The sequence below is a fragment of the Faecalibacterium sp. OM04-11BH genome, from assembly GCF_003482185.1.
Classification (GTDB): Bacteria; Bacillota; Clostridia; order Oscillospirales; family Ruminococcaceae; genus Faecalibacterium; species Faecalibacterium tardum.
On sequence record NZ_QULS01000006.1, the window covers coordinates 114105 to 167778 of the forward strand.

The following is a 53674-nucleotide window of genomic DNA, read 5'->3' on the forward strand; positions in this document are numbered from 1 at the left end:
ACGGCGATATGGACTTTAAGGTCGGCGGCACCCGCAAGGGCATTACCGCCATCCAGATGGACATCAAGATCGACGGCCTGACCTATGACATCATTGCCGAGGCCTTCGAGAAGTGCCGCAAGGGCCGTCTGTATATTCTGGACGAGATCATCAAGCCCGTGATCGCCGAGCCGCGTGCAGAGCTGAGCCGCTGGGCACCCAAGATGTTCAGCATGATGATCCCCACCGACAAGATCAAGGACGTGATCGGTAAGGGCGGCAAGGTCATTCAGGACATCTGCGCTACCTGCAACTGCAAGATCGACGTGCAGGAGGACGGCCATGTGTTCGTCTCCGCCGTGGATCAGGAGGACGCAAAGCGCGCCATCTTTACCATCAAGACCATTGTGGAGGACCCCGAGATCGGTGCCATCTACAAGGGCAAGGTGACCCGCCTGATGAACTTTGGTGCCTTTGTGGAGATCGCCCCGGGCAAGGAAGGCCTTGTGCATATCTCCAAACTGGATACCAAGCGCGTGGAGCGGGTAGAGGACGTGGTTGCCGTGGGCGATGCCATCGTGGTCAAGGTGACCGACATCGACCAGCAGGGCCGCATCAACCTGAGCCGCCGCGATGCCATTCTGGCACTGGAAGCCAAAAAGGCCGCCCAGCAGCAGTAAAAACCTAATACAGACTGCATAAAATAAGAGCCGCTGTACGTTTTGTACAGCGGCTCTTTTGCGTGGAGAACCCTCTCAGGCTCACTGCGTTCGCCAGCACCCCCGAAAGGGGAAGCTTTTTGCACGCCTGCAAGCTTAGCGCGAAAGCCGGAAGGGGTGTTCCGCCGCAGCGCCGCACTTCCGTAGGAAGCAGGCGCTGCAAATGCAGTTCCCGGCTACGACCCCTCCTGTGAAAAAAGCGTCTGTCGCGCTCCGCAGAGTGCGACAGACGCGAAAATTTAAAATAATCTTTCCGCTGAACATGGCCAGAGCGCAGCGGAGGCCATTCAAAATCGTGCCGCGCCCGGCAGGGGAGAGAGCACAAAAAGCTCCCCCTTCGGGGGAGCTGGTATCGAGCAAAGCGAGATGCCTGAGAGGGTTCGTGCCCAAACCCCACCCGTGAAAAGGCAATTCTGGAAAATCCGCAGATTTTCCAGAATTGCAAATTAAAAAATATATTTTCCGCTGATTATGCGCAGAGCAACGCGGAGCGCATTCAAAATCGTGCTGTGCCCGGCAGGGGAAAGGGCATAAAAAATGCTCCCCCTTGCGGGGGAGCAAATTCGGCACACAACGCCAAACTATGCCGAAAAGAAAGGAGACGGGGTCAGTTTTCCTTTTTGCCCTGACGGTTCAGCACCCAGCCAGCGGCAAACAGCAGCACACCGCTGCAAGCCAGCACCGGCACGGGCCAGTTCAACTGACCGGTCTGGGGCAGAACAGGCTTATCCGGGTTGGAAGGGGAGACCGGGTTATCCGGGTTCTCGGGGCTTACGGGATTGTCCGGGTTGCCGGGACTTACCGGACTATCGGGGCTGTCCGGGCTCACCGGCGTATCCGGGGTGTCCGGCTGCTCCGGAAGATCGGGGGTGTCCGGTGTGTCGGGCGTATCCGGCGGTGTGACTGGCACATCCGGGGTGTCGGGGATGTCCGGCGTTTCCGGGATGGTGGCACCTACCTTGGGGGTGGCGTCCACATCGTAGATCCAGTTGTCGCCATCGGGCATGGGGATGGACACAAGGAAGGGCTTGATGGCCTCGTAGCCGTGGGATGCCTCGGTCTGCACGACCAAGTACAGCCCCTGCGGCAGCTTGGTAATGTCGGCGTAACCCTCTTCGTTCACGTCCTGCTGGGCGGCAATGGCGGGCACAACGGGCAGGTACTTTACCAGCTGGTCAGCCAGCGTGCTGTCGGAAAGGTCGCCCAGCACCACACCGCAGCCCGTAAAATCGCCGGTATAGTCAAAGTACAGGTTGCCGTTGGTGCGCTTGACGGTGGCCACCTGATACAGGGTCAGCTCGCCGCCGCGCAGGGGCACATCGTTGTGGGTGTCGTACAGACGGACGTGGAGCGAGCCCAGACGCCCCAGCACAATGTTGGCACTGGTGGCAAAGGCCGGCAGGGCACAGCATACCACAAGGCACACAGCCAGCAGCACAGCCGCCAGACGATGACGCAAATCAATGCTTTTCATGTTTTTCTCCTCTCGTTTTCTTGGGTTTGCGTGTAGAAAGCAGCATACCGATCAGCAAGATCAGCAGCATGGGCAGCGCCATAATGGGCGCAACAATAATGGGTTCAATTTTAAGCGCTTCGGCGGTAACGCGGAGGTGCTTGTACTGATCCGGGGTCTCCACGCGGCGACCGCGCACCAGCAGGCGGTGGGTGTTGATGCCGTAGGGGGTGCAGGTCATCAGGGTAACGTAGTCCTTGCCTTCGGCGATCTTCAGCTCGTCGGTCTCGGTGGGCAGCACGATGGAAATTTTGTCCACCTCGTAGGTGAGCACCCGATCCAGCACGGTGATGGTAAAGGTATCGCCCACTTCCAGCTGGTCGAGGTTGGTAAACAGCTTTGCGCTGGGCAGGCCGCGGTGCGCCGAGATGACCGCGTGGGTGGACGCGCCGCCCACCGGCAGGCTGGTGCCCTCTAAGTGGCCTGCGGCGATCTGCAGCACGCTGTCGTCGGTGCCGTGGTAGATGGGCAGCTCCACACCGATTTTGGAGATGGTGATGTAACCCATAATGCCCGTGCCGGTAATATCCAGCGTTTCGTTGTAGCCGGTAAGCTGATCCGGGCGGTAGAGGGCGTTTTCGTTAGCGGCCACCTGTGCGTTAAAGGCATCGGCGGCGTCAAAGTAGGCGCTGTAATCCGCATCGGTCATGTTGTCCACGTCCTGCGCGTAGCTTGCCACCGCGCGGGACTGGTTGCGCTGGTTGACGTAATCGCTGATGGTGGGGTATAACATCACGGATAGACCCACGAAAAAGACGAGGATCAATATAATGGTGCTTTTGTTCTTTTTCATGGGCTACTCCCTAACGTTATAGTTTCAGGACCAGAGCAGGGGGCTTTACAGCCCCGCTCTGTGCAGGGGAAAAGGAGAGCTTAGCGGTTCTCCATGCGCTTTTTGGTAATGAGCAGGATGGCTGCTGCAACCATCAGGCCGCCGCCGATCACATAGAAGATGGTGGTGCCGATGCCGCCGGTGCCGGGCAGGGTAGTGCCGATATTATTGATGACATTTGTAGTCAGAGTTCCGTCGGTTTTGCTAGAAGTAAAGGTGATTTCGCCAACCTTCTTGTCGCCGCTCAAAGAGGTCAGGATATCTTCACGACGCTCGGTTTCCCAAGTGATAGTATGATCAGCGTTGACAGTAAAGGTGATGGGGCTGATGGTGTTGTAGTGGGCGGGGGTTGCAGTCTCGGTCAGCGTGTACTCGCCGTCATCCAGACCGGACAGCGTAAACTGAGTTTCGCTAGAGTCGATGGTCATAGTCTTGATAACTTCCGTGCCACCATTAATCTTTTTGGTCAGAGTGAACTGTGCACCTACCAGAGGATTATTGTCCTGATCGACCTTATTCACGACCACCTTGTAGGTAAAGACGATGACGTTATCCCAAGGAGTTGTGCCCGTGCCGTTACCGCGCGGGTTGTTGGAGTACTCCAGCTTTGCCGTGTTGACGTTGCCCTGTGCGCCCAGAACAGCGTTCCCGTTCAGCGTGGACTCGTAGGTAACGGTAATGATAGATTTAGCAGTAACACTGGGAATATTTTTCAGATCATCAAACACGATCTCAAAGGTGCAGCCATCGGCCGGGTTGGTAACGACAGTATAATTGCTAGCATCAATCTTAGTACCGGTCTCTTCATCGCCAACAAAAACTTTCACAGAGCTGGGGTCAAAGGTCAGACCCTTTTCTTCCACATCGTGGAAAGCGTAGTAATACGTCTTATAGGAATCAAAGTCCTTGGAAACAGTGCCCTGCAGGCGGAAGGGGATTTTATCGTCGATATCATAGTCGGCAGAATCCTGCCAGCCGGTAATAACGCCGGTAGTATCGTTGGTGTCCTTCAGCTTTTTGGTAAATTTAGGAACCTCATTGCTCTTCGGCTCGATGGTAACATTGCCAACAACGGAAACGATGTAAGGGGTATAAGTTTCAGAGGAAGGCACAGAGCCGTCCTTGTCCTTAATCAGGTAATAGCCGCCAACAACTTCAACAGAACCACCGTTTGTAATGGTCTCTACAGGATTGGTCAGAGTGACATATTTATCGATAACGTCAAGCTTATCACTGTCGCTTGTGTAGGAAGCAACCTTGGAAAGTGCGTCCAGAACAGTCTGCTCAACAGCTTCGCCAGCCGTACCAGTGCCGTTTTTGCCCCACTTGATGTTGGCGAGCATGGACGGTTGGTGTGCATCATAATCACCGGTAAAGATCTGGTAGATCTCGTAGGTGTGACCGTTATGAGGTGCGGTGATCGTGTACTTGATAACAGCAGCAGTGCTGGTAGAGCTGCTGCCATCTGCAAACGCCGGGATCGCCATGGCGCAAACCATAGCAACTGCCAGCAGCGCAGCCATGAGTTTCTTCATTGCTTTTTTCATGGAAAAAGCCCCTTTCTTTTTTCTGCCCCTTGCCGCCCCTGCATTTTGCACAGGGGGGGAGGGGTGTGGTTTTGTTCGGACTATCGCGTAAACTTTGCGCTGGGCGGGCGGGGTTTAAGCTCCGGGCGTCCGGCAGGGAAGTGCAGTTTAGTCATCTGCCCTCCCTTCGCGTCTGCGCTTGCGGTGGATAAAGCTATATGCCAGCGCAGACAGCATCATTGTGCCGCCCACGGCTGTGTACGGGAGTGTACCGGACCCGCCGGTAGAGGGAAGTTCGTAGTTAGCATCCTCGGGCACCTGATTGTAAAGCAGGATGGTGCCGCCGGTGATGCCGGTGTTGTTCAGGTCGTATTTAAACGTACCGGAACAAGCTGTTTCCTTAACGTAGTACTTGTAGGTGATACTGCTGTCAGCGGGATCAGTCAAAGGAAGATTGTTCCAGCTATAGCTCCAGTTGTTGGAATTATCCAAGGTGACGGTCTTAACCAAATCATCAGACTTTTGGCTGCCATACTGGTAACTCTTGCGCCGCAGCTCTACGGTTGCGGTGTAGGTGGAGTTGACCTTGTCCAGAGCAAGTTCTGTTGTGCCGTCCGTATCCAGCCAATGCTTGGCAACCGTAATGCTGTTAGCGGTGTTGGGCACATATACAGCACTGATATCACCACGGGCAAGGTAGGTTACATTGTTGCAGTCAAGCCATTTATCGTACTCCGAAGCATCATGGATAGAAGATTCACCGGTAGCAGCATTAAACGCGTCAGCTCGCTTTGTGTTGGAAAATGCACCCCACAGCAGGTAGATCGGGCTCTTGCTAAGCGCATAGCCGGTGGGGGCATCCGTCTCTACAATACGGTAGAGCGTACTGCAAAGCAACTGGGCGCTGCTCGTGTCAGTGGTTTCCGCTGTTGCGGAAGAATCCAGCAGACCGAAATTGATCTGACCGGAAGAGTTTGTTTTCAGCGTGCAAACCTCTTCAAACGTACCTGTTGTTTTATTCCACTTTGCAAGCTGGAAGGTTGCACCGGGAAGTGTGACCAGATAATCGTTGGAATCCACCTTGTTCAGGTCAAACTTGCTGAACCGGACGGTAGCCGAAGAATCATAATTCACAACATGAGTATCGACCCATTTCTCCACCAGACCGGAGAGGTTTGCATGGTTTTTAACTGTTACCTCCGTAGAGGAAGGGTAAGAAATCTGATAGGTGTATTCCAGTACACAAGCCAGTTCATCCGGGACGGTGACGGTCATGGTGTGGTTGGGGCTGTCGTAGGTTGCCGTAAACCGGTCATGACCGATCTCATTTGTATGGTCTGCAACAAGGTTGCCGGTGGTAGTATCAAGGGTCACACCATACAGATGGATCGAACTTAGATCCAGATCAGCGGAGGTGTTGTCAGAGGGCTCAAAGCTAAGCGTATCCGTCAGGGTCAGGGTATTGCTGGTGGTCAGCAGCTTATCGCCGGTGGGGTTGATAACAACGCTGTAGTTGATCTTCTTGGTCGCAGTTGGCTTGCCGTTGGCGTCGAGACCTTCGTCGACGACAGTGCCGGTCTTATAAATCTTGTCATAGCTGCGCTTAACGGTGGTCTCCGTGTCTGCCTTGTCGTCGTTCCATTCCGCGTGGTTACGGTATATGTTTTGTGTACGAAGGTCGTCCCAAGAGGCATCCTCCGCAACGCTGACCCAGTAGCGGATATAGAAAACTTGCGGCTTATCAGAAACGTTGTAGCCGTTCGTGATCGTAAACTTGACCGTACGGTCGGTGTCGGTTGCGCCAATATGAGTTTTTGTTGCACTAAAGTTTTTAGTTGCCGAAATCTCATAGTTCGGAGTGCCGCCGATAGAACTATAAATTGTGTGACCTAACCAGCTACTATGGATTACAGAGCCATCATTATTGTAATCGCGTACACCAACCGTGACACTGCTTATGTCAAAGGTAACACCATCAGGCAGGGTATCGGTGATCTCCAGATCTTTCATGGTCAGCGGATCTTTACTGGTAAGCGAGGTGGGGATGGTGAGCTCGTAGTAGATCTTACCGTTGTTCTTATTGTAATCCAACTCACTGATCTTGCTGCCAGCGTTATCAAAATTGTTTTCATTATAGACCAGCTTTTCAAGCTTTGCTTCCTTGGGCTTTTTATAGGTGTAGCTGGCATCGGTGGTCTTATCACCGGAGACAGCAGTGTTTACAAACAGCCACGGCTCTTCTATACCTGCGCCGCTGATGTCGGCAACGGTATGGTAGCTGCTCAGCCCCATGCTGGTGGCATCCAGCGTATGGCCCTCGTCCAGCTTGGCGGTGATGGTAAACTGGGTCACATGAGCGTCATCGTTCGTAACCACAGCACCGGTCTTGTCATAATAGGTGACGGTAAAGGTGACATGATTTGTGGATGCATTTGCCATTGTGACGGTATCGCTGGAACCGGACAAGGCCAGATACAGATTATTCTTGATTTCATTCTTCAGCTCGGACAAAATCGCATAGTGTGTGCCATCCCGCTCAGTGCCATCTGTCACGGCATCACGGATCGTATCCGTAAGGGTGATCTCGTTCCAACCGGTAGGGATGGAGACCGAGGTTTGCCAAGTCAGCTTTTTCTTGCCGGTTTCCAAGTCCTCGGCCTTATACAGGCTCTTGTTGAGATAAGAGCTGCGGTCGGTCACCGTAACATCACCGGAAGCGCCGCTGCCATCAAACGTGGCCTCATTTTTAAAGGTGGTGCCCACTGCGGTGCCGTTAGGGATTTTCGTCTGGAGGAAGATCCTGTAGAACGTTGCGGTTTCCGATTTATCTGCCGGGAAGGTGTAGCTATACCCGTCCTTTATGAAATCCGCAGCAGAGACAGGATTAATGTCCTGGCTCCAGTGTTCGCGCTGAATTATAACTTTATCTACGACCTCCAGCCCGGCAGGCAGAAGATCTTTAAAGGTTTTGCCGCGGAGATCCTCCCCAAAGGGGTTGTTGATTTGAATCGTCCAAGTGATGATGCGGCTGTTGGCGTCATAATTGCCACTCTTGGTAAGGCGCGGCTCGGTGTTTTTGACCTCCTTGCTCGTGTAACTGTCTTTGCCATCGAATTCAGCCTTTACGTTGTTGATGGACTGATAGGTGTAATCATCCTTAACAGGAATGGTGGCGTGATACCGCAGAACGTATTGCTCACTGGCTTCCAGTTTGGGCAGAGCAGAATATTTTAGCTCGGAGTTGTTTACAGTGAGCTGGGCTTTATAGGTCTCTGTGACGTCCGTTTCGGTGCCATCTGCAGCAACCTTTATCAGCGTGACTGTATCTTCCTGAAATTTGCCAAGAGAGGCGCTTGCGGTATCAAAGAAGTCGGTAAGATCTACAGTAGTACCGGTGCCGTTTGTGGTTTTTGCAACCACTTCATAGGCGATATCAAGCGTTTTCGTTTCCGAATCGTATTTGATCAGTTCTTTTCCGTTTTTGTCCTTCTGCACATTCTTGGAAAGAGAAAGATCGTGGGTCAGATCCTCTTTTTTGATGGTAACAGAACCGTTTGTGCCGCCAAAATTAATTTCTTTCCCTTCCATGGAGGAATCAGAGGAAGCGGAAGCCTGAAACTCAAAATCACCGTCAAAGGCTTTGCCGTCGGCAAAGTCTTTGTTGTAGGTAAACGTGACGGTGTCAGCATCAATCTTGTAGGTGCCAACGACAACTTTCTGACCAGTGGTACGGTCATGCCAAGTGATATTGCCGGAGTGTGAAACACTGGGCAACAGCGTAATACCGTTGGGGAGCTTGTAGGTTGCAACGCGGTTGTCTTTGGTGATTTTGTTTGCAGCAAAACCGTAACTCAACTGCACCTTAACGGTCTGACCGGGACGCACGATGCCGTTTGCATCTTTCCAAGAGGTTACAACGCCGCTGCCATCCGTGGAGTTGGGAACCTGAACAGAAACGTTCGTGATATGAGTGCCCATATCAACAGGAGTAGCAGACACGGCAGTTACGGCATAGGTGGAGGGTGCAGCGTACCTTGCAGCGCGGGAACGGGAAGGACGCACCGCAGATGCGGATGCAGTTTCGTATACGGTAGTAACGGAGCAGGAGAACACCGGGTCGGTTTCAATAATATCAGAAGCGGTGTCATCGTCCGAATCGGAATCGCCTTCGCTCAGCTCTATCTGCGCATACGCCACAGAAATAACGTTTTCCACATCGGTGTTGAACAGTGTTACTTCAGCCACCTTGCCGTCCACGTCGCCGGAAATAACGGTCAGCGTGTCGGCATCCTTGTCAACACTGCTCACGATGCCCACGGTCTCCACGGGCAAAGCGTCGGTCACGGTGGTGGTCTGCGGCTCAGCAGCGGGGGAACCCACGCTGGGCGCAGCGGTGTCGGGGATATCGGGGAGATCAGGGGTATCGAGGGTGGTCATGTCCTCGGCGGCAGGGGCGGTATCCAGCGCAGCAGCGCCGGATTCCTCAAGCTCTGCGCCGTTCTCGCCCTCGGCGTCCATGCTGAACAGGTCGTCCAGACCGTCCGCTGCACCGTCGGCGCTGCTGTCCACAGCCACGGTGCGGGTGACGTACTTATTATAAATAACGATGTCGCCCACATCGGCGGCGCTGCCGTCCTCGCCGTCCAGCAGCCAGTCCATGTCGCTCATGGAACTGCGCAGGGCAAGCACGCTGGCCTCCTGCGGGATAGCGCTCTGGGGGATACCGGCGTACTTCAGGCAGTAAGAGAGGAACATCACGTCCCACTCGCCGTAGGGGTTGCCGTAGGACTGACCGTAGCGGGAGTAGTAGCGCAGGGTCACGCCGTCCGCGGGGTCGATCTCAAAGTTTTTCTCGCTCTGCTCGTAGCCCAGCTGGGTCTGCGCCACGCTGACCAGATCCTCGGCCCAGTTGCCGGTCATCACGGCCTCGGCGTTGGCGGCCTGCCACTCCTCGGGGGTCTCAAGGTCGGCAGAAGTGTCGCTCAGGCAGGCAACGGTGTGGTGGTGCTCCGGCAGGGGGCAGGTGAGTACTTCCTCGTAGCAGGCATCGGTATGGTGGTGATAGATGGGTTCCACGGTGTCCACCATCGGTGCCAGCGCCACGGGCTCGGCCACAGCCATCGCTGCCAGTGCGGCGCTCTGGGTGGGCTCCACCACCTGCTCCACAAGCTCGCCCTCCTCTAAGCCGCAGGTCAGCTCATACTCAGTGGTATAGCAGCTTTCGTCGTGGGTATGCTCAAATTTGTCGCAGATCAGGCTGCCGTCCTCAGGGTCGAAGCAGTCGTCATCGTGGACGTGCTCTTCCTCCATGCAGGTCAGGGTCTGCACCTCGGTGTAGCAGTCCTCGGTGTGCTCATGGGGCACAAACTCGATCTGCGGCTCCAGCGACAGCGGCATAGGTTCAGCCTCAACGGTGGGCTGGCTGGTCGCAGCAGCGGCGGCCACCTCGTCCGCATTTTCAAGCTCGCCTTCCTCGTAACCGCAGGTCAGCACCTTGGTGTAGCAATCCGCGGTGTGGGTGTGCTCTTCCTCGCCGCACTGGTACTGCGCGGTCATCGAGATGCCCACGCCATGCAGCTGCCAGTTCACGAACAGGGTGGTGATCATGGCAAGTGCCAGCACAAATGCGGTGTAGCGCCGCAGGGTGTGCCGGTTCTCGCGGAACCGCTCCATGTACGTTTTAAGAATGTCGTTCATAACGGAATACCTCCTCCCGGGGTCAATGGATCAACGAGAAGCTGGACAAGGGCCATATCCTCAGGAAAACCCTGCCAACGATCTGGCTTTTTTCAACGCAGCCTATCACGCTGCTGCGGCTGTCGATGGAAGTGGAGCGGTGGTCGCCCAGCACGAAGTAGCGGTTTTCCGGCACCTGATAGGGGAACCGGATGTCGCATTCGCCCACGGTCAGCGCGTCCACATAGGGCTCATCCAGCGCCACGCCGTTTACCGAGACCACGCCGTTCACGTCCATATCGATCACATCACCGGGCTGCCCGATGATGCGCTTGAGCAGCAGCTTGTTCTGCCAGTAAAACCCGCATAACTCACCGTTTTCAATGTGGTTGGATTTTACCAGCAGGATAATGTCCTTGTCATTCAACGTAGGGTTCATGCTGTCGCCAGAGACCTGAAGCACCGGCAAAAACAGCGTGGCCAGCAGCACGGCTACTGCGGCCACCACCACCAGAATATAGATCGTACTGCGCAGCACCCGCTGGTAGCGGCTCTGGTACGCAAGACGCTCACGTTCTGCGGCCACTTCCTCGGTGGAAGGGATGGAAGCGAACCGGATATCGCGTTTTTTCATGTTTCCTCCGAAGGCAGGCCGTCTGTGCTGCGGTACTGGTCCAGCAGCTCGTTGGCCTTGTGGTCAAATGCCTGCCAGCGCTGCTGCACCTCCTGCTCGGCGCGCTCTACCATGGCCTTGCAGTCGGCCTCGGTCTGGGTGCGCTTTTGCGCGGCGGCGGCGGTCATGGCATCGCATTCCTGCTGCGCCTGCGCTTTCAGACTGTCGGCGTCTGCCTGTGCCTGTTCCAGAATGCGTTTAGCCTCGCTGCGTGCCTGCGAAAGGGTGTTGGCAGCGGTGGCGTTGGTGTCCGCAGCGCTGGCCTGTACCGAATACAGATAGTCGTCGGCGGCGGCCTGTGCGGCGGCGAACACGTTGTTCAGCTCCAGCGCGGCCTGTGCGATGGAACCAGCGCTTTCCAGCCGGAGCTGCCGGTCCTGCAGCTGCGCGGTGAGCGCGGCGTTCTGCGCCTTGAGCTGGTCCTCGCTCTGTTTCAGCGCATAGATGATCTCTATTAGTTCAGCGCGGTGCATCCGCCGCAGTTCACGATCTGCCATTTGCGTACAAACTCCCAAATGTAAAGATAACGAAATTTCTTTCGAAAATACCGAAAAAACTTAAAGAAAATGCCTGAAAAATCGCTTGTCTCCACGCGATTTGCGCGGCTGGAGAGACCTTTTATAAACTATCTTATTTTAGCACACTCCCTGTAACAACAATATAACAAATCGGACACAAAATCAAGAGATAAAGCCGAAAAAATATCGCAAATTTTTTTATTTTATATGTAAAACACCTAAAAAGAAGGTAATATACCACAGAATTGTTAAAATTTCCCTTCATAATTCTGGGGTGCGAAGTTCTGCGCAGTAATGCACTGAATCGGTGCGCCTACGAAAAACGGGAGCCACACTTTTTCGAAAAAAGCGCGGCTCCCGTTTCCAAACTTTGGGGTGACCCTTTTACTTACCGAAGCTGCCCAGCAGGCTGTTCAGCGATACAAAGGACTGGTAAATGACGTTGACGTTGTTGATGATGGAGCTTGCACCGGAGAAGATGCGGGCGATGTAGTTGAACACCTTACCAACGTCCAGGAAGGCCTGATAAGCGTTGCTGGCGCCGCCGTCCAGATAGGTCATCTCCTCAGCTTCGATAGCGGAATAGCTGGCGGGCATTTTCATGGTAGAAGTAGTCATGGTAAAGATCCCTTTCTTCAATGGTATCATTGCGTTTACAGCAGTGTTCAGAACATGGTGGCGACCAGCAGAGTAGTAAGCAGGGCACCGGCCACAAGTGCAGGCCCTACATACTTTTGCCACTGTCCAGTGGCAGGCTGGGTGGTGGGCTGCGGTACGGTAGTGGTACTGGCCTTGGCAGTCCAGTGGGCGTAGATGGTGGCATCGGAGGTGAACACGGTGGAGGTGGTCACCTTGCTGCCGCCCACCGGCTCGGTGTACCAGCCGTCAAAGGTGTAGCCCGTCATGGTAGGCTGCTCAGGCGTGCTCTCCAGTTTGCCGGACAGGTTCGTGTAGGTGACCACGGTAGAGCAGATGCCGCCTTGGGCATCCATACCAATGGCGTACACGTTCTCTTCCTTTTTGCTCCCTGAAGTTTTGTCTGCAGCAAATGCAGCCGGCAGTGCGCAGCACAGCAGCGTGAACAGGCAAAGCCCGACCACCAGCGTTTTCAGGAATTTTTTCATGAGATCCCTCGCTTTCCTTCACAAAGATGGAGACACTGCCTCGCCCGGGTGCAGCCCGGACGCAGGAGAAGTTTCTTCAACTTATTTTTATCACATCCAGTGTACCAGAAGCGCAACAAAAAATACAGTCTTTTGAGAAAATAATAAGAAAAATCAAGAAAAAAATAAATTTCACCTTTGCAAGATAAAATTTATGCCCGTGTAGACTGCGCTTTTTGAAAAACGCATCCCGCAAAACTTACCTTTCGTAAAAACATGGCAGGATATGGAAAAAGCAAAACCTCTGCCGCAAAGCCAAAAAACGACTCGAACCGCCGCAAATGCAGCAGGCAGCGCACAGAAAAAAGCGGCAAAAACGCGGCACACCTCTTGTGGAAAAGCGGAAAATATGTTATACTATCTTGCATGATGCGCCATCGCCAAGCGGTAAGGCAGGGGACTTTGACTCCCCCATCGTAGGTTCGACTCCTGCTGGCGCAACCAGAAAAAGGTCGTTGTACAGGAGACTGTGCAGCGACCTTTTTATTATTTGCCCTCCGGCAGCTTGAAGTAGACGCGGTATTCGTCCGAGTAGACCTTGCTGCCCATGCGGCTCACGCCGCCGTACAGGTGGGTACGCATCAGCGGCTCAATGGCGTCCAGATCCTTCTCCCGCAGAATACGCAGCATCTCGGCGTGCTCGCTGACAACGCTGGGCACGTTGCGCGCGCCTACGATGTCCAGACGGATAAAGCGGGAATAGTCTGCCTGCGGGCGGGTCATCTGCTCCCAAAGGTACTCCTTGCTGGTCTTGCGGAACCAGTACTCGTGCATGGCAAGGTCGCAGCTGAGGAAGTGGTTGAAATCAAAGTTTTCCGGGTCGCTGCGCCCCGCAGCGGCCTCCAGCAGCACATTATAAAGGTGTTCTACCGCAAGGATCTCCATGGGCGAGCAGCTCTGCACAAAATCCCGGAACACCATGCCCTCCACCGCAACACGCTGGAAGATGAGCTGATCCACTACGCCAATATCAATGGCGGTGACGATGGTGCCCTTGCAGGGGATGATCTGCACAAAGCGGTTCTGCTCCAGCCGCTGCAAAACGCTGCGGATGGGGGTGCGCGAAACACCGAACCGCTTGCACAGTTGGTTCTCGCTCAGCGCTTCCCCGGGCAGAATCTTCAACGTGCAGATCTCGTCCTCGAGAATATGATAGAGCTCATCCGTGTGCTGTAATGTAGCCATAGTCGTTCTCCATTTATCCGGTAAATATGATCTTAGTATCATTGTACCGTTGCGGCAACCGAATGTCAATGCTGGAACGGAACTTTATTTGAATGCTTGTATACAAGCGCTTGCGCGCACACACAGAGCTGCTCCTGAAACGAAAAAACGGATATACCGCTTTGCAATGCGGAAAAGTGCTGATGAAATGCCGTAATCAAGCGGCTGTTGTATCAAATGCATAAAGAAAACAGAGAATAACTGTCAAATATTACAATAGAAAAGCACGGCGCTGGCTGTTGTGGCAACACTGCGGGTTGAAATATTGTATACAGGATTTTGCTGAAAAAGCTGAAAGGACAAATACCCCACAGATACCGGATCGTCTCCGGCAGATGCGGCAGGGCATGTGCCTTTTTGCGTGTATGCTTGCTTTGCTGCCCGAAAGGCGGTAAACTGGAGGTAAACAAAAACGCCCGAAAAGGAGAAATGACATGGCATATACAAAGGCTGACCTCAAGCACGACCTTGCTGCGATGGGGCTGACAGGGAACGAGACTATCCTGATCCATTCCTCTATGAAGTCCATCGGCCCGGTGGAGGGCGGCGCAGACACGGTTCTGGACGCATGGATGGAGTTTTTTGCGGAGGGCTTGCTGCTGCTGCCCACCCACACATGGCGGTTCATCAACGAGGAGAACCGAGTGTTCGATGTGCGCCGCAGCCCCTGCTGCGTGGGCATTCTGCCGGAGCTGTTCCGGCAGCGCCCCGGCGTGGTGCGCTCGCTGCACCCCACCCACAGCATGGCGGCCTATGGCAAGGGAGCGGCTGCGTATCTGGAAGGGGAACTGGACGCAAACACCCCCTGCACCCCCGGCGGCTGCTACGACCGCCTGCGGGCAGCCCACGGCAAGGTGCTGCTGCTGGGGGTCACCCACGCCCGCAACACCTTTATCCATAGCGTAGAGGAAGTACTGAACGTGCCGAACCGCCTGACCGACAAGCCCATGCAGATGACCGTGGTGGACGAAGCCGGGGTGCAGCACAACGTCTATATGCGCCGTCACTACAACGCGCAACAGCCACATATCTCGGAGGATTTCGTCAAACTGGAGCAGGCGTATCTGGACTGTGGTGCAGCCCGGAACACGAAATTTGGTGATGCAAGCTGCATTTTGTGCGACGCCGAGGGGGTTTTCCGGGTCACCCGCCACGTTCTTGCCCCGAACCCGGAAGCCTTTGTCACCGAGCCGCTCATCCCGCCGGAGCGCTGGCAGGGTCTTTGCACCGGTAAAACCGGCGGGTGAACCGGCGCGCTCTCTTCTGTGTCGGACGATTGGAGATGGTCTCCGCTTGCGCTTTGGCCATGATTTAAGGAATTGCATTTTAAAAAAAGAGGGACAGAAATGCCCGCGGGCATTTCTGTCCCTCTTTTTCATGTTAGCAGAAGCGGATACGGTACTCCCGGGGGGTGCAGTGCTTGATCTCCCGAAAGGTCTTGATAAAGTAGCTGGCGTCGGAAAAACCGCATTCCAGCCCCACCTCGCCGGTCTTGAGCCGGGTGGAGCGCAGCAGCTCGGCGGCTTTTTCCACCCGGAACTGCTTGACGTACTGGATGGGCGTGATGCCCAGAAACTGCCGGAAGCTGCGCAGACAGGCGCTTTCGCTCAGGGCAACGCACCCGGCCAACTTTTCCACGGTCAGTTCCTCGGTGTAGTGCTCCTCTACATAGCGCAGCATCTGCTTCATCCGTTCCGAGGCAATCTGCTCCTGCTCCGATACCTTCACCTTGCCGCTGACGCATTGGGTAATGAGCAGCCGCAGGGCAGCGGTAAGGTGGTAGCGCACCCGGTTCTCGTAGTCAAAGGGCTCGTCCGCCACGCCCTTCCACGCCTCCCGCAGGCAGAGCAGTACCTGCCGCTGCCATGGAACGGCCTCGTCCAGCAAAAAGAAGGGCGGTGTGCCCGGCTGCAAAAGCGGGCGGATGAGCTTTTGCCAGAATACGGTGTCCATGCCGCCGACCAGTCGGGGCTGAAACACGCCGGAGTGCAGCAGCGCGCTGTCCTCGGCAGGCTCTACCGCGTGCAGCGCACCGGAGTTGATGAACACGCCCTGCCCGGTCTGCAAGGTCAGTCGGGTCTTGTTCACGTCCACATGAATGGGCCCCAGCGCCGCCAGAATGAACTCAAATTCCTCGTGCCAGTGCCACGCCACCGAAAAACAGGAAAGATCCTCGGCATAGCAGGCGATGGGGAACAGCGGGCTGCCGTGCTGGGTCTGCTCCCGCCCGGCGGCATCGGCCACCACGGCGGTGGCGCTGGACAGCCCCACCCGGCCGCTGGTATAAGAGGCACAGCTTGTCTGATATGCCATATTCACCAATTCCTTTCCGCAATACTTTGAATGTTTTTTGTCAATGCCGGTTTTGTTGCATATACTATGCGGTTCTGTTCTATTATTTGCGATTGTTTTGTGGTATTATCCTATCAGAGCTTCCAAGCTCAGTATAGCACCAAGGCAGCCGGGACGCAAGCTGTGCAAGCGTTTCCACTGCCGGGCAAAACCGCTATTCTCCCGCCGCCTGTCCAAAGAGGACTGGACGGCAAGTGTAACATAAACCATTTCATCAAGGAGGTATTCCTATGCTTCGGATCGAGTATTTTGATAAGGAACGTTTCATGCGCCAGCTTTCTGCCAGCCACGGCAGCGTGCTGCTGCATCTGGACAACGGCAAGACCTGCGACCTGAAAAAGGACGCTACCGCATGCTCCATGCTGCAGATGATGGACACTGCCCCCAAGAAGGGCTTTGACCTCACCGTGACCGACCCTGCTGACGTGACCGGCTTCCTGCGCTATATGCTGGAGGCAGGCCGCACCGAGCGCGTGGCCGGCTGACCACTGATATTCTCTTAATCCCATAAGTGTCATAGCAAACGCAAAGCGCCCGTCCCGGTCATGCCGGGGCGGGCGTTTTGCCTGTTTTACCGGAAAGCTTGCGCGGGTGGGCAGTCTGTGGTAAGCTGAAGACAGAAAAAAGACGGAGGGAACGACTATGAACCTGAAGGAAGCATTCCGTTACCAGAACAAGCTCCAGTCCCTGCTGGACGAGGCACAGGGTATTCTGGACTGCGACGCCAACGTGACCAAGGTGGCCAACACCTATCTGCGCCATAAGGTGATGCCCGAGGCTGAGGATGAGACCGTTATGGACGTAGCACAGACCGAATATGCGGAGCAGATCACCGACATTGCCCGGTTCATGCTCTATCTGCTGGAGGAAAAAAGCCGCCTGTTTGCCGCCATCCGCAAGGCAAAGGATGCACTGGACATGGATATGGACAGCGAGGTCAGCCTGAATGCCGCGCGCCAGAGCATTGCCCGCACCTTCAAGCGGATGAACGACCTGCGCAGCTCCGAGCAGCTGCTCTCCGGCGGGGGCATCGGCTACCGCTTCAACGCCGAGGGCAACCAGATCTCCTACTGCTGCGATGTGAAGCGGGTAACCACCATCAACTACGACCGCAAGGTCATCCATGCCGCGCTGAGCAAGCTGAACCGGCAGGCAGACGAGACTTCCAACCGGCTGGACCTCTGCCTTGTGACCTCCAAGGTGGACTACACCGTCCCCTTTGATGTGAACGCCAGCTTTGCCGAGGCATTTGAGATCTATCTGGAAAACGCCAAAAAGTAAATAAACGTTCCACCGGCTATTTTGGGTGCGGCAAGCGCCGGGTTCACAGCTGCCGGTTCAGGTGCAGATGAACTATAAGGCTGCACATTTCCGCAAGGAAGTTTTGGTACGGCTCACCTTACGAGCCAGCTATTATGAAAAAATTTTGCGTTCGGCTTTTCCGCCACCGCCAGACGCTTTTTCGCCGAAACCGTCCCTTGCTCCTTCCCGCATTCCTGCTTTTGTGCTTACGTCTCCATGGGCAGGCAGGCAAGCCACCCTTCATGAATTTGCCCCGCAGACTGCTGCGGGCACATGCTTTCTGCGTGCCGGGCGGGCGCTCTGTCCCCTTTGCACGCGGAGTAAAATGACAGCCGCCCCTGCGCTTGCCGTATCCAAAATAGCCGGTGAAAAACCAAAACCGGAGGAATGCTCTATGAAAAAATGCAACCTGTTTTATCTCAGTGGACTGTTGTTTTTTCTTGTTGCGGCGCTGAATCTTGTTACCGGCGAGAATCACTCTACGGCGGTGGTATGGCTCTGCCTTGGCTCCAGCTCTTTGTGTCTGGGGTATTCGCAGCAGAAAAAATAAAGCATTCCTGCAGCCCCGGCGGTGGAAAAATCTGGCCGGGGCTGCAATTCTTTGCGGGGCTCGTTCGTATTCCAGACAGAACAACGAAATTTCGACAAAGACGAGGTACGAGTATGTCAACAAAAGCGATCAAACCCGCTGCCGCGACCCGCTTTGACCTGAGCGCAGCGGCTCTTCATATCCTTGCTATGGCGTTGATGCTGATGGACCACCTGTGGGCGACGTTGCTGCCGGCACAGGAATGGCTGACCTGTGCGGGACGGGTGGCCTTTCCCATCTTTGCCTTTATGGCGGTGGAGGGCTATTTCCACACCCATGACCTGAAAAAATACACCCTGCGGCTGCTGCTGTTTGCCCTGCTTTCGGAAGTGCCCTTCGATTTGATGTACGGCGGTACATGGTTCTACCCGGTGCACCAGAACGTCATCTGGACGCTGCTGCTGGGCATTTTGGGCATCCACTTGATGGAGACCGTGCGCAAAAAGCAGAAAACAAGGGCGTATCTGCTGGTATCCGCCCTTGTGGTGGCGGCGGGCGCGGTGCTGGGCACGCTGGGCATGGTGGACTACTACGGTGCCGGTGTGCTGACCGTGTTCATCTTCTACTTTTTTCACGGGCACGGGCGCAAGTGGTGGTGTCTGCTGGGGCAGCTGGCTGCGCTGTACTGGGTCAACGTGGAGCTGCTGGGCGGGCTTATGTATCCAATCCAGCTCTTCGGCATGGACTTTGAGCTTTGCCAGCAGGGGCTGGCGCTGCTGGCACTGGTGCCCATCTGGCTGTACCGCGGGCGGCAGGGCTACCACAGCAAGCCCTTCCAGTATGCCTGCTACGCCTTTTACCCCGTGCACATGCTGCTGCTGGTTCTGGTGCTGAATTTCGTGAACCGGTAAGAAAAACGGAGCGCTCCAAAGGCATTTTCACGCGTGGAGTCGTAGAAAGGATTCCCGCCCGAAATAGCCAAAGCGCACGTGGAAACCATTCAAAATGTCCCGTCGGTACAAGGCCGCTGCACAAACTCTGTGCGGCGGCTTTTTTTGCGGGGAAAAAAGACACTTGTTCACAAAAAGTTCAGCCTTTTGAGCAAAAAATACTATTTTTTTCGTGTAAAATAGACAACATGGATTGAATGCCGCCCGCGATTGGATTATAATAATAGTGTATGCAAAAACGCATTTGCTGCATTTTTTATAGCGAATGCTGCTTAAAAACAGCGTAGCTGCGCAATGCGAGCTGCTGAAAAGAGAAAGCTGTCGTTGCGGGTCTTTGTCGCAAACGGCTGTTTGCCATGGCAGCCGGGGCGTTATGCTCCGGTTATTTGTCCTTAGGAGGGAAAACAAGGTGAGAGTAGGTCTTGACATCGGCAGTACCACCATCAAGTGTGTGGTGCTGGGCGAGCATGATGAACTGCTGTATTCTACATACGAACGACATTATAGTCATATTCTGGAAAAGGCGCAGGAGCTGCTGCGGCGCATTGATGCCGAGCAGCTGCATGGCAGCAAGGCACTGCTCAGCATCTCCGGCTCTGCCGGTATGGGCTTAGCGGACAGCTGTGGCGTGCCCTTTGTGCAGGAGGTGTTCTCCACCCGCGTGGCGGTCAAGCGCTTTATGCCAAAGACGGATTGCGTCATTGAGCTGGGCGGCGAGGACGCCAAGATCCTGTTTTTGACCAACGGCACCGAGGTGCGCATGAACGGCAGCTGTGCCGGCGGCACCGGTGCTTTCATCGACCAGATGGCTACCCTGCTGAAGATGAGCGCCGATGAAATGAACAAGGCTGCAGAGCAGGCGCAGCGTACCTATACCATCGCCTCCCGCTGCGGCGTGTTTGCCAAAAGTGATGTGCAGCCTTTGATCAATCAGGGGGCCCGCACCGAGGACATCGCTGCCAGTATCTATAAGGCTGTGGTCAACCAGACCATCGCCGGTCTGGCACAGGGCCGCCCCATCAAGGGCAATATCCTTTATCTGGGCGGGCCGCTCACCTTCAGCACCGTGCTGCGCAAAAGCTTTGATGAAGCGCTGAATGTGACCGGCATCTGCCCGGAGAACAGCCTGCTGTATGTAGCGCTGGGCGCTGCGTTGTATGCCGACAAGGAGTTTGTGCTCACCGAGGTGGCCGCTGCGCTGGACAAGTACGCCGCCACTGCTACCTATGCCAGCGAACCGCCGCTGTTCGCCAGCAAAGAGGAGTACGAGGCTTTCCACGCACGGCACATGTCCCATAGTGTGCCCCGCGTGGCTTTTAGTGCCCACTGCGGGCCGGTGCATATCGGCATCGACTCCGGCTCTACCACCGTCAAGCTGGTGGTGGTGGACGAAAAGAGCCAGATCTTGTACACCAACTATCAGCCCAACCTCGGCAATCCGCTGCCCCTGATCCGGGAGCAGCTGCTCAAGATTTACAAAGAGCACCCGGGGCTGCAGGTGGCAAGCGTTACCACCACCGGCTACGGTGAGGAATTAGTGAAAAACGCTTTCCGCTGCGATTACGGTCTGGTGGAAACGGTGGCACATTTCACCGCTGCCAAATACTTTATGCCGGACGTGGATTTCATCATTGATATCGGCGGGCAGGACATGAAGTGCTTCAAGATCGAGGATGGCGCCATCAGCAACATCTTCTTGAACGAAGCCTGTTCCTCCGGCTGCGGCAGCTTTTTGCAGACCTTTGCACAGGCACTGGGCTACGACGTCAAGGAGTTTGCCGCACTGGGTCTGTTCGCAGACCGCCCGGTGGACTTGGGCAGCCGCTGCACCGTGTTCATGAACAGCTCGGTCAAGCAGGCACAGAAGGACGGTGCCAGCATCGAGAATATCTCGGCAGGTCTGTCCATCAGCGTGGTCAAGAACGCGTTGTACAAGGTGATCCGCGCTTCCAGCCCGGAAGAGCTGGGCCGCAAGATCGTGGTACAGGGCGGTACCTTCTATAATGAAGCTGTGCTTCGCGCCTTTGAAAAGGAGATGGGTGTGGAGGTCATCCGGCCGGACATTGCCGGTCTGATGGGTGCTTACGGCGCTGCTTTGTACGGCCTGCGCCAGAGCCATAAAAATAACCAGACCACCTCTGCCATGATGGACGAGCAGGAGCTGGAAAAGTTTGCACAGCAAGTGGTCAGCGTCAAGTGCGGCGGCTGCGGCAACCATTGCCAGCTGACCGTCAACACCTTTGCCGATGGCCGCAAGTTCATCTCCGGCAACCGCTGCGATAAGCCCGTTACCGGCAAAAGCGAGGATAACAGTCTGAACCTGTACGCCTACAAGCAGCAGCTGCTGGCAAGCTACAAGCCTGTGCCCGGCAAGCGCGGTTCCATCGGCATCCCGCTGTGTCTGGGCTTCTACGAGCTGCTGCCCTTCTGGTACGCCTTCTGGACGAGCCTTGGCTTTGCGGTGCACACCAGCCCGGTGTCCACCCGCGGGCTGTATCTGGCCGGACAGGCCACCATCCCCAGCGATACCGCCTGCTTCCCGGCAAAGCTGAGCCACGGCCACATCAAGGCGCTGAGCCAGATGCAGCTGGACGCTATCTTCTACCCCTGCCTGACCTACAATGTGGACGAGGGCTTGGGCGACAACCACTATAACTGCCCGGTGGTGGCCTACTACCCGGAGGTTCTGGCCGGCAACTGCCCGGAGCTGGAGGGCAAAAAGTTCATCTATGATTATGTGGGCATCCACCGCCCCAAGGACTTTGTGCACAAGATGGCAAAGGAGGTGCTGCCCAAGTACTTTGGCGGCATCTCCGAGCGGGAGGTGCAGGCTGCGGCCGACGCTGCCTACGCGGAGTACGAAGCGCACATGGCAAAGATCCGAGTAAAGGGCAGCGAGATCATCGATGAGGCGCGCCGTCAGGGCAAGCGCATCATCGTGCTGGCAGGCCGTCCCTATCATGTAGACCCAGAGGTCAACCACGGCATCGACCACCTGATCACCCGCCACGGGGCTGCGGTGGTCACCGAGGACAGCATCTCCAACCGGGTGCAGAAGTTCCCCACCAGCGTGCTGAACCAGTGGACCTACCACAGCCGTCTGTATGCCGCCGCTAAGTACTGCACCACCCAGAAGGATATGGATCTGGTGCAGCTGGTGTCCTTTGGCTGCGGCGTGGATGCCATTACCACCGACGAGACCCGCGAGATTTTGCAACGGGGCAATAAGTTGTATACCCAGTTGAAGATCGACGAGATCACGAACCTTGGTGCCGTGAACATCCGTCTGCGCAGCCTGTTTGCCGCTCTGGACGAGCGGGACGAGGCCGCCGCAGAAAAGGCAGAGTAAAAGAAACCTTGAGATAGGCTGAAAGGCTTCCCCCGGCGGGGGAAGCCTTTGCGGGGACTATCTTGTTTAGAGCAACATAGGAGGAACCTATGGAATATCATTATCCTAAATTTACCCCGGAGATGAAAAAGACCCACACCATCCTTATCCCCAACATGGCCGTTACCCAGTTCCGGCTCATGGAGTACGCACTGCGCTGCGAGGGCTATAAGTGTGAGCTGCTGGGCAACTGCGGCAGCGCCGTGGCGCAGCTGGGGCTGAAGTATGTCCATAACGATACCTGCTACCCGGCGCTGCTGGTCATCGGCCAGTTTCTGGATGCGCTGAACAGCGGCAAGTACGATCTGGAGCACACGGCCCTATTGATTACCCAGACCGGCGGCGGTTGCCGCGCCTCCAACTACATCCATCTGCTGCGCAAGGCGCTGGTCAAGGCCGGTTACCCGCAGATCCCGGTGGCAAGCCTGAACTTTTCCGGTCTGGAAAAGGACAGCGGCTTCCAGATGACCCTCCCGCTGGCGCGCAAGTGCATCGCCTGCATCTTCTACGGCGATATGCTGTGTGCGCTGCGCAATCAGGTGGCTCCCTACGAGAACGAAAAGGGCGCTGCTGACCGCATGGTGGATCGCTGGATCGCCCGTCTTGGCCGTGCACTGCTGGCAGGCAAGGGCTTTACTTCCCGGGAAATGAAGCACACCTTCCCGCTCATCGCGAAAGACTTTGCCGCCATCCCGGTCACCCGGGTACCCAAGGTCAAGGTGGGCGTTGTGGGCGAGATCTACGTCAAATACAGCCCGCTGGGCAACAACGACCTGCAAAAGTTTTTGGAAAGTCAAGACTGCGAGGTGAACTTCCCCGGTCTGATGGGCTTTGTGCAGTACTGCGCTTTCAACATGGGCGAGGATCATGTGCTGTACGGCGGCAAGCTGGCTGTAAAGGTGGGCACTGACCAGTTCCTCAACTGGCTGGACAGCGTGGAGCGTGTCATGCTCAAGGCAGAGACGGACGCCGGGTTCTATGCGCCGGGCCCCTTCAAGGAGCTGGTGGAAAAGCCCAAGGGGGTTATCTCGCTGGGCGCAAAAATGGGCGAGGGCTGGCTGCTGACCGCCGAGATGATCGAGCTGGTGCAGGGCGGCTACGGCAACATCGTGTGTGCGCAGCCCTTTGGCTGTCTGCCCAACCATATCGTGGGCAAGGGTATGGTGAACAAGATCCGTGCGCTGTACCCCAGCGCCAACATCACCCCCATCGACTACGACCCCAGTGCTACCCGGGTCAATCAGGAAAACCGCATCAAGCTGATGCTGGCGGTGGCAAAGGAGCGGCTGAACGCCCCCGCAGAAGCCCAGCCGCTTACGGCAGAGCAGCTCGCAGGCGGCGCCCCTCAGGTCGGCGCTACCGTGTAACAAAAGCAAATACGATAAAAACAGGGGAGCCGCTGCACGGCATTTTTACGCAGCAGCTCCCTTTTTGCAGGAAAGGAACCCCTATGGAAAAGCCCGCAGCTGCCTATTATCATCTGCCCGGCCTGTTCGAGTTTTACGAGCTGTACCGCCGCTTTTTGCCGCTGTACCGGGAGCACCGGGAATATTTTTACGACTGGTGCGCCATCGGCTCCATCTACGGCGCTCCGGCGGGCTGTATCTGGGGCGGGGGACGCATCTCCTGCGGCGGGGCAGCTGCGCGCGAGGTGCTGGCGCTATTGCGGGAATACGGCATCTCCGGGCGGCTGACCTTCAGCAACTCCCTGCTGCGGGCCCAGCACCTTGCCGACCCGCAGTGCAACGCCCTGTGTGAGCAGTTTGCAAAAAGCGGCGGTGTGCCAAACGGCGTGATCGTCCATTCCGACCTGCTGGCGGACTATCTGCAACAGCGCTGGCCGGAGCTGTATCTGGTGTCCTCCACCACAAAAGTGCTCACGGATTTTGCGCAGTTGCAGCAGGAACTGGCAAAGCCGCAGTTCCGGTATGTGGTGCCGGATTTCCGGCTGAACCCGGCGCTGAAACAGCTGCGCACCCTGCCGCCGGAGCAAAAAGCCAAGGTGGAGTTTTTGTGCAATGAGTGCTGTTGGTTCGGCTGCACAGAGCGCAAGCGCTGCTACGAGACGGTCAGCCGTCAGAATCTGGGCGAGGACTGCCCGGACCACCGCTGCACCGCCCCGGATGCCGCCGAGGGCTACCGCTTTTCCAAGGCGATGCGCAGCCCCGGGTTTATCGGGGTGGAGGACATCCGGCAGCGGTATCTGCCCGCAGGCTTTTCCCAGTTCAAGATAGAGGGCAGGGGGCTTGGCAGTGCACTGGTGCTGGAATTTCTGCTTTACTACATGATAAAGCCGGAATACCAGCTGCAGGTGCGGGAGGCAATCTATCTGGACAATATGCTGGATCTTTTTTAAGAAAACAGCACCGGGCAGACCATTTTCTGTCCGGTGCTGTTTTTTGCCTGCGGGATTTGCGCCCGAAAACTTTCTTTTCCCGGCAAAGCGTGTTACAATAAACAGGAAATAATAGTTATAGGAGCAGTGCATGGAAACAACGCAAAAACAGATCGTACTGGGCATTCTGGCCCATGTGGACTCCGGCAAGACCACCCTCTCCGAGGCCATGCTCTACCGCGCCGGTGCTATCCGCAAGCTGGGGCGGGTAGACCACGGAGATGCCTTTCTGGACACCGACAGCTTGGAAAAAGCGCGCGGCATCACCATCTTTTCCAAGCAGGCGCTGCTTACGGCGGGCAATACCTCTATTACCCTGCTGGATACCCCCGGCCATGTGGATTTTTCCACCGAGACCGAGCGCACCTTGCAGGTGCTGGACTATGCCGTGCTGGTGGTCAGCGGAACGGACGGCGTGCAAAGCCATACCGAAACGCTGTGGCGGCTGCTGCGGCGCTACCATGTGCCCACCTTTGTATTCGTGAACAAGATGGACCTGCCCGGCATGACCCGGGAGCAGCTGCTTACCCAGCTGAATCACCGCCTTGGCGAGGGTTTTGTGGATTTTGGCGCAGAGCCTGCCGCCCGCAACGAAGCACTGGCGCTGTGCGATGAGCAGCTGATGGAAAAAATGCTGGACGCGGGAACCTTGACCGATGCCGACATTATCCCCGCAGTTGCCCGGCGGCACGTTTTTCCGTGCTGGTTCGGGGCGGCGCTGCGGCTGGACGGGGTGGATGCACTTCTGGAGGGGCTGGACCGTTACACCCGCCCCGCCCCGGCGCTGCACGCCTTTGGTGCAAGGGTGTTCAAGGTATCACAGGATGAGCAGGGCGCACGCCTGACATGGCTGCGGGTCACCGGCGGGAAGCTGAAGGTAAAGGCTCTGCTCTCTGGCGAAGCAGACGGCGAGCCGTGGGCAGAAAAGGCGAACCAGCTGCGGCTGTACTCCGGCGCAAAATATACCCTGACCGAGGCCATCGGCCCGGGACAGGTATGCGCCGTGACCGGCCTGACCCATGCAAAGCCCGGCACCGGGCTTGGGGCAGAGCGGGACAGCGACGTGCCGGTGCTGGAACCGGTGCTCAGCTATCAGGTACTGCTGCCGGAGGGCGCGGATGTGCACGCCGCGCTGGGTAAGCTGCACCGGCTGGAGGAGGAAGAACCCCAGCTCCATGTGGTGTGGAACGAAAGCTTGGGCGAAATTCATGTGCAGCTGATGGGCGAGGTGCAGCTGGAAGTGCTGCGCAGCCTGCTGGCAGAGCGGTTCGGGCTGGAAGTGTCCTTTGGCCCGGGAGGCATTTTGTATAAAGAAACCATCACTGAGCCGATGGAAGGTGTGGGACACTACGAGCCGCTGCGCCACTATGCCGAGGTGCATCTGCTGCTGGAACCGCTGCCCCGGGGCAGCGGGATGCAGTTTGCCGCCGACTGCCGGGAAGAGGTGCTGGACAAAAACTGGCAGCGGCTGGTGCTGACCCATCTGGAAGAAAAGCAGCACCTTGGCGTTCTGACCGGCGCACCGCTGACCGATGTGAAAATCACCCTGCTTACCGGCAAAGCGCACCTCAAGCACACCGAGGGCGGAGATTTCCGGCAGGCCACCTACCGCGCCGTGCGGCAGGGGCTGATGCTGGCAAAAAGCCAGCTGTTAGAGCCGTGGTATGCCTTCCGGCTGGAAGTGCCGGTGGAGAACATCGGCCGCGCCATGAGCGATATCCAGCGCATGGAGGGCAGCTTTGACCCGCCGGAAAGCGGCGCGGAGACCGCCACCCTGACCGGCTTTGCGCCGGTATCCACCATGCGCAGCTACCCCATGGAGGTGGTCAGCTACACCCGGGGCAGGGGACGTCTGAGCCTGACGCTGGACGGTTACCGCCCCTGCCACAACGCGCAGCAGGTCATTGCAGAAATCGGCTACCAGCCGGAGCATGATCTGGACAACCCCGCAGATTCCGTATTCTGTGCCCATGGTGCGGGCTTTGTGGTGCCATGGAGCGAGGTGCGCAGCCACATGCACGTTGAAAGCGGTTGGGGCAAGGCAAAGCCCGCCCGCCCGGAGGTGCAGGCTGCGCCTCAGCGCCGCGCTATGGCCTACTGCGCCACGCTGGAGGAGGATGCCGAGCTGCTCAAGATTTTTGAACGCACCTACGGCCCCATCAAGCGGGACCCGCTGGCGGCTTTCCGTCCGGTGCAAAAGACCGAACGCCCGGATTTTGCCGCCGAACAGTGGGAAATTGCCCCGGAGTATCTGCTGGTGGACGGCTACAACATCATCTTTGCGTGGGACGAGCTGAACGCACTGTCAAAGGAAAGTCTGGACGCCGCCCGCCATCGGCTGATGGACATCCTGTGCAATTATCAGGGCTACCAGAAATGCGTGCTCATTCTGGTGTTCGATGCCTACCGCGTGCCCGGCAGCCCCGGCGCCATCGAGCAGTACCACAACATCCATGTGGTCTATACCAAGGAGGCCGAGACCGCCGATATGTTCATCGAGCGGGTCACCCACGAGATCGGCAAAAGCCGCCGCGTCCGGGTGGCGACCTCGGACGGCATGGAGCAGGTCATTATCCTTGGTCACGGCGCACTGCGCGTGTCCGCCCGGATGTTTCACGAGGAAGTGCAGAACGTGGAAAAGCAGATCCGCGCCCTTGTGCAGGGACAGATATAAAGGCTGACCCCCTGTGAAAATGGGATATCGGAATGCCTGCGGGCGTTCCGATATCCCGAGTACAAATAAAATTTTCTTTCTTGTGAAAAAGTCGATTTGGAAAATCGTTCTCTGGAGGTGTGCCCATGGCTGTGGAAATTACCGAAGAATTTGTCTGGCAAAGCATTCCGCCCCGTGCCCGGGAAAGCCACAAGGGCAGCTTTGGCAGCGTGCTGGCGGTGGCGGGCAGCGCCTTTTACCGGGGCGCGGCCCTGCTGGCAACCGAGGGCGCACTGCGCACCGGGGCGGGCATCGTTACCCTTGCCAGTGTAGAGCCGGTGGTCAGCGCCGCCGTCACCCGCCTGCCGGAGTGCTGCCTGTGCCCCTGTAAGGAGGGCGCACAGGGCGGCATTGCACCGGAAAATGTGCCGCTGCTCCGGCGACAGAAGGCTACCGTGCTGCTGCTGGGTCCCGGTCTTGGCGGCACAGCGCAAAGCGCCGCCCGGGCAGCAGAGACCCGCACGCTGGTGCAGCAGCTGCTGCCCGGCTTTGCGGGAGCTGCGGTGCTGGACGCGGACGGTCTGAACGCCGCCGCGCAGCTGCTGGCAGAGGGCAAGCCCTTCCCGCACCCGGCGGGGGAGCTGGTGGTCACCCCGCACCCCGGCGAGATGGCGCGCCTGACCGGCCTTTCGGCAGCAGCGCTTGCCGCCGACCGGGAGGGGGCCGCCCTGCGGTATGCCAAGGCGTGGAATGCCGTGGTGGTGCTGAAGGGGGCACGCACCGTGGTGGCAAGCCCGGACGGGCGGGTGTGCGTGAACCCCACCGGAAATCCGGGACTTGCCCGGGGCGGCAGCGGGGATGTGTTGGCGGGCATGCTGGCGGCGCTGCTGGCCTGCGGTCTGCCCGGCTATCAAGCTGCCGCCTGCGCGGTATACCTGCACGGTGCCGCCGCCGACCGCGCCGCCGCAAAGCGCGGTGAGTACGGAATGTTGCCCCACGATATCCTGCCGGAGCTGGGCGCACTGTTTGCGGAAAACCAGAGATAAACAAAAAGCGGCAGCTGCACAAAACGCCGTGCAGCTGCCGCTTTTTGTTGCTGTAATTTGCGGTTCAGATTACCGGAACTGGCCGAGGTATTCCTCCACCGAGCGGGTCATCTCTTTGGAGAAATCGGAGTTATACTTGCGGTTGCAAAAGGCGGTGCACCACTGGTCAAAGGGCGCGTTGCCTGCCTTGTAGCCAAAGGTGTCCCGCAGCTCTGCACCGTCCATGGTGCGGTAGCCGTTTTCGTGCACGATATGCTCCATGGCGCAGCGCTGGGGCTTTACGCGGTCCTTCTGCTGCTGGGTGGGCCAGCCGAACACCAGCATCACCGCCGGGAACACATAGTCCGGCAGGTGCAGCAGACTGCGCTGGGTGTCGCAGTTTTCCATGATGTCCCCGATGTAGCACGAGCCGATGCCAAAGCTTTCGGCGGCGACCACGGCGTTCTGGGCGGCAATGGCGGCATCGGTGACTGCCAGCATCAAATCGCCTACACCCGGGGTGCGGGGCGTGCAGCCGGCTTCTAAGTAGGCATCGTACCACTTTTTGCAGTCGGCGCAGAACACCAGCACCAGCGGTGCTTTGGCAATAAAAGGCTGGTGGTCACAGCTTTCGGCCAGCGCTTCCTTCAGCGCCGGGTCGGTGATGTCTAAAATGGTATACAGCTGCTGACAGCCCGCAGAGGGCGCCTGTGCGGCAGCTTCCAAAATGGCCTGCTTCATCTCGGCAGGGATGGGTTTTTCTTCATACACCCGCACCGACTTGCGGTCGAACAGGCTTTGCAGGATAGGATTGCGCTCAGTCATGGGAACACCTCCGATGTTGTGTTTATTCATAGTCGATGGACAGGGTGGGCAGGCCGTTCAGCTCCAGCCCGGCGGTATGCCCGGCAATGTACTGGTAGTAGCCCTGTGCGGCGATCATCGCGCCGTTGTCGCCGCAGAACTTCAGCTCCGGCAGATAGACCTTTGCGCCCAGCTTCTGGGCACCGTCATTTACCAGCTGGCGCAGACGGCCATTGGCGGCTACGCCGCCAGCAAGACACACCTGCTTTGCCCCGGTATCGGCGGCAGCCAGCAGCAGCTTTTCGGCCAGAATGCCCGCAATGCGCTCCTGAAAGCTGGCGGCAAGGTCGGGCACGTTCACCTCCTCGCCCTTCATCTGCGCCTTGTTCACCTCGTTGAGCACGGCGGTCTTTAAGCCGGAAAAGCTCACGTTGTATTTGCCCTCCACATGGGGCACCGGCAGGCGGTAGGCTTTGGGGTCGCCAGTCTTGGCGGCGGCGGCTACGCTGGGACCGCCGGGGTAGGGCAGACCCAGTGTGCGGGCCACCTTGTCAAAGGCTTCGCCCGCAGCATCGTCTACGGTATGACCCAGAATGTGGTAGTGGGTGTAGTCCTGCACCTCCACGATGTGGCTGTGCCCGCCGGACGCCACCAGACACAAAAAGGGCGGCTTGAGTTCCGGGTGGGTCAGGTAGAGCGCGGCGATGTGTCCCCGCAGATGGTGCACCGGCACCAGCGGCTTGCCTGCCGAGTAGGCCAGACCCTTGGCAAAGTTTACGCCCACCAGCACCGCACCGATGAGCCCCGGCGCAAAGGTGACAGCTACGGCGTCCACATCGTCTATGGTCTTGTCGGCGTCCAGTAGAGCCTTTTTGACCGTAGCACTGATAAACTCGCAGTGGCGGCGGCTGGCGATCTCCGGTACAACGCCGCCGTACAGCGCCTGCTCCTTGACGCTGGTGGAAATGACGTTGCTCAGCAGGTGCCGTCCGTCCTCCACCAGTGCAGCGGCAGTTTCGTCACAGGTAGACTCGATTCCGAGAATGATCATTTTAGTGTGCCTCCAGCCAGTTTTTGCCTGCGTGCACATCGGTGCTCAGGGGCACCGCGTACTGCACACAGCCTTCCATTTCCTCCCGCAGGATGCGGGCAGCCTGCTCGGCCTCCGCCTCCGGGGCCTCCACGATCAGTTCGTCGTGGACGGTCAGGATCAGGCGGCTGGCCATTTTTTCGTCCCGCAGGCGCTTCCACACCCGCACCATGGCCAGCTTGATCACGTCCGCAGCGGTGCCCTGAATGGGGGTGTTGCGGGCCATGCGCTCGCCGCTGGCGCGCACGTTGAAGTTGGTGCTGGCCAGCTCCGGCAGGGTGCGGCGGCGACCGAACAGGGTGGACACATAGCCGTTTGCCTTTGCGTCCGCGATGGTCTTGTCCATATAGCCGCTCACGCTGGGGAAGGCAGCCAGATAGTTTTTAAGGAAGGCGTCTGCCTCCTTCACGGTCACGCCGATATCCTTGGAAAGGCTGTACGCGCCCTTGCCGTACATGATGCCAAAGTTGATGGCCTTGGCAGAGGAGCGCAGCCGTGGCGTCACCTCGCTCTGCGGAATGCCGTAGATCTTGGCGGCGGTGCTGCGGTGGATGTCCTCACCGTTCAAAAAGGCCTGCTGCATGTGTTCGTCCCCGGTGATGTGCGCCAGAATGCGCAGTTCGATCTGGCTGTAATCCGCATCTACCAGCACACAGCCCGGCTTTGCAACGAAGTAGGCGCGCAGCTGGCTGCCCAGTTCGGTGCGGATGGGGATATTCTGCAGGTTGGGATTATCGGAGGAGAGCCGTCCGGTGCGGGCTTCGGTCTGGTTGAAGGTGGAGTGAATGCGCCCATCCTCACCGATGACCTTGAGCAGACCCTCCACATAGGTGGAGTTCAGCTTCTGGTAGGCGCGGTACTGCAAAACGTCCTCCACCAGCGGGTACTCACGCAGGCTTTCCAGCGTTTCGGCGTCGGTGGACCAGCCGCGCTGGGTCTTTTTGCCGTGGGGCAGACCCATGGTGTCGAACAGCATCTCGCCCAGCTGCTTGGGGCTGTTGGGGTTGAAGGTGGCGCTGCCGGTCTCCATGTGGATGCGGGTCAGCACCTGTTCCAGCTCCTCCCGCAGCTTTACACCGAACTGCTCGATGCCGTCTTTATCCACCAGCACGCCGGTGCGGGTCATGTCGGCCAGCACCTGTGCCAGCGGGAACTCGATCTCATTATACAGTGCATCCTCGCCGCAGGCGGTGATCTCGGCCTTCATCCGGGCAAACAGGTCGGCCAGCCGCCCGGCATCCGGGTAATCGGTGCAGGTAAAGGCAGCAGCGGCCTTGTAGGCGGGGATCAGCTCGCTGATCTGATACTTGGAGGCAGAGGCGTCCAGCAGATAGGCGGCCAGCTTGCCGTCCCAGACGATGCTGCTGCCCCAGCCGCCGGCAGCCATGGCCTTGGCGTACAGGGGTGCGGAGTTGAACACATCCAGCGTTACATCGGCGTTGTCCAGCAGCCGCACTAGGTCGGTATCCTCCAGCGGGTAGATGGTAGTATCCTGCACAGCGTACCAGCTTTCCGGCTGCAATACCACGTTACGGGTGCCCTGCTTGCCGGTAACGGCGGGGCGGGCAGCCACCAGATAATGCCCGGCGGGGGTCAGGGGCAGGGGTGCGAGTTCGGCTTCCGGAAGCTCCACAGCCTGCTCTTCGGCGGCAGCTTCCGACGCTACACCGTCCAGCCCGAACCGCGGGATCAGGGAGTGAATCTCCAATTCCTGCAAAAGCCGAACGGCGGCAGGTTTGTTGCCCTCACCCACGGTGTAGGAACCCTCGGCGGTGTCGATGGGGGCGTCAGTGCGGATGGTGCCCAGCGTGTGGCTCAGCTCGGCCATGGGCTTATCCTCGAGCAAGTGCTCCCGCTGCTTAGGCTTGATGCGCTTGTCGTCAATGTTCTGGTACACGCCCTCCAGCGAGCCGAAAGTCTGCACCAGCGAAAGGGCGGTCTTTTCGCCGATGCCCTTCACGCCGGGGATGTTATCCGAGGTGTCGCCCATCAGGCTCTTCACCTCAATGAGCTGCTTGGGCGCAAGGCCGTATTTTTCCTGAATGGCGTCCTCGTCCATCACCACGGTCTTGCTGCGCCCCATCACGGTGGCAGCCAGCAGCACGGTGGTGCTCTCGCTCACCAGCTGCAGGCTGTCCCGGTCTCCGGTGGCAAGGAAGCAGTCGTCCTTGCGGGCGGCGCAGGCAGCAGCCAGCGTGCCCAGAATATCGTCCGCTTCCCAGCCCTCGGCGGTAACGGTGCGGTAGCCAAGGTCTGCCAGCAGCTGCTTGAGCACCGGCATCTGCTGTGCCAGCTCCTCGGGCATGGCGTGGCGGGTGGCCTTGTAGCCATCGTACATTTTATGCCGGAAGGTGGGGGCTTTCAGGTCAAAAGCCACGGCCACCTCGTCCGGCTGGCACTCCTTGAGCAGGGAGAGCAGAATGTTTAAAAAACCATAGATGGCGTTGGTATAACGTCCGTCCTTGGTGGTCAACAGCTTGATGCCATAAAAAGCGCGGTTGGCAATGCTGTTGCCGTCAATGACCAGTAAACGCATAATGCAGTTCCTCCGTTGCGTAATCTTACATCTTATAGTATAGCACAAAACCGTACCGCGCGGGAACTTTTTACGCAAAAAAGAGAAGTGGCTGCTTTTCGTGGTGCCGTCTCTCATAAAAATGCGATTGTCACGGCTCGTAAGCCGTGACAATCGCATAATTTATAATGTTCTTCTGCTGCCTATGCCCAAAGCAAAGCGGAGGGCATTTCAAATCGTCCCACTGCAAAAAAGCTGCCGCACAAGCTGTGCAGCAGCCTTACCGGTGCCGGGCTTATTCCTCGATGCGGATGGCGCTTACCGGGCAGCTTTGGGCTGCGGTGACGGCCTGCGGCACCTCCTCCGGCGGGATGGGGCCGGGCTCTGCCACAGCCAGAACTCCCTCCATGCGGAACACTGCGGGGCACAGCCCGGCACACTGGGTACAGCCGATGCACAGTTCAGGGTCTACGAATGCGTTCATGCAAACACCTCCTTTGCGGAAAGCATTGCCCGTTTTGCCGCAAATTATGCCTATGCAAGCGGTTTACGGTGTGGTACAATAAGACCGCCGGGAACCGGCAGGAGGAGATAAGATGAATATCCAGATCTTTGGCACGAGCAAGTGCTTTGATACCAAAAAGGCGCAGCGCTATTTCAAGGAGCGTGGCATCAAGTTCCAGACGATCGACCTGAAGGAAAAGGGCATGAGCCGGGGCGAGTTTGATAACGTGGCGCGCGCTCTGGGCGGATGGGAAGCACTGGTAAATCCGGCAGCAAAGGACAAGCAGACCCTTGCGCTGCTGGACGCGCTGGTGGACTGGCAGAAGGAGGACAAGCTGTTTGAAAACCAGCAGCTGTTCAAGACACCCATCGTGCGCAACGGACGCAAGGCCACCGTGGGCTACCAGCCCGAGATATGGAAGGACTGGGAATAAAAAGCCTGCTTTCACAAAAAAACCACCGGTACAGGTTTTGCACTCTGCGGCCGGATGTGGTATACTGTTGGGTAGACAAAAAACTTTGGGAGATTCAGACCAATGAAAAATACGATCACCCCGGAAGAACACGCCCGGATCAAGCGCCGCCGCTGGCGGCAGACCTTGGGTCTGCTGATCACGGTGCTGGTGCTTATCGGGTTTATTACGGTGCTGCGGGCCGGTGTGGGCCTTGTGGCAAACCTGTTTGACGATACCGCACAAAAGCAGGAATACGAGGACAAGTTGGAAGGCCTGGTATTGTTCGACCCCATGCCCTTTGACGGCATTGAGAACATCAACGACCTGACCCTGCGGGAGGCAGCTGTGTGGGGCTGTGTGTACAGCATTCAGGAGACGCAGGGCGGCTTTGATAACTACAATACCGACCCCGAGACCGAGCAGCTGCTGCTGCCCTCGGTGGAAGTGGATGCCTATCTGGCAAAGCTGCTGGGCCCCGGCTTCAAGCTGACCCACCGCAGCTTTGACATGGAGGATATGACCGTCGAGTTTGACGAGACCACCCAGTGCTACAAGATCCCCATTACCGGTACGGTGGGCTACTACCGCGCTACCGTGGTCAAGCTGTTCAAGCGCAGCGGAAAACTGCACGTTACCGTGGGTTATATCCCCACCGCCAGCGCGGACGACAGCATCATCAATCCCTCCTCGGACACCCCCACCAAGTATATGGATTACCTGTTCGAGCGCCAGAGCGGCAGCTGGTATCTGACCGGCCTGACCGAGAGTGAGACGAAACCCGAAAGCGCCGCAAGTTCCGTTGCCGCGCAGCCGGAGCCTATGGCGGAAAGCGATGTACAGGACGCCATTCTGGCCACTGGCGGAGATTCCGCTGCGGCAGATTCGGCTGCTGCATCGGCTGTCCAGCCGGAAGCGCAGGCAGAAGCGGGTGCAGATAGCGCCGTGGCAGAAGCCCCTGCCGCTGAGGATGCCGCCAGCACCGCAGCGTAAAATGTAAATGCAAAAGGGACCGTTGCACAGCTTTTGTGCAGCGGTCCCTTTTATCATGGGCGTTTTTTCACGGCAGGGACGCAGCGGAAAACGGCTTCCTGCCGGTGTTACTTCAAATCAAATCTGACTACCACCAGCCGATACCACAGGTAGGGCACCATGTTCCAGATCATCCACAGTTCCATCAGGATATAGTTGGGCAGGTCTTTCAGGCGGAAGGGGCGCTTGCCCAGCTTGCCCGCTTTGAGCAGGGCAAAGGCCTCGTGCATTCCCTTGTCCCAAGCCTCGCCAAAGCCCTGCTTGTGGAACTTGTAGCACTTGAGCAGATAGCCCAGCGCCAGCGGGATAAAGTTGAGCACCAGCATCAGCAGCGGCTCGTTTTTGAGCGGCAGCAAAATGCTGTTGCGGCCGCTCTGCTGGCTTTTAAAGGCGTTGTAGCGCACAGCGCCGGTGCTGGCACCGCAGATGTGGTAGCACTTGGCAGCGGGGCAGAGTACGTTTTTGTAGCCGGCATTGTTGGCGCGCCAGCTCAGGTCTACGTCCTCAAAGTAGGCAAAAAAGTGCTCGTCAAAGCCGCCGATCTCGTCCAGAATGCTTTTGCGGTACAGCGCTGCGCCGCCGCAGGCCGAGAAGATACGCTTTTGCTTGGTGTAGCGGCTGACGCGGCGGCCATCGCCGGTCTTGCAGGCAAAGCCCATCCATGTTACATAGTCCCCGGCATCATCGGCCAGTTCCCGCTCAAAGTGCCGGATCATCAGGCTTTGCACCGCAAAAATTTTGGGGTCGGCATCGGCGGTGCGCAAAAGTTCTGCCAGCCATTGCGGCTCGGCAAAGGCGTCGTTGTTGAACAGCACCACATATTTGCTCTGCGCCCGGGCAATGCCCTGATTCACTGCGTAGGAAAAGCCGGTGTTGCGCCCGTTTTCGATCAGGGTGAAGTTGGGGCGGGTGCAGTAGCTGCGGGCTTGTTCCAGACTTTCATCGGTGGAACCGTTGTCCACCACGATCAGGTCAAAATCTTGTTCGGTCTGGGCGTAGATGGACTCGATGGAATCCTTCAGCCAGCCCTTGCCGTTGATGTTTGGGATAATGATGGTCGCTTTTATCATAAAAGTTACTCCTGTTTTCGTCAATTACAGAGAGAGTATATCATATTATCGCAAAAATGCAAACCTCTCGGATAACGCCTGCCCTCGTTTGCAAGGCAATGCCCGGGGAGCTGTGACAGAATTGGCTAAAAAAATTGTATGAACCCCTTGACACAATCTGAAAAATGAGTATTATTGTATTAGGCACTTAACACAGAAACACAAAATGCAGGGAGGGCTACGATGAGTGAACAATTTGATTCCAGCCGTCCGATCTATGCACAGCTGGTAGAGCGGTTGAAGGCGAAGATCCTTGCGGGGACATACCCGCCCGGAGGACATCTTGACTCGGTGCGGGATATGGCCGCAGCCGCAAGGGTGAACCCGAATACCATGCAGCGTGCGCTGGCACAGCTGGAAACGGAGGGGCTTGTCCGGACCGAACGGACGGTGGGCCGCTATGTGACGGAGGATACCATGTTGATCGAACAATTGCGTGCCGCGACCGCGGAAAAGTTCGCGGAAGAATTTCTGGAAAAGATGCGGGGCATCGGGTACAGCCCGGCGCAGGTCGCCGAATTGCTGGCCCGTCAGACGAAAGGAGAACCGAATCATGAGTGAACTTCTGACCTGTGAAGGGCTGACAAAACACTACGGCGCAAAAACCGCGCTGGACGGTGTGGATCTGCACATCGGCTTTGGGAAGATCGTTGGCCTGCTGGGGCCGAACGGCAGCGGCAAGACCACCCTGATCAAACTGGCAAACGGTCTGCTGCAGCCTGACAGCGGCAGCATCCGGATCGCCGGGATGAAGCCCGGCGTGGAGAGCAAGGCAATCGTATCCTACCTGCCCGATGCCGACTGGCTTCCCGGCTGGATGCGGGTAGAGCAGCTGGTGAAGATGTTTGGGGACTTCTATAAGGACTTCGATCCGGCCCGGGCGAATGAGATGCTGGCAAATCTGGAACTTTCCCCCAAAGACGTCCTCAAGACCCTTTCCAAGGGCAACCGGGAAAAGGTGCAGCTCATCCTTGCCATGAGCCGGAATGCCCGGCTCTATCTGCTGGATGAACCCATCGGCGGCGTGGACCCGGCGGCACGGGATTATATCCTGCACACCATCCTGTCCAATTACAGCAAGGACGCGACCGTCCTCATCTCGACCCACCTGATCGAGGATATCGAGCCGGTGCTGGATGAGGCCATCTTCCTGAAAGAGGGAACGGTCTTTGCTCACCGCAGTGTGGATGAGATCCGTGAGAATGAGGGAATGAGCGTGGACGCATATTTCCGGGAGGTATTCAAATGCTGAAAAATCTGTTGAAGTATGAATTCCGGGCGACCGGACGGACCTATGGCGGCCTGTATCTGGTCTGGCTGCTGGTTGCGCTGGCAATGGGGATCTCGATGCGGGACGAAGTCTGGGACAATGGCAGCAGCCAGATCTGGGCATACCTGATGTTTGCCTACTTTGCCATCGGGGTTGCCATCGGAGTGGTCTGTATTGTGACGATCATCCAGCGGTTCACCAAAAATCTGTTGGGGCGGGAGGGCTATCTCATGCACACCCTTCCGGTCCATCCAGAGCAGCTGGTTGCGTCCAAACTCATTTCCAGCATGGTCTGGGTGATCTGCAGCGGAGTGGTCGGGATCCTGTCCGTCCTTCTGATGCTGGTCGGCCTGGGCGCCTTCGAGGATTCCAAAACGGTCATCAATGGGGAGACGATCACGACGGGCTGGGGCGATGTCCTGAAATTCAGCTGGAAGGAGATCCAGAGCATCGGCGGTGAATTCTGGAGCGAGCTGGCGTGGATCATCGTCCTTGGTCTGGCGGGCGTTGCAGTCCTCATCCTCTGTATCTACGCCGCCTGCATGATCGGGCATCAGTTCAGGAACCATTCCACGATTGCCAGCATTCTGGCCTTCTTCCTGTTGCAGCTGATTCAGGGCAAACTGGATGCAGGCGGCGGGATCCGGGTGATCGTTGGCTCTGTGGCAGCGATGCCGATGGCTTATTCCGCCAGCGGCAATCCCTGGCTCGTCCTTCTTGTAACGATTCTGATCGGCGCAGTCTATTTTGTCCTTACCAGCTGGCTGATGAAAAATAAGCTGGATCTGGAATAAGCATAAAAACCAAACCCCGGCCGTTGCAGATGAAACATACTGCAAAGGCCGGGGTTTATGCGGGAAAATTATTTTGCGAGAGCCTTTTCAATGTTCGCCAGAATGGTGTCGTGATCCTCGGCGCAGACCAGAACCACTTCGCCGGTGGGGGCTACGGTGACGGTGGCAGCCTTGGCCACGAGGTACTGATCCTCCAGATAGTGCTCCATGGATTGTTGCTCGCTGGCAACGTAGGCCTCCAGTGCTGCCTTTACCTCATCGGTCTTGCCCTCGGCAGGCTTCACGATGGCAACGGCGTAGCTGCGCACCATCATGCTGGAAATGCTGGCGGCAAAGGCAGTGTACTGGTCATCCTCCAGGTTCAGCAGGGGCATCAGGATGTCCCGGATCTCCTCGTTCAGCTGGTCGGGCTCGTACTCGGCGCTGTAACCGTCAATGGCGGTAAACTTGCCGTCCTCGCCCTTGGTAAAGATCATATCGTACTCGTTGTCCTCGTCGCTGCGGGCGTCGTGGATGATCTGGGAGTAGTCCTTGGGGGTGGAGCTGTCGGCCTTGCTGCCGCCGGAGCAGCCAACCAGAGTAAACAGGGTCAGCCCTGCCAGCAGGGCGGCGATGAATTTTTTCATAGTATTGCATTTCCTTTCATAGTGCTGTGTGTGGAAGGCGCAGCCGGGCGCGCACGTTACAGGTAGTGTGTGCCGGTTTTGGGCTGCTATTCTGGATACGAACCACCGCACCGCAAAATTGCAGGGAAAAGTAACAGTTTTATGAACAGCACCCGCTTACAGCATCAAAGCGTCCAGATCGCCGTGGTTCACCGGGGTGGACAGGATGATCTGGGTGCTGGTGGTGCCCAGCTTCTGGAACTGCAAAATCAGATGCTCCAGCTGTGCCATGCTGCCGCAGCTGACCTTGACCAGAAAGGTGTACGCACCGGTAACGTGGTAGCATTGCAGCACCTCGCGGCTGTTTTGCAGCAGCTCCAGAAAGGCATCCTGCTTGGAGGGGGCAACCGAAAGGCTGATGAGCGCATCCACATACATCCGGTCTGCCGGACGGTTCAGCGTGACGGTATAGCCGCTGATGATGCCGTCCGTTTCCAGCTTATGGATACGGCTGGAGACTGCCGGGCTGGTAAGCGACACCTGTTCCGCAATTTCTTTGACGGGCATCCGTGCGTTTTTTGCCAGAAGGGTGAGGATTTTGCGGTCAAGATCGTCCATGAGAAGAGCCTCCTTCAAAATATGTTGGATTGTATAAAATTTTCTGAAAGTAAAGTTTTTGTGTTGTGCAAACCCACAGAAATGGAATATAATTTCGTTTCTGAAATTCTATGTTAATTATATAAAGTTTTTACAAAAAAGTAAAGTATTATTTTAAAGCAAAATCCGAAAATCCTGTTTGACAAGAAAAGAAAAACGGGTATAATACATCATGCAAGGCAGCGCAATGAATAAAAGTCTGCCAATGATATTGAGATTCACCACTTTATATACTTTCCCACCCCTCTATACACAAAAACCCGCTGCCAGGCGGGTTTTTGTGTTTGTTGGGGCTTTTTTCTTTTTCACAAAAGAGTGCAACGGTAAACAACGAACTTGCCCTGCGGAGCAGCTGTTTCCGGTCACGACTCCACCCGTGAAAATGCAAACCCGGAAAGTCCGCAGACTTTCCGGGTTTGCTCTATATCAAAATATTATTCCGCTGATGATAGCCAGAGCGCAGCGGAGGCTATTTAAAACGTATGCACCTATCAGACCAGATAGCCCTCAAAGCAGTGCAGGTCCTCGGTCTTGACGATGCCCTCCAGATACAGCCCGTCCTCCCGGTATTCCTCCACCTGCACGCTGCCGCGCTCCCGCATGGGGGCGGCAAGCCCCAACTTGTCGTAGGGCAGCAGCACACGGATGGTGTGCACCCGGTCGCTGAGCACCTCGTCCAGCTTTTGCAGCAGCTTGTCCAGCCCGTAGCCGGTCTTGGCGCTGGTCAGCAGGATATCGGGGTCAAAGCTCAGGGTGTTGGGCTTGTCGCACTTGTTGTACACGGTCAGGCGGGGGATGTCGGCACAGTCCAGCCCGTCAAGCACCTCGTCGGTGACAGAAAGCTGTTCCTCGCGCTGTTCATCCCCGGCATCTGCCACCCGGATGATCACATCAGACCATGCGGCTTCCTCCAAGGTGGACTTGAAGGCTTCCACCAGATTGTGGGGCAGGCGGGACACAAAGCCTACTGTGTCCACCAGCAGCACCGCCATACCGCTGGGCAGCACCAGCTTGCGGCTGGTGGGGTCCAGTGTGGCAAACAGCATATCGGCTTCGGCTACGCTGGGGCCGCACAGGGCGTTCATCAGGCTGGATTTGCCCACGTTGGTGTAGCCCACAAGGCTTACCACGGGCATCCCGGTCTTGGCGCGTGCCTTGCGGCTCTCGCCCCGGCGCTTTTCCATCTCGGCCAGCTTCTCGGCCAGCGCATCGATGCGGGCGTGCACATGGCGGCGGTCCAACTCCAGCTTGGTCTCACCGGCACCGCGGCGGGCACCGCCGCCACCGCCACCGCCGCCGCCCTGACGGCTCAACGCCTCGCCCATGCCCTGCAGGCGGGGCAGACGGTAGCGCAGCAGCGCCAGTTCGGTCTGCAATTTGCCCTCGTTGGTCACGGCGCGGCTGCGGAAGATCTCCAAAATCAGCATGGTGCGGTCGATGACCTCCAGCCCGCCCAGCGCGTTGGAGATGTTGCGGATCTGGCTGCCGGTCAGCTCGCCGTCAAACACGGCGCATTCCGCGCCCATTGTCTGGGCGGCAAGAGATGCTTCCTCCAGCTTGCCGCTGCCCAGCACGATGCCGGTCTCCGGGGTCTGGCGCTTCTGGGTGATCTGCGCCACGGCCTCCATGTGGTTGGCCTCGCACAGGGCAGAAAGCTCTGCCAGACTGCGCTCGCAGTCCCAAAGTCCCTGATCCAGTGCCAGCAGCACCACCTTTGTGGGAGGGGTCTCGGTCAAAATATCATAAAGTTCGCTCAAAGTAAGTCCTTTCTGTTATCGTAGCGTTCTTTTGTCAGCAGATAGCACCGGCATTCCACCGGTGTGCCGTCGAATTTGTGGTAAACATCGTCGTGGTGGTACACAAAGCCGGCCTTTTCCATCACCCGGCCGCTGGCGGGGTTGTGCACCGCATGGCAGCAGGTGAGAAAGGTACCACCCACCTGATGGAACCAGAAATCCACCACAGTCTGCAGCGCTTCGGTGGTAAGGCCCTTGCCCCACCACTTCTGTCCGATGCAGTAGCCCGGCTCCCAGATGCCGCCGGAGAGGTCTAACCCCGGCCACTTGGTCTTTTGCTGCGGCTCACCCAGCAGGGCGTTGCACAGGCTGATAGAGCCGAACACCTGCCCGGTGGCCTTTTCCACCATGGCCCACTGGTAATAGTCCGGGTTCGGATACAGCTCTGCCCACGCCGAAAGCAGTTCCCGGGTCTCGGCAGGGCTTTTGTGCGGCTCCCAGCGCAAAAAACGGGTCACAGCCGGATCGGTTGCCCAGTTTGCGTACATCTGCGGGGCGTCCTGCGGCAGCAGACGGCGCAGCAGCAGCCGGTCGGTCTCCAGTTCTAGTGTGCCGGTATGGCGCATGATACATCCTCTCCCTTTTCTCAAAAGTTATTCCTAAAATAGCACAAAAACAGCCGCGCCGCAAGCGAAATCAAGAAAACCGCTTGACCGGATGGGTGAACTACGATAAACTGAAAGATGAAATCTTTTTATAGGGAAGGGAAAGTATCGATGTTGGATGTGCGCAAACTGTTGACCCGGCGTCCGCTGCTGTTCGATGGCGGCATGGGTACCTATTATAAAACAAAACCGGGGCAGGAGTGCGAACAGGCAAACCTGACCGACCCCGAGGGCATTCTGGCGGTGCACCGGGCGTATCTTGCTGCCGGAGCGGACGCCATCAAGACCAACACCTTCAGCCTGCCGCGTCTGGCGGCGGCGCAGCAGCCCGGCTGGGAGCAGCTGGCAGATGCTGGCTGGCAGCTGGCAGCAAAGGCCGCCGGGGAGACCGGCGCGGCAGTGTTTGCCGACCTTGGCCCCGCACCGGATACCGAGAACTTCCCGGCAGAGCAGGTGTATCTTGCCGTGGCAAAGCGCTTTGCGCTGCTGGGCGCACGGAATTTTCTATTCGAGACCCTGAGCACCGAGGACGGCGTGCTGGAAGCGATTCGTGCGCTGAAGCGGACCGTGCCGGAGGCCTTTGTGCTGGTGTCCTTTGCGGTGCTGCCGGACGGCTACACCCGCGAGGGTCGTTACTGCGCAGAACTTGTGCGCCGCATGGCGCAGAGCGGCGTAGTGGATGCCGTAGGTTTGAACTGCGTGTCTGCCCCGGGCGCGATGCGCGCGCTGGTGCAGCAGCTGGGGGATGCGGGGCTGCCGCTTTCGGTCATGCCCAATGCAGGCTATCCGGTGGTGGCACGGGCGCAGGTGCGCTATCAGGGCAAGCCGGAATATTTTGCCCGGGAGCTGAGCCGCCTTGCCGCCGAGGGCGTGCGCATTCTGGGCGGCTGCTGCGGCACGACACCGCAGCATATTGCTGCCCTGCGCACCGCACTGGACGCTCTGCCGGAAACGCTGCCCGCAGCCCCGGCTGCAAAGCCTGCCGAAGCGGCAAAGTCTGTGGTGGAAATGGACGACGCCTTTCTGCGCAAGCTGCGCGCCGGGCAGCGGGTCATCGCGGTGGAGCTGGATTCCCCCAAGGACGCCGACCTGACGGCCTATCTCGAGGGTGCCCGCCGGTTGCAGGCTGCCGGTGCCGACCTGCTGACCATTGCAGACTGCCCCATTGCCCGGGCGCGGATGGATTCCTCGCTGGTGGCCTGCCGGGTGCACCGGGAGCTGGGCATGAACGTGCTGCCCCACATGACCTGCCGGGACCGCAACCTGAACGCCACCAAGGCGCTGCTGCTGGGATTGTACGCCGAGGGTGTGCGGGAGGTGCTGGCCATTACCGGCGACCCCATCCCCACCGCAGAGCGGGACGAGGTGAAAAACGTGTACCAGTTCAACTCCCGCAAGTTGGCGCAGTATATCGTATCGCTGGCCGGGGAAGGGCGGGAGATGCCCAGCCCCATCACGGTGTTCGGTGCGCTGAACCTGAACGCCCGCAACTTTGAGGTGGAGCTGCGCCGCGCCGCAGAAAAGCTGGAAAACGGCATGAGCGGTTTCCTCACCCAGCCGGTGCTGTCGGCACAGGCGGTGGAAAATCTGAAAAAAGCCCGGGAGACGCTGGGTGAGCAAGCAAAAATTCTGGCCGGCATCCTGCCGGTGGTCAGCCAGCGCAACGCCATCTTTATGGAAAACGAGGTCAACGGCATCCATGTGGACGAGGCCATCATCCAGAAGTTTGAGGGGCTGGACCGCGCCGCAGGTGAGGAGCTTGGACTGGAAGTCTCGGTGCAGGCAGCTAAGGCGGCTGCGCCCTATGCGGATGGCTTTTACCTGATGACCCCCTTTAACCGGGTGGCGCTGATGGAGCGGCTCATTGCCCGCCTGCGCACGGAGGTGACGGATTGAACAACGTAGAACGAGCGCCGGAAGGGGAAAAAGCACCGCTGCTCAGCATCATTGTGCCGGTGTATAAGGTGGAAAACTATCTGCCCAAATGTATTGATTCCATTCTGGCGCAGACCTTTACGGACTTTGAGCTGATCCTTGTGGAGGACGGATCACCGGACGATTGCCCTGCGCTATGCGATGCCGCCGCCGAAAAAGATGCCCGCGTCCGGATAATCCACCAGAAAAACGGCGGGCTTTCTGCCGCCCGCAACGCCGGGCTGGACGTAGCAAGGGGCGCATGGATCGGCTTTGTGGATTCAGACGACTACATTGCACCGGAAATGTATGAAGTGCTGTACCAAGCCGTGCAAAGTACCGGGGCAGACCTTGCCCTGTGTGATTACGCCGAGGTGGACGAGGCGGGAGTGCCATGTCAGTCGATGCACGTCCGTCTTGAAAAAAAGGTCTTTGCCGGGCAGGATTTACTGAAAAATGCTACAGATTCGATGATCCAGCCTGCGTGGAACAAGCTGTACCGCCGCGCCGTCTTTGCGCAGCTGCGCTACCCGGAGGGAAAGCTGAACGAGGATCTGTTCCTGATCCCGGAGGTCTGTTTGCAGATCCAAAAGGCCGTGGTGGTGCCAAAGGCGTTGTATTATTATGTACAGCGCGGCGGCAGCATTATGAGCGGCAATAAAACGCTGCGCCATTTCGACGCTGCCGAGGCGGCACAACGGTATTGGGACTGTCTTGTGGAAAACGCTGCATACGATGCACTGGCAAATGCGGCAAAATTTACGATGGGCAGCGTGAGCCGGGTGTACCGGCAGCTGCCCCCGGCGCTGCGCAAAGCACCTCGCAGCCGGGAAATGCTGCGGATGCAGTTTAAGGTGGTCAGCCGCACCCGGAGGTACTGCGCCGTCCCGGGCGGGCTTTGGCTGCAAAGCTGGCTGCTGTGGCACTTTCCGCAGACATACAGTCGGCTGCGGGAACTCAAGGGCTGAGGAGAAAGAGAAAAACGCATGAGAACACGCTATTCTATCATCAACATGATGGTCAACATCGGCGGGCAGTTTCTGACGATGCTGCTCTCCTTTATCAACCGGATGGTGTTCATCCACTGCCTATCGGCTGCCTATCTGGGCGTCAACGGCCTGTTTACCGATGTGCTCAGTATCCTTAATTTTGCGGAGCTGGGCATTGGTACGGCTATGGTGTTCAGTATGTACGAGCCGGCCGCTCGGGATGACGAGCGGAAGCTGGCGCAGCTGATGAACCTGTACAAGTGGATGTACCGGGCGGTGGCGGCCACGGTGCTGCTGTTCGGGCTGGTGTTGCTGCCGTTTCTGCCACACCTCATCAAGGGCGGCGAGGGCATTGAGCATATCACACTGATCTACATGATGTATGTGGCAGCCTCGGCCAGCTCCTATCTGCTGAACTACAAAAGCTCTATCTATCAGGCCTATCAGAAGAGCTATCTCTGTACCGGATGGACTCTGGTGTGCGAGTGCATCCGCACCGTCGTGCAGATCGTGGCGTTGCTGCTGACGGGCAACTTTATCCTGTACCTTGCCATCCAGCTGGTGATACAGTTTATACCCAACATCATGATCTCCCGCATGGTGGATAAGGAATTTCCCTACTTAAAGAAATACCGTGAACTGCCGGACAGGGAGGAGAGGAACGGCATCCTGAAAAACATCGGCGCCATGAGTATGCACAAGCTGGCGATCGTCATTGTGCGCAACACGGACAGCCTGCTGATGTCCTCCTTCATCGGGCTGGCAACGGTAGGAATTTACTCCAATTACCGGCTGGTGCTCAACGCGCTGAACAACCTGATGACCAAGGTCGTCACAGCCTTTTCCGGCAGCGTGGGCAACTTTGCAGCACTGGAAAACTCTGACCGGCTGTATCAGGTGTATAAAGAAATGGATTTTCTCTTTTTTGTGCTGTCCGGCTACCTGACCGGCGGGCTGATGATGCTGCTCAATCCCTTGATCGCCCTGCTGTTTGGCAGGGAATACTGTTTCCCGATGACGACCGTGACGATCATCGTGGCGGAATTTTACATCACGCGGATGCGGCAGACGAACCTGTTGTTCCGGGAGGTCATGGGACTGTTCTGGAACGACCGCTATAAGGCTGTGGCAGAGTCCGCCATCAATCTGGTAGTCTCCCTTGTGCTGGTGCAGCGTTACGGCGTGACCGGTATTATCGGGGGCACTATCATCAGCACGCTGTGCACCTGTACTTGGATAGAGCCTTATATCTTTTTGAAATACGGCGTTCAGGACGCATGGCAGAAAAAGCTGCGGGCTTATTTTGCGCAGTATCTAAAGCGGCTGCTGCTCACGGCAGCGGTCTCGGCGGCAGCGGTGCTCTGGGTGCGGCGCTTCCCGGTAGACAACTTCGGCGTTTTTATTCTGGACGGTGTGCTTTATACAGCCGTATTCGCAGGGGTGATCGTATTGCTCTACCGGCGCAGCGCGGAGTACGCGGAGCTGAAGCGGCGTGTACAGGAGATCTTGAAAAGGAGAGCCGGATGAATACAGAAAAAAGCCCCCTGATCTCGGTGATCGTACCGGTCTATAAGGTGGAAAAGTATCTGCCCGCGTGTCTGGACAGCCTGCTGGCGCAGACCTACCGGAATTTTGAGCTGATCGTTGTGAACGATGGTTCGCCGGACGACTGCTGGCAGATCATGCAGCGCTATGCGGCGCAGGATGCCCGGGTGCGCATTTTCAACAAAGAAAACGGTGGGGTGTCCTCGGCGCGCAATTTTGGGCTGGATGTGGCAAGGGGCGAATACATCGGCTTTGTGGATTCCGACGACTTTGTGCTGCCGCAGTATCTGGAATGGCTGTACGATGCCTTGTGCAGTTGCGGCACTCGCATGGCTATGTGCCGCTACCGCAGCATACGGGAAAACGAGCCCCTGTGGACAGTGACGGAATGCCCGGTACCGCAGAGGATCACGGCGGAAAACTACTCGTGGATGCGGGAATGGAGCGGCGGGCACTGCTGGCGGATGCTGACCCACCGGGAGCTGCTGCGGGATATCCGTTTTGATCCGGCATTGCTTTATGGGGAGGATACTCTGTTTTTTGTGATGGAATTTCTCGAGGCTGGCAGTCTGGCGTTTTTGAACTGCCCGCTGTATGCCTATCTTGAACGACCAGATTCTGCCGTGCGGCAGAAGCCGAGCCTGCGCTTTTATACGGCGGCACTGGCATGGGAACGGGTCTGGCAGCTGGCAAAGGAGCAGCCGGATCCCTTCCGCAGTACTACGGATCAGCGCTGCATCATGTCCTGCGCCGAGGTATATTTCCGGCTGGTCAACCAGCCGGAGCGGGACCCGGAAAAGGAAAAAACACTGCTGGAACTGGCAAAGACGCACCGCCGCGCTGCGTGGAAGATCCCATTAGAGCACAAAAGCCAGAAGCTGCAGGCGCTGATGGTGAGCTACTGCCCGCATTTGGGCGCAAAGGTATGGAAGCTGGTGCGTTGGGTGAAAGGTTTGAAAAACTGATTGACAAATCCCACAAAAAACGCTATATTCTTTTTATAAATGCGTTGAAAAAGAGTGTGCATCGTCTGGGACCGCACAGAGAGCCGGGGGCAGCTGAAAACCCGGCGGGATACCGGCGGGGCACTGTCACTTTGGAGCAGAAGCGGTGAGCTGAGCCGGTAAGCCGCTTTCGGGTCTGCCCTACGTTACAGGGGCATCAAGGGGCGCGGAGCTTTCCGCGCAATTTGGGTGGTACCGCGGTCATGTATTTACAGCCGTCCCATGGAACGCTCCGTGGGGCGGCTTTTTGCGTCCCACTTCATCAAATTTTTGGGAGGACACTATGAAAGAGCTTGCAAAGCAGTACGATCCCAGTCAGGTGGAAGATCGTATCTACCAGTTCTGGCTGGACGGCGGCTACTTCCACACGAAGGCCGATCCGGACAAGAAACCCTACACCATCGTGATGCCGCCGCCGAATGTTACCGGTCAGCTGCACATGGGGCATGCGGTGGATAACACCATGCAGGATATCCTCATCCGCACCAAGCGGATGCAGGGCTATGCCGCCCTGTGGGTGCCCGGCACCGACCACGCCTCCATTGCTACCGAAGCCAAGGTGGTGGAAGCTATGCGCGCCGAGGGCCTGACCAAGGAGATGGTCGGCCGCGATGGTTTTCTGGAGCGCGCATGGGCATGGAAAACCAAGTACGGCAACCGCATCGTCAGCCAGCTGAAAAAGCTGGGCAGCAGCTGCGACTGGGAGCGCGAGCGCTTTACCATGGACGAGGGCTGCTCTGAAGCTGTCAAGGAAGTATTCGTGCGTTTGTACGACAAGGGGCTGATCTACCGCGGCAACCGCATGGTCAACTGGTGCCCCCACTGCAACACCTCCATTTCCGACGCCGAGGTGGAGTACGAGGAGAAGGACGGCAGCTTCTGGCACCTGCTGTACCCGGTCAAGGAGACCGGCGAGATGCTGGAGCTGGCTACCACCCGCCCCGAGACCATGCTGGGCGATACCGCCGTGGCTATCAACGGCGAGGATCCCCGCTACGCCCATCTGCACGGCTGCCATGTGGTGCTGCCCCTGCTGAACAAGGAAATCCCCATCGTCTGCGATGAGCACGCCGATATGACCAAGGGCACCGGTGTCGTGAAGATCACCCCCGCCCACGACCCCAACGACTTTGAAGTCGGTCTGCGTCATGACCTGCCCATCGTGCGCGTGTTCACCTACGACGGCCACATGACCGGCGCTGCCGACAAGGCTGCAGCCGATGCCCTGTTTGCCGCCGGCAAGAACACCGTCAACGAACCCCATGTGCTGGACTGCGGCAAGTACGCCGGCATGACCGCACTGGAAGCACGCAAGGCCATTCTGGCCGATCTGAAGGAGGGCGGCTTCCTGAAGGAGACCGAGCCCCTCAAGCACGAGGTGGGCACCTGCTACCGCTGCCACTCCACCATTGAGCCGATGATCTCCAAGCAGTGGTTCGTCAAGATGGAGCCGCTGGCAAAGCCCGCCATCGAGAGCGTGGAAAAGGGCGAGATCAAGTTTGTGCCCGAGCGCTTTACCAAGAACTATATGAACTGGATGAAAAACACCCGCGACTGGTGCATCAGCCGTCAGCTGTGGTGGGGCCACCAGATCCCGGCTTGGTACTGCGACGACTGCGGCGAGACCGTGGTGGCAAAGTCCGCTCCCTGCAGCTGCCCCAAGTGCGGCGGCACAAAGCTGACCCAGGATCCCGACACGCTGGATACCTGGTTCTCCTCTGCCCTGTGGCCCTTCAGCACGCTGGGCTGGCCCAACGAGGAAAGCGCCGACCTCAAGTATTTCTACCCCACCAATACGCTGGTCACCGGCTACGACATCATCGGCTTCTGGGTCAGCCGCATGATCTTCTCCGGTCTGGCTTACACCGGCAAGGCTCCCTTTGACACGGTCTGCATCCACGGTATTGTGCGTGACAGTCAGGGCCGCAAGATGTCCAAGAGCCTTGGCAACGGCATCGACCCGTTGGAAGTTATTGCCCAGTACGGTGCAGACGCTCTGCGCTTTATGCTGGTGGACGGCTCTACCCCGGGCAACGATATGCGCTATATCGAAAAGAAGGTGGAGGCTGCCCGCAACTTTGCCAATAAGCTGTGGAACGCCACCCGCTTTGTGCTGATGAACCTGCCCGAGGACTTTGAGCCGGGTCTGCCCAGCGAGGAGCTGCTGGACATGAGCGACAAGTGGGTGCTGACCAAGCTGAATCAGGTGGCTGGTGCTATGACCGATAATCTGGATCACTACGAGATGGGTCTGGCTGCTGCCAAAATCAACAGCTTTATCTGGGACGTCTACTGCGACTGGTTCATCGAGATCGCAAAGCCCCGCCTGAACTCCGGCGATGCACAGCAGGCCGATACCGCCCGCCGTGTGCTGGTGTATGTGCTGGATAAGGCACTCAAGCTGCTGCATCCCTTCATGCCCTTCATCACTGAGGAGCTGTATCAGGCTCTGCCCGGCTCTGCCGAAACCATCATGACCCAGGCTTGGCCCACCTTTGACGCCGCTCACAACTGGGCCGCTGAAGAGGAAGCCTTTGAAAAGGTGATGGATTATATCAAGGCTGTGCGTACCATGCGCACTGAGATGAACGTGCATCCCGCTAAAAAGACCAGCATGATCATCGAAACTGCCGATGCCGCTCCTTTCCAGAACGCACAGGTCTATCTGGCTAAGTTCGCCTTTGCCACCGATGTGGCCTTTACCGAAAAGTATGAGGGCAGCACCGACGGCATGGTACAGGTGTCCACCCACGCCGCCCGCGGCTTCATTCCCATGATGGAGCTCATCGACCGTGAGAAGGAGCTGGCACGCCTGAACAAGGAAAAGGCCAAGGCTGAAAAAGAAATGGCCATGTTCGGCAATCAGCTGAACAATCCCAAGTTCGTGGAGCGTGCCCCGGCGGCTCTTGTGGAGGAGATCCGCAATAAGTTCGCCAAGAGTCAGGATAAGCTGGCCAACATTGAGCAGAGCATCAAGGCTCTGGGTTAAAATAGTGGAATACAATAACAGAGAACGCACCTCGCTGTGGGTCATTGTGGGACGAGTGGCCTTTACCGCTGCGTTGATCGCCTGCATCTGGTTCATCTTTTCCAACTCCATGGCGGTGGCAAAGGTCTCCTCTGGTTCCAGCGGCCGGGTGCTGGCGTGGATGCGCATCATCCTGCGCCGTCTGGGACACCCAGGGCTGGCAGAGCATCTGACCATGCACATCGTGCGCAAGCTGGCACACTTTTGCGAGTATACGCTGGAGGGCTTTCTGCTCATGCTCTGTATGCGGGTGTACAGCCGTCACCCGCTGCGGCATATCACCGTGCCCATGCTGGGTGGTGTGCTGACGGCGCTGACCGATGAGACCATTCAGCTCTTTTCGGAGGGACGCAGCAGTCAGGTCACCGATGTGTGGCTGGATTCTGCCGGTGTTCTGGCTGGCATCCTTGTCGCCATCGTGCTGCTGCTGGCCTGCGAGGGGCTGTATTATCACATGAAAAGGAGACACGAATGACCATCCAACAGGCAAATCAGTATTTTGCAGCTCTGCCGGACGGCTTTGTCGACCCGGCGCAGCTGAGCGCACTGCTGCCCGCCTCGGTGCAGCAGGTGCAGTTCGTGGGTGTGGCAGGCACTGCCGGTAAAACGGCGGTGGCGCGTCTGCTGGCAGCCATCCTGCACGCGCAGGAGATCCGTGCTGGCGTCTACCATGCCGGGTGTGAGCCCCTTGCTGCCCGCATCCGTGTGGATGGCAAGCCGGTGGACGAGGCACTGCTGTGCCGCGCTGCCGATGCCCTTGCTGCCCATGAGGAGCTGCCTTTGCAGGCGGCAGAGCTTGTCGCCGCTGCGTACTGCTTTGGCGAGGCTGGCTGCGCGCTGGCTGTGGTGGAGCTGCCGGACGCAGGTCTGGCTGCGGCGCTGCCCCAAATGCCGGTGTGCGCCGTCACAGCGGTGGGGCCGGACGGCGTGAGCCGCTCGGTGGAACGTCTGGCTGCGCTGGCAGGCGGCGTGATGCGCAAGGACAGCATCTGCGTCACTGCGCCGGAGCAGCCCAAGGCGGTGCTCAGTGAGCTGGTTGTGGCTGCAGGCAAGTGCGGCTGTGAGCTGGTAGTGCCCGACCCAGAGGATATCACCTTTCTGGAAGCAGAACAGTTTGCCAGCCGGGTGGACTACGGCGGCTACACAGTGCCGCTGGCCTTTCTGGGGCGTCACGCCGCAGGCAACGCCGCCATGGCGGTGGAGCTGGCGCTGGCGCTCTGCCGCAAGGGGGTGGACATCTCCGATGAAGCCATTCTGGATGGCATCGCTGCCGTGGACAACCGTTGCAGCATCCGGGTGCTTTCCCAGCGCCCGCTGGTCATTCTGGACGCCTGCCGCACCCCGCAGCAGGCTGCTGCGCTGCTGCGCGTGCTGAACATGGCTAAAGTGCGCCACATGAGCGCCATCATCGGCCTGACCGAGGAGGAGGGCGCCGAAGCCTTCTTCTCCGCGCTGGAAACCGGCCTGAGCCCCGAGGAACAGAAAAAGGATAAATCAACCATGCCCGGCATGAGCGAGAGCCCCTTTGATAAGGTGTATCTCGTCACGCCCGCCGGTGTGGAGGAGCAGCTGACCCGGCGTCTGACCGAGAAGGCAAAATATCACTTTGACGCTCAGCTCTGCACCAGTCTGGACGAAGCAGTGCAGCTGGCGCACGCCAACACCCGCCGCGGATTGCTGGTCTGCGGCAGCGAGGCGGCAGCACTGGAAGCTGCCGAGCTGCTGGCAAAGGCATAAACCGCCGACAGCTTTTTCTAAAAAATAACCCGAAGATCCCGTACACTGAAGCTATGTGTACGGGATCTTTTATTTTGCAAAAAAGGAGATGGACAAGCAATGGTAACGGTGACCTTCAGCGCGGCAGGGGAGACCCTGTACGCCTATCTGGCGGGCGAGATCGACCACGATGCCGCCCAGAGCCTGCGGATGCAGCTGGACGATGCACTGGTCAGCCGCAGCCCTCGCACCTTGATCATAGACCTTGGCGGGGTGGGATTCATGGATTCCTCCGGCGTCGGGCTTATCCTTGGACGGCAGCGCTGCGCCCGCGTACTGGGCACGACCCTGCGGTTGCAGCACGCCCCCGCACAGCTTCAAAAAGTCCTGCGGCTGGCGGGCATCCCCTGTATGGAGAACATAGAAAAGGAGAATGCACAATGAAAGCAGAAAACAGTACCCGTATCCAGTTCGATTCCCTCAGCAGCAACGAGGCCTACGCCCGCGGCGTTACGGCAGCCTTTCTGGCGCGATACGACCCCACCGTGCCCCAGCTTGCCGACCTGAAAACGGCAGTGTCCGAGGCGGTGACCAACTGCATCGTCCACGCCTACCCGGAGCGGATCGGGCCGGTGTGTATGACCATAGCGGTCTACCCCGACCGGGAAGTGCACATCACCATTACAGATAAGGGCATCGGCATCCCCAACGTGGAGCAGGCCATGCAGCCATTGTTTACCACCGGTAACCCCGAGGAACGCTCCGGCCTGGGCTTTGCGGTAATGCAAAGCTTCATGGACAGGGTCAAGGTCACCTCAAAGCCCGGCAAGGGCACAAAGGTGCTGCTGGTCAAGCGTCTGTCCCGGCGGGAGCCTACATAAAAAGGAAAGGCGGTCCGGTATATGGTAACGGATAAGACCCGGCGGGAAGCATTCATCACGCAGAATCTAGGGTTGGTGCACGCCTGTGCGGGCAGATTTCGTGGGCGCGGCATGGAGTACGACGATCTGTACAGCGCAGGCTGCGTGGGACTCATCAAAGCCTACGACAACTTTGACGAGAGCCGAGGCGTGTGCTTTTCTACCTATGCCGTGCCGGTGATCCTTGGCGAGATCAAAAAGCTGTTCCGGGATGGTGGCACGGTCAAGGTGAGCCGCTCCCTGAAGGAACTGGGAATGCGGGTGCAGGCGGCACGAGAACATACCATGAAACTATGCGGCACAGAGCCTACCTTGCAGCAGCTGGCAGAGCAGCTGGACGAACCAATAGAGAATGTGGCCCTTGCCATACAGGCCGCTAAGCCCGCCATGAGCCTGACCCCGGAGGGCGGCGAGGACGGAGACCGGCAGCTGGATATCCCAGTGGAATCCCCGGAGGAGGAACTGGCGGATCGAATCAGTCTGGCAGAGGTGATCGAAGCGCTGCCGGAGCAGGACAAGCAGCTGATCCGCCTGCGCTTTTATGGCAACCGCACCCAGAGCGAGACTGCAAAAGCACTGCACACGACTCAGGTACAGATCTCCCGACGGGAACGCAAGATCCTGATCTGGCTGCGCACCCGGCTTTTGGAAGAATAAGGGAGGAAGTGTCTATAAAAAATGTAAAAAACTGGGCAAAAAGTCAAAAGAATGATTTTGACGTAAAATTTGTAAAAAATCGCTTGCTTTTTGAAGGATGCTGTGCTAAAATACACTACTGTCAGGCGGACGTCCGACAGAATGAGATACTTCAAAAACGACGTCAAACGGAGAGATTCGACAGAATCAAAAATGAATCTCAAAAGTCTTTCAAAAAAGTGCTTGACAACTTATCGCGAAAGTGATAAAAT

At 57.7% G+C, this 53674-nt stretch carries 46 protein-coding genes and 1 tRNA gene (1 of these 47 running past the window's edge); 28 read left to right on the forward strand and 19 right to left on the reverse strand.

Going from position 1 to position 53674, the window contains the following annotated elements; translation table 11 throughout:
- Positions 1-659, forward strand: the 3' end of a protein-coding gene (locus DXB44_RS07380) for a polyribonucleotide nucleotidyltransferase (protein ID WP_055186080.1). 1483 nt of this gene lie to the left of the window's left edge; 659 of the gene's 2142 nt are visible here — the last part of the coding sequence; its start codon lies beyond the left edge, outside the window; the stop codon is at positions 657-659.
- A gap of 646 nt (positions 660-1305) precedes the next feature.
- Here DXB44_RS07380 and DXB44_RS14515 read toward each other — a convergent pair.
- From DXB44_RS14515 to DXB44_RS07425, 8 genes are all read right to left on the reverse strand, one after another.
- Positions 1306-2172, reverse strand: a complete 867-nt coding sequence (locus DXB44_RS14515; RefSeq protein ID WP_118658250.1) for a peptidase — start codon at positions 2170-2172, stop codon at positions 1306-1308.
- Positions 2159-3004 carry a class C sortase gene (locus DXB44_RS07395; RefSeq protein WP_118658251.1) on the reverse strand — a complete coding sequence of 282 codons (846 nt, stop codon included), beginning with the start codon at positions 3002-3004 and terminating at the stop codon, positions 2159-2161. The genes DXB44_RS14515 and DXB44_RS07395 overlap by 14 nt, the downstream gene beginning before the upstream one ends.
- An 80-nt stretch (positions 3005-3084) precedes the next feature.
- Entirely contained in the window at positions 3085-4590 is a 1506-nt protein-coding gene (locus DXB44_RS07400; RefSeq protein WP_199680584.1) for an isopeptide-forming domain-containing fimbrial protein, read from the reverse strand.
- Between the two features lie 147 nt (positions 4591-4737).
- Entirely contained in the window at positions 4738-10266 is a 5529-nt protein-coding gene (locus DXB44_RS07405) for a Cna B-type domain-containing protein (RefSeq protein ID WP_118658252.1), read from the reverse strand.
- 22 nt (positions 10267-10288) lie between these two features.
- Positions 10289-10879, reverse strand: a complete 591-nt coding sequence (gene lepB / locus DXB44_RS07410) for a signal peptidase I (protein WP_055186076.1) — start codon at positions 10877-10879, stop codon at positions 10289-10291.
- A complete protein-coding gene (locus DXB44_RS07415; protein WP_118658253.1) occupies positions 10876-11415 on the reverse strand; it encodes a hypothetical protein in 540 nt (179 codons plus the stop codon). Before DXB44_RS07415 ends, lepB begins: the two co-directional genes overlap by 4 nt.
- Before the next feature lie 405 nt (positions 11416-11820).
- Positions 11821-12054, reverse strand: a complete 234-nt coding sequence (locus DXB44_RS07420) for a hypothetical protein (protein WP_242852953.1) — start codon at positions 12052-12054, stop codon at positions 11821-11823.
- Positions 12055-12101: 47 nt separating this feature from the next.
- Positions 12102-12560, reverse strand: coding sequence for an InlB B-repeat-containing protein (locus DXB44_RS07425; RefSeq protein ID WP_118658254.1), 459 nt, complete (start codon positions 12558-12560; stop codon positions 12102-12104).
- A 265-nt stretch (positions 12561-12825) separates the two neighbouring features.
- Between DXB44_RS07425 and DXB44_RS14520 the strand changes: the two genes are divergently transcribed.
- A complete protein-coding gene (locus DXB44_RS14520) occupies positions 12826-12969 on the forward strand; it encodes a hypothetical protein (RefSeq protein ID WP_155515397.1) in 144 nt (47 codons plus the stop codon).
- Positions 12970-13043 (forward strand) — tRNA-Gln (locus tag DXB44_RS07430).
- Positions 13044-13085: 42 nt separating this feature from the next.
- Here the strand turns inward: DXB44_RS07430 and DXB44_RS07435 are convergent.
- Positions 13086-13784 (reverse strand): GntR family transcriptional regulator, encoded by a 699-nt coding sequence (locus tag DXB44_RS07435; protein ID WP_118658255.1) that lies wholly within the window; start codon positions 13782-13784, stop codon positions 13086-13088.
- A 473-nt stretch (positions 13785-14257) separates the two neighbouring features.
- Between DXB44_RS07435 and DXB44_RS07440 the strand changes: the two genes are divergently transcribed.
- Positions 14258-15070 (forward strand): AAC(3) family N-acetyltransferase, encoded by an 813-nt coding sequence (locus DXB44_RS07440; protein WP_118658256.1) that lies wholly within the window; start codon positions 14258-14260, stop codon positions 15068-15070.
- Positions 15071-15203: 133 nt separating this feature from the next.
- Here the strand turns inward: DXB44_RS07440 and DXB44_RS07445 are convergent, their stop codons facing one another.
- The gene (locus tag DXB44_RS07445; RefSeq protein WP_118658257.1) at positions 15204-16136 is read right to left on the reverse strand and encodes a helix-turn-helix domain-containing protein; all 933 of its coding nucleotides are present in this window, start codon (positions 16134-16136) and stop codon (positions 15204-15206) included.
- A gap of 269 nt (positions 16137-16405) precedes the next feature.
- Here DXB44_RS07445 and DXB44_RS07450 point away from each other — a divergent pair, with 269 nt between their 5' ends.
- From DXB44_RS07450 to DXB44_RS07485, 9 genes are all read left to right on the forward strand, one after another.
- The gene (locus DXB44_RS07450) at positions 16406-16660 is read left to right on the forward strand and encodes a hypothetical protein (protein WP_097778774.1); all 255 of its coding nucleotides are present in this window, start codon (positions 16406-16408) and stop codon (positions 16658-16660) included.
- 157 nt (positions 16661-16817) lie between these two features.
- Positions 16818-17456, forward strand: a complete 639-nt coding sequence (locus tag DXB44_RS07455; RefSeq protein ID WP_118658258.1) for a hypothetical protein — start codon at positions 16818-16820, stop codon at positions 17454-17456.
- 67 nt (positions 17457-17523) lie between these two features.
- Positions 17524-18027, forward strand: coding sequence for a hypothetical protein (locus DXB44_RS14415; protein WP_147366407.1), 504 nt, complete (start codon positions 17524-17526; stop codon positions 18025-18027).
- Between the two features lie 113 nt (positions 18028-18140).
- A complete protein-coding gene (locus tag DXB44_RS07460; RefSeq protein ID WP_118658259.1) occupies positions 18141-18917 on the forward strand; it encodes a TraX family protein in 777 nt (258 codons plus the stop codon).
- 412 nt (positions 18918-19329) lie between these two features.
- Complete coding sequence (locus DXB44_RS07465; protein ID WP_118658260.1) at positions 19330-22305, forward strand: acyl-CoA dehydratase activase; 2976 nt, start codon at positions 19330-19332, stop codon at positions 22303-22305.
- 89 nt (positions 22306-22394) lie between these two features.
- Positions 22395-23711: a 2-hydroxyacyl-CoA dehydratase gene (locus tag DXB44_RS07470; protein WP_118658261.1), complete on the forward strand. Its 1317-nt coding sequence runs from the start codon at positions 22395-22397 to the stop codon at positions 23709-23711.
- Positions 23712-23794: 83 nt separating this feature from the next.
- Positions 23795-24700: a hypothetical protein gene (locus DXB44_RS07475; RefSeq protein WP_118658262.1), complete on the forward strand. Its 906-nt coding sequence runs from the start codon at positions 23795-23797 to the stop codon at positions 24698-24700.
- A gap of 130 nt (positions 24701-24830) precedes the next feature.
- Entirely contained in the window at positions 24831-27413 is a 2583-nt protein-coding gene (locus tag DXB44_RS07480; RefSeq protein WP_118658263.1) for a TetM/TetW/TetO/TetS family tetracycline resistance ribosomal protection protein, read from the forward strand.
- A gap of 125 nt (positions 27414-27538) precedes the next feature.
- Positions 27539-28438, forward strand: coding sequence for an NAD(P)H-hydrate dehydratase (locus DXB44_RS07485; protein ID WP_118658264.1), 900 nt, complete (start codon positions 27539-27541; stop codon positions 28436-28438).
- Positions 28439-28507: 69 nt separating this feature from the next.
- Here the strand turns inward: DXB44_RS07485 and DXB44_RS07490 are convergent, their stop codons facing one another.
- The 4 genes from DXB44_RS07490 to DXB44_RS07505 all read right to left on the reverse strand — a co-directional run bounded on the left by DXB44_RS07490 (position 28508) and on the right by DXB44_RS07505 (position 33310).
- Positions 28508-29242 (reverse strand): nitroreductase family protein, encoded by a 735-nt coding sequence (locus DXB44_RS07490; RefSeq protein WP_118658265.1) that lies wholly within the window; start codon positions 29240-29242, stop codon positions 28508-28510.
- Positions 29243-29264: 22 nt separating this feature from the next.
- A complete protein-coding gene (tsaD, locus tag DXB44_RS07495) occupies positions 29265-30272 on the reverse strand; it encodes a tRNA (adenosine(37)-N6)-threonylcarbamoyltransferase complex transferase subunit TsaD (protein ID WP_118658266.1) in 1008 nt (335 codons plus the stop codon).
- A 1-nt stretch (position 30273) separates the two neighbouring features.
- Positions 30274-32847 (reverse strand): DNA polymerase I, encoded by a 2574-nt coding sequence (gene polA / locus DXB44_RS07500; protein WP_118658267.1) that lies wholly within the window; start codon positions 32845-32847, stop codon positions 30274-30276.
- A 274-nt stretch (positions 32848-33121) separates the two neighbouring features.
- Positions 33122-33310, reverse strand: coding sequence for a ferredoxin (locus DXB44_RS07505; protein ID WP_005925145.1), 189 nt, complete (start codon positions 33308-33310; stop codon positions 33122-33124).
- A gap of 112 nt (positions 33311-33422) precedes the next feature.
- On the opposite strand from DXB44_RS07505, the gene DXB44_RS07510 reads away from it, so the two are divergent.
- On the forward strand, positions 33423-33764 hold the full coding sequence (locus DXB44_RS07510) for an arsenate reductase family protein (protein WP_118658268.1): 342 nt from the start codon (positions 33423-33425) through the stop codon (positions 33762-33764).
- Positions 33765-33866: 102 nt separating this feature from the next.
- Positions 33867-34775 (forward strand): Ice-structuring protein, encoded by a 909-nt coding sequence (locus DXB44_RS07515; RefSeq protein WP_118658269.1) that lies wholly within the window; start codon positions 33867-33869, stop codon positions 34773-34775.
- Between the two features lie 107 nt (positions 34776-34882).
- Here DXB44_RS07515 and DXB44_RS07520 read toward each other — a convergent pair whose 3' ends face one another.
- On the reverse strand, positions 34883-35884 hold the full coding sequence (locus DXB44_RS07520) for a glycosyltransferase family 2 protein (RefSeq protein WP_118658270.1): 1002 nt from the start codon (positions 35882-35884) through the stop codon (positions 34883-34885).
- 222 nt (positions 35885-36106) lie between these two features.
- Here DXB44_RS07520 and DXB44_RS07525 point away from each other — a divergent pair, with 222 nt between their 5' ends.
- From DXB44_RS07525 to DXB44_RS07535, 3 genes are read left to right on the forward strand one after another with little or no spacing between them, the layout of a single operon-like run.
- A complete protein-coding gene (locus DXB44_RS07525) occupies positions 36107-36484 on the forward strand; it encodes a GntR family transcriptional regulator (protein ID WP_118658271.1) in 378 nt (125 codons plus the stop codon).
- The gene (locus DXB44_RS07530; protein WP_055186056.1) at positions 36477-37175 is read left to right on the forward strand and encodes an ABC transporter ATP-binding protein; all 699 of its coding nucleotides are present in this window, start codon (positions 36477-36479) and stop codon (positions 37173-37175) included. The genes DXB44_RS07525 and DXB44_RS07530 overlap by 8 nt, the downstream gene beginning before the upstream one ends.
- On the forward strand, positions 37169-37987 hold the full coding sequence (locus tag DXB44_RS07535) for a hypothetical protein (RefSeq protein ID WP_118658272.1): 819 nt from the start codon (positions 37169-37171) through the stop codon (positions 37985-37987). The genes DXB44_RS07530 and DXB44_RS07535 overlap by 7 nt, the downstream gene beginning before the upstream one ends.
- Positions 37988-38055: 68 nt before the next feature.
- Here the strand turns inward: DXB44_RS07535 and DXB44_RS07540 are convergent, their stop codons facing one another.
- The 4 genes from DXB44_RS07540 to DXB44_RS07555 form a co-directional block, all read right to left on the reverse strand.
- The gene (locus DXB44_RS07540) at positions 38056-38613 is read right to left on the reverse strand and encodes a DUF4358 domain-containing protein (protein WP_118658273.1); all 558 of its coding nucleotides are present in this window, start codon (positions 38611-38613) and stop codon (positions 38056-38058) included.
- Between the two features lie 156 nt (positions 38614-38769).
- Positions 38770-39210 carry an Lrp/AsnC family transcriptional regulator gene (locus DXB44_RS07545; RefSeq protein ID WP_015536797.1) on the reverse strand — a complete coding sequence of 147 codons (441 nt, stop codon included), beginning with the start codon at positions 39208-39210 and terminating at the stop codon, positions 38770-38772.
- A 530-nt stretch (positions 39211-39740) separates the two neighbouring features.
- A complete protein-coding gene (hflX, locus tag DXB44_RS07550; RefSeq protein ID WP_118658274.1) occupies positions 39741-41006 on the reverse strand; it encodes a GTPase HflX in 1266 nt (421 codons plus the stop codon).
- Positions 41003-41611: a GNAT family N-acetyltransferase gene (locus DXB44_RS07555; RefSeq protein WP_118658275.1), complete on the reverse strand. Its 609-nt coding sequence runs from the start codon at positions 41609-41611 to the stop codon at positions 41003-41005. The genes hflX and DXB44_RS07555 overlap by 4 nt, the downstream gene beginning before the upstream one ends.
- 117 nt (positions 41612-41728) lie before the next feature.
- Between DXB44_RS07555 and DXB44_RS07560 the strand changes: the two genes are divergently transcribed.
- From DXB44_RS07560 to DXB44_RS07605, 10 genes are all read left to right on the forward strand, one after another.
- Positions 41729-43546, forward strand: coding sequence for a bifunctional homocysteine S-methyltransferase/methylenetetrahydrofolate reductase (locus DXB44_RS07560; protein ID WP_243111078.1), 1818 nt, complete (start codon positions 41729-41731; stop codon positions 43544-43546).
- A complete protein-coding gene (locus tag DXB44_RS07565; protein WP_118658277.1) occupies positions 43543-44532 on the forward strand; it encodes a glycosyltransferase in 990 nt (329 codons plus the stop codon). The genes DXB44_RS07560 and DXB44_RS07565 overlap by 4 nt, the downstream gene beginning before the upstream one ends.
- Positions 44533-44550: 18 nt before the next feature.
- Positions 44551-46080, forward strand: a complete 1530-nt coding sequence (locus DXB44_RS07570; protein ID WP_118658278.1) for an oligosaccharide flippase family protein — start codon at positions 44551-44553, stop codon at positions 46078-46080.
- The gene (locus DXB44_RS07575; protein WP_118658279.1) at positions 46077-47063 is read left to right on the forward strand and encodes a glycosyltransferase family 2 protein; all 987 of its coding nucleotides are present in this window, start codon (positions 46077-46079) and stop codon (positions 47061-47063) included. The genes DXB44_RS07570 and DXB44_RS07575 overlap by 4 nt, the downstream gene beginning before the upstream one ends.
- Before the next feature lie 322 nt (positions 47064-47385).
- A complete protein-coding gene (locus DXB44_RS07580; RefSeq protein WP_118658280.1) occupies positions 47386-50091 on the forward strand; it encodes a valine--tRNA ligase in 2706 nt (901 codons plus the stop codon).
- Positions 50092-50095: 4 nt separating this feature from the next.
- Positions 50096-50605 (forward strand): VanZ family protein, encoded by a 510-nt coding sequence (locus DXB44_RS07585; RefSeq protein ID WP_243111080.1) that lies wholly within the window; start codon positions 50096-50098, stop codon positions 50603-50605.
- Positions 50602-51867: a folylpolyglutamate synthase gene (locus tag DXB44_RS07590; protein ID WP_118658281.1), complete on the forward strand. Its 1266-nt coding sequence runs from the start codon at positions 50602-50604 to the stop codon at positions 51865-51867. Before DXB44_RS07585 ends, DXB44_RS07590 begins: the two co-directional genes overlap by 4 nt.
- A 99-nt stretch (positions 51868-51966) precedes the next feature.
- Positions 51967-52290 (forward strand): STAS domain-containing protein, encoded by a 324-nt coding sequence (locus DXB44_RS07595; RefSeq protein WP_118658282.1) that lies wholly within the window; start codon positions 51967-51969, stop codon positions 52288-52290.
- On the forward strand, positions 52287-52727 hold the full coding sequence (spoIIAB, locus tag DXB44_RS07600) for an anti-sigma F factor (RefSeq protein WP_005925208.1): 441 nt from the start codon (positions 52287-52289) through the stop codon (positions 52725-52727). Before DXB44_RS07595 ends, spoIIAB begins: the two co-directional genes overlap by 4 nt.
- Positions 52728-52748: 21 nt before the next feature.
- Positions 52749-53423, forward strand: a complete 675-nt coding sequence (locus tag DXB44_RS07605; RefSeq protein ID WP_118658283.1) for a sigma-70 family RNA polymerase sigma factor — start codon at positions 52749-52751, stop codon at positions 53421-53423.
- Positions 53424-53674 lie beyond the last annotated feature (251 nt).

Excerpts from the sequence above, each read along its gene's own strand:
- DXB44_RS14515 (WP_118658250.1), bottom strand. The coding sequence starts at position 2,172 with ATGAAAAGCATTGATTTGCGTCATCGTCTGGCGGCTGTGCTGCTGGCT.
- DXB44_RS07395 (WP_118658251.1), bottom strand. The coding sequence starts at position 3,004 with ATGAAAAAGAACAAAAGCACCATTATATTGATCCTCGTCTTTTTCGTG.
- DXB44_RS07400 (WP_199680584.1), bottom strand. The coding sequence starts at position 4,590 with ATGAAAAAAGCAATGAAGAAACTCATGGCTGCGCTGCTGGCAGTTGCT.
- DXB44_RS07405 (WP_118658252.1), bottom strand. The coding sequence starts at position 10,266 with ATGAACGACATTCTTAAAACGTACATGGAGCGGTTCCGCGAGAACCGG.
- lepB (WP_055186076.1), bottom strand. The coding sequence starts at position 10,879 with ATGAAAAAACGCGATATCCGGTTCGCTTCCATCCCTTCCACCGAGGAA.
- DXB44_RS07415 (WP_118658253.1), bottom strand. The coding sequence starts at position 11,415 with ATGGCAGATCGTGAACTGCGGCGGATGCACCGCGCTGAACTAATAGAG.
- DXB44_RS07420 (WP_242852953.1), bottom strand. The coding sequence starts at position 12,054 with ATGACTACTTCTACCATGAAAATGCCCGCCAGCTATTCCGCTATCGAA.
- DXB44_RS07425 (WP_118658254.1), bottom strand. The coding sequence starts at position 12,560 with ATGAAAAAATTCCTGAAAACGCTGGTGGTCGGGCTTTGCCTGTTCACG.
- DXB44_RS14520 (WP_155515397.1), top strand. The coding sequence starts at position 12,826 with ATGGAAAAAGCAAAACCTCTGCCGCAAAGCCAAAAAACGACTCGAACC.
- DXB44_RS07435 (WP_118658255.1), bottom strand. The coding sequence starts at position 13,784 with ATGGCTACATTACAGCACACGGATGAGCTCTATCATATTCTCGAGGAC.
- DXB44_RS07440 (WP_118658256.1), top strand. The coding sequence starts at position 14,258 with ATGGCATATACAAAGGCTGACCTCAAGCACGACCTTGCTGCGATGGGG.
- DXB44_RS07445 (WP_118658257.1), bottom strand. The coding sequence starts at position 16,136 with ATGGCATATCAGACAAGCTGTGCCTCTTATACCAGCGGCCGGGTGGGG.
- DXB44_RS07450 (WP_097778774.1), top strand. The coding sequence starts at position 16,406 with ATGCTTCGGATCGAGTATTTTGATAAGGAACGTTTCATGCGCCAGCTT.
- DXB44_RS07455 (WP_118658258.1), top strand. The coding sequence starts at position 16,818 with ATGAACCTGAAGGAAGCATTCCGTTACCAGAACAAGCTCCAGTCCCTG.
- DXB44_RS14415 (WP_147366407.1), top strand. The coding sequence starts at position 17,524 with ATGAACTATAAGGCTGCACATTTCCGCAAGGAAGTTTTGGTACGGCTC.
- DXB44_RS07460 (WP_118658259.1), top strand. The coding sequence starts at position 18,141 with ATGTCAACAAAAGCGATCAAACCCGCTGCCGCGACCCGCTTTGACCTG.
- DXB44_RS07465 (WP_118658260.1), top strand. The coding sequence starts at position 19,330 with ATGCTCCGGTTATTTGTCCTTAGGAGGGAAAACAAGGTGAGAGTAGGT.
- DXB44_RS07470 (WP_118658261.1), top strand. The coding sequence starts at position 22,395 with ATGGAATATCATTATCCTAAATTTACCCCGGAGATGAAAAAGACCCAC.
- DXB44_RS07475 (WP_118658262.1), top strand. The coding sequence starts at position 23,795 with ATGGAAAAGCCCGCAGCTGCCTATTATCATCTGCCCGGCCTGTTCGAG.
- DXB44_RS07480 (WP_118658263.1), top strand. The coding sequence starts at position 24,831 with ATGGAAACAACGCAAAAACAGATCGTACTGGGCATTCTGGCCCATGTG.
- DXB44_RS07485 (WP_118658264.1), top strand. The coding sequence starts at position 27,539 with ATGGCTGTGGAAATTACCGAAGAATTTGTCTGGCAAAGCATTCCGCCC.
- DXB44_RS07490 (WP_118658265.1), bottom strand. The coding sequence starts at position 29,242 with ATGACTGAGCGCAATCCTATCCTGCAAAGCCTGTTCGACCGCAAGTCG.
- tsaD (WP_118658266.1), bottom strand. The coding sequence starts at position 30,272 with ATGATCATTCTCGGAATCGAGTCTACCTGTGACGAAACTGCCGCTGCA.
- polA (WP_118658267.1), bottom strand. The coding sequence starts at position 32,847 with ATGCGTTTACTGGTCATTGACGGCAACAGCATTGCCAACCGCGCTTTT.
- DXB44_RS07505 (WP_005925145.1), bottom strand. The coding sequence starts at position 33,310 with ATGAACGCATTCGTAGACCCTGAACTGTGCATCGGCTGTACCCAGTGT.
- DXB44_RS07510 (WP_118658268.1), top strand. The coding sequence starts at position 33,423 with ATGAATATCCAGATCTTTGGCACGAGCAAGTGCTTTGATACCAAAAAG.
- DXB44_RS07515 (WP_118658269.1), top strand. The coding sequence starts at position 33,867 with ATGAAAAATACGATCACCCCGGAAGAACACGCCCGGATCAAGCGCCGC.
- DXB44_RS07520 (WP_118658270.1), bottom strand. The coding sequence starts at position 35,884 with ATGATAAAAGCGACCATCATTATCCCAAACATCAACGGCAAGGGCTGG.
- DXB44_RS07525 (WP_118658271.1), top strand. The coding sequence starts at position 36,107 with ATGAGTGAACAATTTGATTCCAGCCGTCCGATCTATGCACAGCTGGTA.
- DXB44_RS07530 (WP_055186056.1), top strand. The coding sequence starts at position 36,477 with ATGAGTGAACTTCTGACCTGTGAAGGGCTGACAAAACACTACGGCGCA.
- DXB44_RS07535 (WP_118658272.1), top strand. The coding sequence starts at position 37,169 with ATGCTGAAAAATCTGTTGAAGTATGAATTCCGGGCGACCGGACGGACC.
- DXB44_RS07540 (WP_118658273.1), bottom strand. The coding sequence starts at position 38,613 with ATGAAAAAATTCATCGCCGCCCTGCTGGCAGGGCTGACCCTGTTTACT.
- DXB44_RS07545 (WP_015536797.1), bottom strand. The coding sequence starts at position 39,210 with ATGGACGATCTTGACCGCAAAATCCTCACCCTTCTGGCAAAAAACGCA.
- DXB44_RS07555 (WP_118658275.1), bottom strand. The coding sequence starts at position 41,611 with ATGCGCCATACCGGCACACTAGAACTGGAGACCGACCGGCTGCTGCTG.
- DXB44_RS07560 (WP_243111078.1), top strand. The coding sequence starts at position 41,729 with ATGAAATCTTTTTATAGGGAAGGGAAAGTATCGATGTTGGATGTGCGC.
- DXB44_RS07570 (WP_118658278.1), top strand. The coding sequence starts at position 44,551 with ATGAGAACACGCTATTCTATCATCAACATGATGGTCAACATCGGCGGG.
- DXB44_RS07575 (WP_118658279.1), top strand. The coding sequence starts at position 46,077 with ATGAATACAGAAAAAAGCCCCCTGATCTCGGTGATCGTACCGGTCTAT.
- DXB44_RS07580 (WP_118658280.1), top strand. The coding sequence starts at position 47,386 with ATGAAAGAGCTTGCAAAGCAGTACGATCCCAGTCAGGTGGAAGATCGT.
- DXB44_RS07590 (WP_118658281.1), top strand. The coding sequence starts at position 50,602 with ATGACCATCCAACAGGCAAATCAGTATTTTGCAGCTCTGCCGGACGGC.
- DXB44_RS07595 (WP_118658282.1), top strand. The coding sequence starts at position 51,967 with ATGGTAACGGTGACCTTCAGCGCGGCAGGGGAGACCCTGTACGCCTAT.
- spoIIAB (WP_005925208.1), top strand. The coding sequence starts at position 52,287 with ATGAAAGCAGAAAACAGTACCCGTATCCAGTTCGATTCCCTCAGCAGC.
- DXB44_RS07605 (WP_118658283.1), top strand. The coding sequence starts at position 52,749 with ATGGTAACGGATAAGACCCGGCGGGAAGCATTCATCACGCAGAATCTA.